The organism is Spirosoma litoris (genome assembly GCF_054776755.1).
In genome coordinates, this window is record NZ_BAAHBI010000015.1 from 1 (window position 1) to 57,671 (window position 57,671).

The window sequence follows — 57,671 nt, forward strand, 5'->3', positions numbered from 1 at the left end:
TGTTGTTGACGAAGTTGATGCAAGGCTTCATCGGCCAGTTGTGAAAGGGGTGGCTGAAAAACTTGCCCATAGCGGGCTAGTAGGCTAGCATCACTACGGTCGGTCTTGCTGATGGACTTCAAGGTGGCGGCAAATCCCTTACTTTGGGCGGGCGTGATGATACTAAAAGGATGCTTGTGGAGGGCTAACACCCAAGCCAGCCGAGCCGAATACGTGCCTGTATGCTCGAAAATCAGGTGGCTATGGGGTGGCAATTGGATTACCCATTGCTCGATGTGCTGGACTTGGTTAGGCAGGGTTTGATAGCTCCATTGGGGTTGGCCTTTGTCGTCGATGCCGCTTTGGTGGCTGATGTGGAGGGTATCTTTGCTGACATCAATGCCGTAATACAGGGTTGTTTGGTCCATACTTAAAACGAAATAAGGTAAGTAGTGCTCATGCTGAGTACCGCACCGGCGGCCCGGATCATTGTGAAACGGGCTTTTTGCCCACTGAACTGTCCGGGTTGCATGAGATTGATTATCCAGCCTACCGATCATGACAACCGGTCTAGAAGACCATCCCGACGTAGGTATGAGCTGGACAACCAAAGATTATTTGTTCAAGGCAAACTTACAATCCCGACGTCAGGAGGCATGACAAAAAACTAGTATAATTCTATTCGTAAATCCTCCATAATTCACGTTAAAAATAAAAAGAGGGCTGCCCAGGCAGCCCTCTTTTTATTTTTAAGCTAAGAAATGAATACGAACTAGAAATTTGGATTCTTGGTCGCAACGCTTGTAGTTGTCGGATTCAGTACCGATTCATCAGCGGGTACATCCCAGTAATCCATGAAGTTATAGTTAATGGTCACGTTTTTGTTAACCACACCAGCGGTAGTCACTACCGTGTTTCCATAACTGCCACCACCATTGCTGATATCATAAGTCCAGCCCCAACGACGGTTGTCATAATACGATAAGCCACGGCCAAACAACGATACTCTTCGTTCCTTCGTTAGTTCGGTCAGCGCTTTCGAGAGAGTTAGGCCCGTGCCAGCTACAGCGGCAACACCAGCTCCCTGGTAGGTTCTTACCGCATCAACAAAGCCCAGGCCGGTTTCGATGTTGCCCAGACGCATGTTTGCTTCTGCCAGCATCAACGCGTTTTCTTCGTAGCTGCCCGCAATGTAGACCTCGTAAGCACCAACGTCCTTCGTACCATATACATACACGCCAGGCGCCCCGTTACCATTTGCGGTTATGCTGTAGCGGGTTGTGAACGTATAGTTGTTTTTGTAAGTCGTAGCGGTATTGAAATTGTTGGTAACCCGTTTGTCACCAGTGTTAAAGGACTGCATAAAACGCTCGCTGATTTTGAACGTCGTCGCAGTATTTACGCCCGTTGTCAGCGCAGCAACTGTACCGCCCGAAGCCGAGAAGAAATAGTTAGAAGCTGTGCTACGTCCCGTAAAGACCACGTCTCCTTTCTGAATACCACTCTTAGCCAGGGTTAATACACTATTCCAATCGGCAGTAGTCATCGCTGTGGTTGACGACTTCGTGATCTTGGCATCTGGATTTCCATTTACGAAAGGAGCCAGCTTATTAACCAGAATATTGCGGGCCAGCATCGTATTGATGTTCCGCTTCCACATATCGATAGTCGGAACACCGCCATTGCCTACTTGCGTAAACGAGGGAATGAGCTGAGATAAGATAGCCTGATAGTCGGTTGTACTGGTAACTGCGCCTAAGGTAGTGGCAGCCAGATTGAAATAATCATTCGACTTGCTGATAATGGCATCATGCAGCACATAATTGCCATCTGTCGTAACTGACTTATCGTCGATCAGACCCGCGTAATACATAGACCCGATAGAGGCATACGCGAAACCTTTCCACCAGTAAGCCCACGCTTTCATGGTATTGGCCCGGCTCGTAGCATCGCCCGAAAACTTAATGGTGCCTGTTAGGTCTAATATCTGGTTACAGACATTGTTCAGCGCATACATGTTCAGCCACTGATAGTAAATCGCGTTATTGCCCGCTCCGGTTGCCGCACGGCTATTGTATGACCGAATGATACCTATTTGCGGAGCTGGATTGGTCACTTTCGTACCATCATCGAGAATAATGTAATCAGGTACACCAATGGTAGTCACCTGGTTGTTCGATGCATCAGCCCCAACGTTGTCGGCCATCAGTTCACTGTAGCCGATCGGGAGCGAGAAGTAACTGTTTCCAAGCCAGCCATCGCCGTTATAAAAACCATTGATGTATACGCCACCCTGGGCAAATGATATAAGCCCGGTTTCTGTGTTAACATTGGCCGCTACTGTAGGAGCGTTCGGGTTACCTACATCCAGTTGGTCTTTACACGACACCCCAGCTAGCATAAGGGTCGTAAAACAAACGGTAGCAAAGAATTTATTTTTATTAATGAGTTTCATAGATAAGGACGTTTGAAATTAGAACCCAATATTCAGACCAACCTGATACGATTTGGTATTAGGGAGTGTACTGTGATCCACCCCACGGTCGAACGAAGAGTTCGAGCTACCTGAGCTGATTTCTGGATCGTAACCACTGTATTTGGTGAAGGTTACCAGGTTCCGACCTGTAAATACGATCTGGGCTTTATTGAGATAGGGTAATTTGACAACTTTGGCCAGATCGAAGGCAAGGGAGATGTTACGAAGCCGTACGAACGAGGCATCTTCTACAAAGAAATCTTTGGTTGCGTTGTTACCCGCGCCCCGTGTGCTGCCCCACAGGTTGTAATAAGCACTAGACCAGTAAGCAGGGAAAGCACCCGTTTTGCCATCGATAGTAACCTGTTTCGAAAAGTCACCACTGATGCCATCCCGATACATCCATTCTTTGGTTTGGTTATAGAGGTGGCTGCCATATACCCAGTCGAACTGGAAGTTTAACGTCAGGAAGTTTTTGAAACTTACGCCATTGATAAACGACATGTTGAATTTCGGGTTCGGGTTCATCAGCGGATAGGTTTCGTCCGTAAACTGAATCTGGTAATCCGACTTTTTCACGACACGGCCATCAACAATGGTGTAGTTATTCCGATCGGCTTCGCTGATATACTTTGTTCCGTCATGTCGGGTATAATCCAGGCTAGTTAACGCCTTATAGCCATATACCTGGCCAATGGGCTGACCTGGAGTTAATACCAATGCTGTGCTACCTGCATTTGAGGTTAAGATAATGTCGGCACCACCGGAGATGGCATCAATTTTAGAAATCTGATGACCAAAGTTCGTCGTGAAATCCCATTTCAGACCTGGCGATTTATACACTGGGATAGTCAAGGAGAATTGAACCCCGTTGGACGACATATTGATCGCGTTCGTCAACTGACCCGTTGACCCCAGAGAAGGTGGTACGCTAACCGTGTAAATTACGTTTTCGCTCGTACGCTTCCAGTAGGTGAAAGCACCCGAAATCGAGTTCAGCCATGCGCGGTTCGAGTTGCCACCAATGGTGAAATCAGTACCAATTTCCAGTTCTTTCGACACCTCTACCTGTAAGTTGGCATTCTTGGTGGTGGTTGGAACTGTGTAAACCAGACCTGGGCCCAGGTTTTGCTGGCTCAACACCGGATAGCGGTCAAATGCCGTTGGCTGAATACCCGCTTCACCATAGGCAGCTCTCAATTTGAAGTACGATAGTGTATTCGATATAGGGCTGTTTTTGAAGAACGATAATGGAGCAATATGGCCATCAAAGTGCGGGAATGTGAACGGCGTAGAGCCGCCACCAAAAGCTGAAGACCAGTCACTACGGAAACCAGCCGTAACACCGCCGTAATCACCAAAATCTACTTTCTGGTTGATCAGATAACCATACGTGATAAAGGGAGTTACGACGTCAGCCGCTACAGCCTGCGATGACGTTGCTGCAATGTTGTATGGTGGTGCTGTACTTAAACCCAAACCATACGTATCATATTGTGTAGACTTGTTCTTCCGATAGTCAAAAGAAATCTGGGTACTGGTTTGAATAGGCACTTTCAGATGGAAATCGTCCTGGAAGTCCGTTCGGATGTAGGCCGTTCCCAGGAAGTTCTGGAACGTGTTGTTGTACTGATAATTGTCGATTTCGCCCTTGTTGTCGGGAGCGTAATTAGACGCCCAGGACTGATAATATTCTGAACTGATATTCTGAGACTGGTTGAAGTAGGTCCAACGAGCCGTTTCGTTCCGGTAGTTGATACCATATTTAGCGTCCAGCTCAACAAATTTGTTGACTTTGTAGTTTGCGTTGAAGTTTTGAACAACATCGATTTTGTTGTTGATCGCATCGGTGTATTCAGCCTGATAGTAAGGATTACCTGCGTTGACGCTTAAGAAGTCGGCCGTTGGGTAAACCGGATATGTGCCATCTGCCAGCTTACGCGTCAGATCGAAGAAAGGCGATGTATTTAAAAAGCCATAAACCGAGCCAACGTTCCCGGCACCATTATTAAAAGGGGAATAAATAGCCCCCAGACCTGGCTTCATCGTATTTTTGGTATAAACCAGCTGGGTAGTCGACCGGATCGTAAAGCCTTTGAATAGCTCAGTACCCACGTTGGCCGACAAGTTGCTTCTGTCAATATAGCCGTTTTGCTTCGTAAGAATAGGCGAAGTCGTATGGTTATTCGCAGCCGCTATATTGAAGTCACTTTTTTCGGAAGCGCCGGAAATATTGATGGTATTGTTCGTTGTGGCTCCCGTCTTAAATACCTGTTTGAAGTGATCGTAGTATTTCAGATTTCCATTATAGGGAGTATTGGCATCGTTGCGAATATCCTGAATAGCATAACGAGTAGCGCCCCCATATTTATACGAAATACCAGTAATAGCGCCGTATTCAGTATAGTCTAATACCTTCCCACTTGCATCAACAATGTTACCGCTTGCATCAGTCAGATAGGGATGCAACTCAGCTTTGTGTACATTACCAGTATTGAGGAATTCATTGGCCGAATAGCTGGACGAAAAATTAACGGCTGTACGTCCTTTTTTGCCTTTTTTGGTAAATACCTGAATTACGCCGTTTGCTCCCTGAGCACCGTAAATAGAGGCCGAAGCGGCTCCCTGAACAACTTCCACCCGATCAATATTGCTCAAATCGAGCGAGTTAATGTCGGTCGAAGCTACCTGTACACCGTCAACCATGATAAGAGGCTTTGTACCGCCCTGTACACTGTTGATACCACGAAGCAGAATGTTGACGGGGTCGCCGGGGTTACCGCTGGTTGATGAAATTTGTGCGCCCGGAATTTTACCAATTAAGGCCTGATCGATGGAGGCCGTTGGTGTTTGGGGCAGGTCTTTAGAGGAAACTGATTCTACCGCAATACCGAGCTTGGCTTTGCTGGTAGCTACCCCGCTACCCGTTACAACAACTTCGGTAAGCAAACGTGAATCGGAGGCTAAGCTTACGTTTACCTCGGCTTCATTACCGAGTTTAATTTCCTGTGTTACGGTGCCTACAAAGCTGAAAATAAGTGTAGTGCCTTTTGCCGGGACGGAGATGTCGTAAATACCACCTGCATCGGTGGATGCGCCTTTGCTGGTTCCTTTGACGATAACCGATACGCCTGGTAAAGGAGATCCATCTTCTGCCGACGTTACTTTGCCGATTACCCTCCGCTCCTGAGCCCAGGCAGTGGTCCAGAGTGAGCATGCTAACAGCATACTCACTAATAGAGATTTCATCATAAGTTGTTAGTTGTTAAGTTAAGAAAAATGCTACTTTTCCCTAAAGCTACAGAATAATGAAAAAGCAGCATGTGTTTTCATCGAATTTTAATCTGCTAGTTATTAATTCTATTCAACTGAACGATTTCGGAATATTATTTTGCTTATATTGAATTATACGCTTTTTATGTAATGCCTTGAATTACTTACAAATTATCTACTTTATACTATATTGTAGGTATTTGTGCTTATAGGTGGGCATCGGTATTAAAATAATACAAGTATTTGCTGAAACACAGTTTAGCATTGATCAAGCTTAATTCTTACAGAAAAGCATTGTGGAAGCTTAAGCCTAAGTAAAATGGCTTAGTTTGAAGCGGAAAAACGTAGCCATAAAAAAAGAGCGCGGATGCCCGCGCTCTTAACAATTGATGGAGTCGTTCATTTTGGTTTTTCTTCTGCTTTAGGTCTAAGCGTACCTCGTGCAATAAGTTCGGGCTTCGATTTTGGGGTCGAGAAGCGTAGTAACATAGCCGTCGGAAATGATGATTTGGGCGGCCTTGTAATGACTAACTGGTAAGAACGGGTGCCAATAACCAGATTAGAGTAAGCCATCGTAGGGCTTGAGTCCTGTAATATTCCCCAATTGGCAATCGGTTCCTTGGTTAATAGCGTCTCGTCTTCCTCCGATAGAGCCGCTAGGGCCGTATCAGGCTGGAAATGTTTTCCGCTAACACTTTCAATCACCGAAATAACAGCTGGTGGCGTAGGTGGTGCGGGCTGGGTCTGGGCAGTTGCTACTCTTCCGAGAAGCAGCAACGATAATAGGCCAATTAGTTTTTTCATAACGTGAGTATGGAGTGGTTCTACAATAACTAAACCACGCCAAACTCATAACTGTTTCGCACCAACGATCTGACCATTGTCAATTCGCTGTACATACACCAGCACAGCAGTTTGGTCGGCAGTTAGGCCAGCGGGCAACGTGAGCGTTGTATTACCCGATTTTTTGGCTTCGTCAATGCTTTTAAATTCTCGAACAACGTTCATGTTAACTAAGGTGCGCCCACCGTTTTCGCCGTTCTTTACCGTTGTATGGGCTTCTTTCTGGACTAAGGCCACGTTTATGCGGTACGGTCCTGAGGAGGATAAACTGTAAGAGACGTTTACCTGCTTTGCGTCGTGACGAACACTACCATCTACGCCCACAAAGTCAGATGCCGATTGTTTTTGAATCGTTTGGATGGCCTGTTCAATTCGCCCGCGTTGACCGCCAACTACCTGCTGTCGCCCATTGATTACCAATTGAGGGGTATAGGTTTGAGAATTCAGCGATTTGTCGTACTGGCGTTGGCGATCGGTAAATTGTTTGGCACTAAATGGGTCTTGCCAACCCAGGCGATTCCAATAGTCGACATGAAACGACAACCCGTAGACTGTTTGGCCAGAACGGGTCGCCTGCTGGGTTATGTCCTGCAACGCTTTGTCGGCAGGTGGGCAGCTCGAACAACCCTGCGAGGTAAACAATTCCAGCACCACAACAGGCTGGACTACCAGTTTTGTTGGTGTGTCGACAGGTCGTGATGCCGTTATGACGAACGTAGTTAGAAGAATGAGTATGTAGTTCATGATGTGCTGATTTTATAATCCCACGTAATAATCATAGCCTCGCTCGGCCCAGAAATCGCGTGGGCGTTTGTCGGAGAAGAACATCCGACCAATGCGTTTCAGGTTTTTAACGCCGTACTTGACTGGAATAATCAAACGAAGTGGAGCACCATGGGGTGCTGTAATAGGCTGTCCGTTTAATTCATACGCTAATAGCGTTTGCGGATGCATGGCACTTTCTATATCGATGCCCACGTAATAGCCTTTATCGGGGGTTTCCAGACCAATATATTTATAAAAATCGTCTGGATTCTCGGGATTTGGGCCATTGCCACTTTTGGTACCAAGCTTATACTTAGCCAAAAAATCAGACAAGCGGGCTCCTCCCCAGTGCTGCACCTGACTCCAGCCCTCGATGCATTTGAACTCATACACCAGTTCATGTTTGGGCAGCGCTTTAATGGCATCAATAGGTAGCATAAGCGGTTGGCCCGATCCTGATGGATGGTCGATCTGCAATTGCCAGTCATCAGGGATGGGGCTTTTCAGGCCATCGTAGCCGTTGACGCGCGCTTTTTGTGCCGCTTCACTTACCGAAAATGTAGGTACTAAATGCGTATTGCTAAAATAGGTTCTGGCAACTTGTTCGTTGGCTTCCAGTACTTTCCGGAGGGGACGTTTAATGCCCTGAGCACCGGGACTTTTGGTGATCCATTCATAAACACCAACCGGCACGGTACTGGCCAGCGCAAACCAGCCAAACGATTTGATCAATTGCCGACGTTCGACCGATTCGGGAATATTACTTTCTGGAAGCTGAGGTTCTTTAGGCTGACTCATAATAGGGCAGGAGTGGGGCTTGGTACTGGTTCGATCGGATCGGCAGGCTGTGGGTCAATAGGTTGGCTATCTTGTGGCTCCGGCTTATGGGGTGGTTCTGCACCCCGTGGCTTAATTACCTCAAACCCTGTAACCATCGACTGGAAGTTTTGCCAGCCAGCCCGAATTACTTGCCCGATATGAATAAAGAAAAACAATACATAGCCTAGTGTAAGAATGAAGTGTTCTAGTCGGGCAGCTTTATAGCCTCCCAATAAACTCGTCAGCCATGAAAATTGGGTGGGTTTGTAGATGGCAAATCCCGTTAATACCGAACCAACTCCCATGAGCATAATCGAAAAATAGGCAATCTTCTGAGCGCCATTGTATTTGATAAAAGGTGGCTGTGTTTTACGAAGGCCCAAATCATAAAGCGTTACCTGAATCGCTTCCCGAAACGAGTGACGGTTAGGGACCAGATGGCGCCATTCACCCGAAATAAATGTGTAGCTAACATAGCACAGGCCGTTGAGCATGAATAACCACATAAACACCCAGTGCCAGGCCATCCCTTCGGCTAGTCGGCGAGGAACATTGAGGAATTTGTAGAAACCGTCAGGGAAAAACGAGACCAGCGTATAATCGCCAATCTGAATTTTATAAGGATCATAAGCCCAATAAATCAGCAATCCGCTCCAGATCATAACGAACAGAACCGGAAAGTTGATCCAGTGAAACCACCGGATAGCCAAGGGATGCTTGTGAACAATGCGTTTCATGTAGTGAGATTGCTGAGTGTTAAAACGGGGAAGCGTTGTATTTGTGAAATAACGAAGAACTAGGTGTATTAGATTGCCGATTCCGGTTTTGTTTGGGGAATGTTCTTAGTTTAGTACTCAACTACAGGAATTTACATGAAAAATCAGAGCGTATTTTCAGCGGCTGCTTTTAATAACTTACCCGACAGGCGCTCCTTAAAATTAGGATTAATGTATTCAAATTTAATAATGCCCTGTTGGTTGAGCAGAAAAACGGCCGGTACAGGCAGTAGCTTTTCGGTGTTTTTGCCATTGCTGCCTTTCTCAAGTGTTGCATCGTAGGCGGCAGGGGCTTTAAAGGCCAGCCCAAACGCTTTGGCCACGGTTAGGTCCGCATCGGAGAGAAGCGTGTACTTGAGTTGATTCTTGTCGAGAGTATTCTTTAGGTTTTCGGGACTATCGGTGCTGATGGCAATGAGTTGATAGCCCATTTTTTCCAGATCAGGTTCAAGCGTACGAAGTTCGGCTAATTGACGGCTGCAATAAGGACACCAGCCGCCCCGGTAAAACACCAGAATGGTTGGTTTTTCCGCAACTTTATTGAGTAATGAAATCGGGTTACCATCAAGCGATCTTGGATGAGTATCTGGAATGGTTTCCCCAATTAACAGAGGGCTGATATCTTCCGGCTTTTGTGGAATATCGATGCTCGTGGTAAACGCAAATAACAACGAAATCAGGCTGATGGAAAGAATACGGTTCATGATAGTTGTACGATTGATAGCTGACACAAAACTGAGGTCTTTTTTGTCGCCTTACCATAGCCGTACTGCCCATTCTGTTATCAATCCTTCCCGAAAGCCGTAAGTACTTCTTTAAATTCCGATGGTGGATAGCCTGTTTGCTTCTTGAAAAAACGGCTGAAGTGCGACACCTCCTCAAAGCCTAAAGCAAACGCCACTTCTTTAGTTGATTGATCAGTATATAAAAGTAATCTCCTGGCTTCCAGTATAATGCGGGCGTGGATAACCTGAAGTGGGCTCCGGTGGTTGTAGAGTGCAAACAGATTAGAAAGGGTTTTGGGCGATTTGTTTAGTAGGTTGGCATATTCGCTTACAGTATGGAGTTTTCGATAATTGATTTCGACCAATAAATTAAATCGTCGGACAAGGTCGAGATCTTTTTCGGTTAAGGCTCTATCAATGTGTTGATCTTTGGCTAAGCGAGTTAGTTTGATAATTAGACGCTTAAGTAGCATACGTAACATCTCTCCCTGAATGGTATCGTGCGTCGAGAATTCATCGTAAAAGACCGTCAGCAATGCTTCGAACTTACGTTGCTCCAACGTATCTATATCTAGAAAAAGGGGAGTTTTTGTGCCATAAAACAACAAGCCAGTGCAGGAAACTTCCTGGTCATGATCGACTATACAGTAAAATTCCCGGTCAAATTGCCAGGCCACAATCATTTCGGGTCGCTCAAACGAAAAAGACTGATTAAAAACGAGAGGTACGATTGATTGATTCGGAAACAGATAGGTACTGTTGTCAATGATAATCGACTGGTCGGGGCCTGTGTTCCAGGCCATTGTCAACAGTCTGCTATAATTCGCCTGCGCAAATTGACGTTCGAAATTTGGTTCATGGCAAGTTAAATTCAGAACCCCCTCGGTTTTAGGATCACAATAAGAGTAGCGCATATAGAGGTGTATCGGTATGGCCCGACTATTTTTTTGCCATGAATAATAATCGTTTACTAATTGGTCTTTAGAGGCAAATTGCCTTTGTCTGTTTTTGAAAAGCTTTTACTGGCTTATAGTAAGCAGCTTATCTGCCGGACAATATAGCACTATCGGTATTCGGATAGGGTAACCCTTGACAGCAAGATTTTTCGGCGATAGGCATAAAATCCTAACTTGCTGAAAAACTCATTATGTCTCTCCAAACCCTCGATACTGGCCTTTTTAAACTTGATGGTGGCGCGATGTTCGGCGTTGTTCCGAAACCGCTCTGGCAAAGACTCAACCCAGCCGATGAGCAAAATCGTTGTACCTGGGCTATGCGATGTCTATTATATGAACAGAACAACCGGCTCTTGTTAGTCGATACAGGCATTGGTAATAAACAGGACCCTAAATTCTTTGGGCACTATGATCTGCATGGCGATGCCAGTTTGCTCGACTCTATTCATAAAGCAGGTTATTCAGAAGCCGACATTACCGATGTGCTTCTAACCCACCTGCACTTCGACCACGTGGGAGGAGCGGTCCGGCGGGATGGAGAACAGTTAATGCCCGTTTTTCAGAACGCAGTTTACTGGACACATCCCGCGCATTGGCAATGGGCAACCAACCCGAATCCGCGCGAAAAAGCGTCGTTTCTTCGCGAAAATATTATGCCTTTGCAGGAAAGCGGACAATTGACTTTTCTGGAAGAAAATCCATTCCCGTTTACGGATATCGATCTGCATTATGTAGATGGGCATACGGAGAAAATGGCTTTACCGCTGTTTCGGATCAATGGTCGGACCGTTGCTTACATGGCCGATTTGATTCCCTCGTCGGCCCATATTCCATTGCCGTACGTTATGAGTTACGATGTTCGCCCGCTGCTGACGATGGATGAAAAAACACAATTGCTTCAGCAGGCAGCCCAGGAAAACTGGATTCTGGTTTTTGAGCACGACCCTACAATTGAAGCGACCACCGTTGAGTTAACAGAACGAGGGGCTCGAATCAAAGAGAGCGGAAAATTAAAGGAATTGTTGTAGCGCGGGTGGAAACCCGCGCTACAATAGCTACAAAATCAATGAGCTTAGACGTATGAAAATTGGTTTGGTATTATCGGGTGGGGGAGCACGTGGAATTGCACATTTGGGTGTTATAAAAGCGTTGCAGGAAATGGGTATTAGGTTCGACCAGATTGTTGGAACCAGTGCCGGGGCCATTGTTGGCGCACTGATTTCGCAGGGCTACACGCCCGACGAAAGTCTGAAAATTATTGAATCGTCATCGTTTATGCGCCATCTGCGCCCAGCCTGGAATCGAATGGGGCTCTTACGGATCGATACGGCTAGTGAACTCTATAAAAAATATATCCCACACGATTCTTTTGAGGGATTAAAGATTCCATTGCATGTTGTGGCCGTTGATCTGAATGCAGGGGAACAGGTGGTATTCGAACAGGGCGAGCTTATTCGGCCCATTTTGGCGTCGTGTTGCCTGCCGGGGATCTTTGAGCCACTCCTTATTAATAAGCGTCAGTTTGTAGATGGGGGTGTTCTGAATAATTTGCCCGTTGAGGTAATTGAAGATAAAGTAGACTTCCTGATTGGCTCACATTGCAATCCGTTTGGCATGACCAAACCCATACGCTCCATGCGCGGGGTAATTGAACGAAGTATCATTCTGGCCGTTCAGACAAAAACAAGAGCTAAATTTTCTCGTTGCGATGTGCTTCTGGAGCCTGCTGAGCTGGCAAACTATAGTCCTGCTGATGTTCGAAAAGCACGCGAATTGTTTCGTATAGGCTATCAATACACCCGATCGATGGCCGCTGATATTGAAAAATCCCTTTATCGGTCAACGACAGAGCACTCCTAATCCTGTATTCACATTCCTTACTAGGTCTTATAACAACAAAATGCCGGAGGCTCCTCCGGCATTTTGTTGTTATAAAACTCGATACCGCATAAACCGGCTCTAATTGTCAACCTAGACCTATTTCGTCCATTCTGGATAGGTTCTGCTAGTCAGATGTAGTGGTTATTTACTAGTCGACAGATTAATGCGAGATTAAATTTAACTAAATGGAACCACTATAGTTCGCCACAAACGGCAAACATCTTACCAAATAAGCCCAGAGAATTTATAGATAAACGAAAATGATTACTTACCTAAAGGTAAATAAGGAAATGTGGCTTAGAATCAGCTATATACTGTAGTAAGTATTACTCGTCATTATTGCTTGTAGGTAATTAAACGTGTTTTTTAAAATTAAGTATATTCTGCAATTATAATTAAAGAATGAAAAAATTGTATTCGGAATAATATTCTAAATAGTGACTTAAAAGCGAATTTATGTTGGTTAAATAGTATGAATGAAAAAATATTTGTATTGAATATTTTTGATACTACTTTTGCGTGTAGTTACATTTTACTTGGCCTAACTAAAAACGTAAATGAGTAGAATTCTATTAGTGAGTTTTCTGTTGGTAAGCTCAATCTGGTCCACAGCGTGGGCGCAGGAACGCAGAATCGTTGGCAAGGTGACGTCAGCGGAAGATGGTTCGCCCTTGCCGGGTGTTTCGGTCGTTGTTAAAGGGACGACCAAAGGGGCAAACACCGATGCAGGTGGGGTTTATAGTATCTCGGTACCTAGTGCGAAAGGCACTATTCTGGTATTTAGCTTCGTGGGGGTTACAACCCAGGAAATCAAAGTCGGAGGAGAGTCGGAAGTGAATGTGAGCTTAGTATCAGACTCTCGTCAACTTTCCGAAGTTGTTGTAACGGGGGTTGGGGTAGCTACCTCAAAAGCTAAGTTGGGTATTGCGGTAGAATCGGTTTCGTCAAAAGACCTTCCGCCAGCGCCAACGGCTTCTATCGACCAGGCTCTTGTTGGTAAGATCGCTGGGGCACAGATCGTAAGTGCCAACGGTACACCGGGTTCAAAAGCAAACATTCTGCTTCGTGGTATTAACACTATTAACCGTGGTACGGCCCCTATTATTCTGATGGATGGCGTTCAGGTGGGTTCTACCGATTTGAACAGCCTTGATTTGAATACGATTGACCGCGTTGAGGTTATTCAGGGTGCCGCTGCTGGTACACTGTATGGTGCTCAGGGCGCCAATGGGGTAATTCAGTTATTCAGCAAAAAAGGTAAAGACGGCCCCGCTCGCATTAGTTTCAGTAACTCGTACGCGACCAACTCGTACATCAATGCGGGTGGTGTTGCGCAGGCCGACAAACACGCCTTCGTAACCGATGCCAGCAATAATGTTATTGGCGTATCGGGTAAGCCACTCACCTTCGATCAGGCGACCAGTACCTGGAGTGAAAACGTTCAATATAATGCACTGGACGTGAACAGCACGGCCAGCAAAGCATACGATCAGAACCTGAAGTTCTACGATTATTACAAAATGTTTTTCCGCGCATCTGAAACGATCAACAATTCGATCAACATCTCGGGCGGAAGCACAAAAGCAGATTATAGCATTACGGCTTCTAATAGCTACCAAACTACGATCCTGAAAAACAATGGTGCGTATGATCGGAGTAACCTGGTAAGCAATATCGGGATGACGCTGGCTAAGAACCTGACGCTACGTAGCATTAGCCAGTTAGTCTATACCAAAAATACGATCAACACCTATGACCGGGCCGTATGGTACGACATTAACAACACTCGTCCATTCAATAACTACGATTATGTAGATCCAGATGGAAATTATGCCGCCTATTATGGTAGCGCTTCGGGTGTAAACGGCTATAATCCTAATTATCGCCTACAGTATCGGAACCACAAGGATAACAAAATAGACGTTATTCAGAGCATTGAATTGGACTATAAGCCCATCAAATACCTGGATTTGAATGCCCGTTATGGCTTGAACTACACGCAGGAGACGGATCGGTATTCGTATGCTAACCAGACCTTGAACCGGAACATCATTGCGAACGGAGCGGGTTATGCTACCTCACTGAATGCCAGCGATGCCAAAGGGGAAATATCTAACTACGAATACAAAACGACGTTCCAGAATTTCCTGGCTAGTGCATTTATTAAGACCGATTTCCAGGAAGACTTCAAACTGAATGTGCCAATCCGGACTTCAACGCAGGTTTCATTCGACTATCGGAAAAACAACTTTACCGAGTTTGATGCTTATGGCCTTGGTGTACCTACCTACACTCCGTATACCGCTGCGCAGGGAAGCACGTACCGGATTCTCGCCGATAACACGACACCGTTTGTAACCTATGGATACCTGATCAACCAGCATATTGAATACGGTGAACTGTTGGGGGTTACCGGTGGTTTCCGGTCCGATTATTCATCCGCTTTTGGTCGTGGTTCAACGCCATTTACGTTCCCGCATGCGGATGGTTATGTTCGTCCTTCGTCGCTTTCGTTCTGGCAGAATAGTGCATTGGGTACCTATGTACCTGAGTTTAAACTGCGTGCTGCTTATGGTGAGGCCGGTATTCAGCCTAAGCCATTCGACCGTTATGTAACGCTGGGTACCCGTACGTTTGGTACCAACAACGTATTCTATAACACCGTAACACAAAGCAACCCAGATTTAGGCGTAGAGGTATCCAAAGAAATGGAAATTGGAACGGACTTCTCAGTTAAAGGTGGAAACGGTGACTGGCTAAAGAAACTGAACTTCTCGTTCAGCTACTGGAAGCGCTCTACGGATAACGCTATCTTCAACGTAAACTCGGCTCCAACGAGTGGTATCGGTACGGTTAAAGACAATGCCTTCTCGCTGTCGTCGAATGGAACCCAATTCTCGTTGAATGCTACCGTATATCGTGGTAAGAGCTTCACCTGGAACTTGACGACCAACTTCGGCCATCAGTCATCTCAGATCGATGCTGTAAAAGGGAATCAGCAGATTGTCGTAACGTCAAGTGCGGGGAGTACTAACTACGTTCTGAAAGCAGGACAGAAAATTGGTCAGTTGTTTGGTTTTGTCGCTATTCACAGCCTCGACCAAATTCTGCCCGACGGTACCGCTGCTATTGCCGAAAGTGCAAAAGCGAATTACGAAGTGGCCAGTAACGGATTTGTGGTGAACAAAACGACCAAACAGCCTCTCTTCAGCTCGGGTCAATACAGCTTTGGTGATCCAAACCCAACGTTTGTTTCATCGTTCATCAATGATGTTTCGTTCCGTGACATCGTAACCTTGAATTTTCAGTTCGACTGGACATCAGGCAGCCACTTGTATAACCAAACCAAAGAATGGATGTACCGCGATGGTATCCACAAAGACTACGTGAACCCAATCACCATTAATGGCGCAACGGGTGCGTGGACCGCTTTCTATCGGGGTGTTTATCAGGCTGGAGCTAACAATGGTACGAAAGATTACTTCTACGAAGATGCTTCTTTTGTTCGCCTGCGTAACGTCGCTCTGGGTATTGAGTTAACGAAGCTGATCAAGTTGCCAATGAACCGCCTGCAAGTTGTGTTTAGTGGTCGTAACCTGCTGACATTTACGAAGTACACAGGTTTTGATCCTGAGATCAATTCAGGTCAAACGACGGGCTCGAATTTAGCGAGTGGCGGTGGTGAAAACTCTGCATGGGACCGGGGTACAGATCATAACACAACCCCGAACAACCGGTCCTATCAGATATCTCTCAACTTTGGTTTCTAATTTTTTACCAGCAAGAACAACTTCATGAAACGATATATAATAAGAACAACAGTTCTGTCCTTCGCTCTGGTTAGTTTACTGGGAGCCTGTAAGGAACAACTGGATGTCAAAAATCCGAACCAACCCACTCCAGCCAGCGCGTCTACAGAAACCGGAGTCATTGCACTGGCTCAGGGTAGTGTTTACATCAATGGATTCCGGGATGGTATCAAATACAGTGACGGTATCCCAGGTTACTTCTGGACCGGTGCGGTTGGATTCCATGAACTAATGGCCGACGTAGTGGGTGAAGAAGCCGCTAACGTATACGGTAACCAGATTGGTATGCCCGACGCCGTTACCCTGGATGATGGTACAAAAGTGCTTAACCCCAGCGCGATTAATACCCAAATTGCCCTGATTCGTACGATCAACACGAATGCCAATGCGGGAGCCAACCCCTTGTTCTACGAGTGGGGATATATGTACAATCTGAACAATTCGATGAATAACGTAATCGATATTACGAATTCAACAACGTTCTCGAATGATGCTTCGGGTGCTAAAAAGAATACGATTTTGGCCTGGGCTTACTGGTGGAAAGGGTTTGCCTATTCGCGGATTGGCTCGATGTATTATGCAGGTATCATCAATGACAAAACGGGTGCTACCAACGGAAACTATGTAGCCAAAGAAAAGATCATTGACGAAGCAACGAAGAACCTCGATAAGGCAGCCGCATTACTGACCACCATTGGCACCGATGCGAACTACACGCCGACACTTACCGCGTTGATTCCAACGTTCAATCAGGTGGGCAAAGGTCTTCCGCCAACAACCGATATGTGGAAACGGAGCATCAACACGCTCAAAGCCCGTAATATTCTGGTAAACACCACGACTGCCGCTATGACGGCCGCTCAGTGGGGACAAATTCTGACCCTGACCAACGATGGTGTAAAATCGACGGATAATATCTTCACCGGTCGCTCGACCGACAACGCTGATTTCATTTCTGCCGTAAACGGTAGCATGGCCGCCAAATCGACGGGTACACCGGGTACGGTTACCTATAAAATTAGCGAGCGTCTGATCCAGGATTTCCCGACAGGCGACAAACGGTTGACGAATAACTTTACCCAACTGGCGGCTCCTGCACTGTTCAACTCCGACCGAGGTAACTCGTTTAACACCCGTTGGCAGTTAGTGAGTGGTGGTAAAGGTCAGTCAGGTGTGGTTGTATTGAGCAACCTGAACGTGGGCGCTTATGAGCTAACCCTTGCCAGCACGTATGAAGAAAACGAATTGATGAAAGCCGAAGCCAAAATTTATACCGGCGATATTGCTGGTGGATTGGCCTCAATTGATGCGGTTCGTACATTCCAGGGGGCAGGTCTGGCTACCCTGAGCGGACTGGATCTGGCTGCGGCTAAAGAAGAACTTCGCAAAGAGCGTCGGGTGGGTCTGGTTTTCCGTGGCTTGTCGTTCTACGATGCCCGTCGTTGGGAAGTAATTACCAAAGGTCGGACAGGGGCTGTTGTTGTTGATAAAGCGGGTAAGGTTAGCACCAATGCTACGATCACCTACAACTTCCTCGATTATTGGGATGTCCCCGATAACGAATTAGCCTACAATCCTGCGGCCTCGGGTAGTGCTCCGGTAAAGAATCCAAAGTGAGTAAATAGAGAAAAGTGCTAGCGTCCAAGGCTCCCTGCTTTTAGCGGGGAGCCTTTTTTTAGTGTAAAGGCTTGACTGTTAAATGGCTTGATTGAATTTGTGATACACCATGCATCGGATAGCGAACAACTAGCGTATAGGCAAAGGGAAATAATTTGCTGAAAAGTCAGAACAAGGGCTTATTTCGATTGCATTACGCTGGAGAACCATTGAAAAAAGAACCCCAAAGGCAGGATTCGCCAATCAGTGGATTTATACGATGTGGATATATTTTTCGTTTGAAAAAATAGTAGTTTGCAACAGCTAATCAGTATCTTGTTTTCCCGTTAAGATTGTCTCAACCTTAAATGCTTTTACTTGGAGTATAACCTATACATGAGAAAATTTTATAGTATTCTCTGGTCAGCTCTCCTGATTATGTTGCCGGGCTATCTGTTGGCTCAAGGGCAGCGTATAACCGGTAGAGTTACATCTGCCCAGGATGGGCAGACCTTACCGGGCGTAAACATTGTTGTAAAGGGGACAACAAACGGGGTTAGTACCGACGCAAATGGGAATTATAGCATCGTTGTACCTACTGGCAACGCTACGCTGGTACTTACCTCCATTGGGCTTAACACGCAGGAAGTAGCGGTAGGCAACCGTTCTGTTGTGAACGTTGTCATGCAGGAAGCCCTGAATGAATTGAGTCAAGTTGTTGTAACCGGTTATAACACAACTCAACGCAAAGACATTACCGGCTCAATCACCTCTATTTCTCCTGAAAAGTTTAAGGATATTCCCGTTATGAGTTTCGATCAGGCGCTACAGGGACAGGCGGCTGGCGTACAGGTTACACAATCGTCGGGTACACCCGGTGGCGGAATTTCGGTGCGGGTTCGAGGAAACACCTCCATCTCGGCTTCTAACCGACCTTTATACATTGTTGATGGGGTGCAGGTGCAAAATGGTTCATTAACGACTGGCTACGGTGGACAGAATGATAACGCATTAGCACTCCTTAACCCAAACGATATTGAATCCATTCAGGTGCTGAAGGATGCTTCGGCAAAAGCTATTTATGGGTCACGGGCTGCCAATGGTGTTGTATTGATTACTACGAAACGCGGGAAGGCCAATCAAAAAACAACTATCACGGCCGATGTACAGCGAGGTCTGACCGAGATTGTTAAGCGTCCCAGCTTACTAAATTCGACCCAGTTGCTTGAATTACAGCGTGAAGCCGTCATCAATGCCGGACAAGACCCCGATAAGCTAGGGTTGATTAAAGGGGTGACCGATGGGGTCAATACAAACTGGCTGGATATGATATTGCGGAAAGGCGTCTATCAGCAATACCAGGTATCGGCGCAGGGTGGTAATGAGCGTACTCGCTTTTATGTAAGTGGTAATTATCGGGATGAAGAAGGGGTATTATTAAACAACCGCTTTACCCGGCTGAGTGGGACGATGACTCTTGACCATAACGCTACGGCGAAACTGTCATTTGGAACTAACATTACGGTATCAAGAGCACTAAACAAACGTGTTTTAGGCGATAACGCCCTGAATGGTGTGTATTCGGGCGCTACCCGTAGCTTACCGTACTACTCACCTTACAATGAACAAGGATTATTGTACGGTCCCACCGATGCAAACTATCCGGGCTTCCCAAACTTTAACCCCGTAGCCGAAGCGGTGTTACCCCGGCAAAATGTATTGACCACCAAAATGCTAGGTGGAGCCTATGTGCAATATGAGTTTTTGCCCAACCTGCGATTCCGGTCTAAAGCAAGCATTGATTACAACAGTGTAATCGAAGATATCTATGACCCTACCGGCACTGCTGTTGGGGGCTATGATACCAGTGTGGGCCAGCAAGGCTATGGTGAGTACAACACAAGTCTGGCGGCTACCTTTACAAGCACCAACACATTAACGTATAACACGCTGATCAACGAAAAGCATCGGATTAGTGCATTGGGTGGCGTAGAAATAATCAAGCGGACGAATAGAAGCGGATCAACAATCGGGAAGTATTTCCCAAGTAATGATTTTACCTATATCACGTCGGCAGGGGTTGTCAACGCGGGTAGCTCTGCTTTGGTATATAGTGGCCTGTTTTCTGGCTTTGGTGAGGTGAAATACGATTACAAAGAGAAATATTTAGTAACCGCAACGGGGCGATATGATGGTTCGTCGCGATTCGGTCCTAACCGGCAGTTTGGTTTTTTTCCATCGGGCTCGGTAGCCTGGCGGATTTCAGAAGAAGAATTTCTGTCGAATACCAGCTTCCTGAACGACCTGAAACTGCGGGCTAGTTACGGGTTTACAGGTAATGAACAAATTGGCAACTTTTTATTCCTGGGAACCTGGGCGGCTACAACCTACAGTGGTTCGTCAGGTTTAGGACCATCTACGCTGGCCAACCCCAATCTACAGTGGGAGCGAACCCGTGAAGCAAACCTAGGTATCGATGCCTCGTTCTTTAACGGTCGATTAAGTACGACAATCGATGTATACGATAACTTAACCGATAAGCTTTTATTCAATCAGCCGATTCCGCTAACCTCTGGATTTGGCGCTGTTCAAGGCAACATTGGTAAAATTTCGAACCGGGGGATTGAGTTGACCATTAACACGGTCAATATAAACAGTAATGGTCTTCGCTGGAGTACAGACCTGAATTTATCCCGTAATGAAAACAAAGTCCTTGAATTAGCGACAACTGAGCCGATTTATGCAGGCTATCAGGCTAGTGGAGCTACGGCAACCAATGTGGTTTTACCTGGCCAGCCATTGGGTACATTCTGGGGATTGAAATTCCTGGGCGTTGACCCCGCTACGGGTAATGCGATTTATGATGATAAGAATGGAGATGGCCGTATCACCCCCGACGATGCGCAGGTAATCGGTAATGCCCAACCAAAACTCTTCGGCGGATTTACGAACCGACTGTCCTACAAAGGCTTCGATCTGAGCATTTTCTTTCAGTTTTCGTATGGCAACCATGTAATGAACCTGACGAAGCAAACCTCGGTCAATACGGGTGCGTCACTCAATTTCAACCAAAGTACGGATGCCTTGAAACGCTGGCAGAAAGAAGGTGATATTACAAGCGTACCCCGTTATATCTATGAAAATACGTATAATAACTACCTGAGCAGCCGATTTGTGGAAGATGGCTCGTATGTCCGACTGAAAAATATTACACTTGGCTACAATGTCCCTAAAAAATGGGTAAGTAAGGTAAAACTCTCGGGCATTCGGGTTTTTGCATCGGCTTCCAATATCTGGACTTACACGAAATATTCTGGCCCAGATCCAGAGTTAAGTACCCTGGATGGATCGACAACGGCCCAGGGAATTGATTTTAATACCTTACCACAAGTGAAAAACACGATGGTAGGTCTAACTGCAACGTTTTAATGAGTCCCCTTTCGAACGATTGCTTCGGAAGCACTCCTATCTTAGCCAACATGAAGTCTTATATAACCTACTTCATACTTGTTCTTACAGTACTGACCTCCTGTACTGATGTGTTGGAGCCTACACCCTATGATATTCGTGTCGATGACTTGACATTGAAGACGGCGGGCGACGTTCCCTTAGTTCGAATCGGCTTATATAGCGCGTTTCGGGGTATGACTTCGTCGGTTGTTATTGCAGGCGATTTTACCGCCGATAACATTAAACATAATGGTACGTTTACGTCTTATCAGGAATTCGGGACGAAACAGATTACCTCGACTAACTCCGACGTTGCTACGTTCTGGGCGGGTGTATACCAAACCAATTATGTTGCCAATTTTATTCTGGAGCGTTTGCCTAATGTAACCGGTATAACATCGGATAGCCGAAAAGCCTTAACGGCAGAGGCTCGTTTTCTGCGTGGACTGGCTAACTTTTATGGCGTTTATACCTTTGGAGATATTCCGCTGGTAACCACCACCGATCAGGCAACAAACCGAAACATTGCCCGGTCACCTAAAGCAACTGTTTTAGCGGCTGTTCTGGCCGATTATACGGCTGCCCTGGCTGATTTGCCGGATGATTCATCGACAGGAGCTGCTTATCTATCAAAACGAGTCGTTCAGGCTGCGTTGGCTCGCTATTACCTCTATCAAAAAAACTGGGCACAGGCAGAGAGCTACGCGACACTTCTGATCAGTTCAGGTAAGTTTACGTTAGTGCCTGACTATACCAGTATTGTCAATGTGAATTTTACTGCCGAGTCGATCTTTGAAGTTGGTTACACACAGAACGACGATCCAGGTACATTGAACACGCTGTTTGTCAGCCGTCGGGAAGTTATTCCATCCGACCAGGTCGTTATTGCACTTAACTCAACTGAATCGGGTACCCGTGTTGCTACCATTGCCTTCGATGTGACAAAGCAGCAAGGGAATGACAATGGCTGGACGGTGAAAAAGTATGGGACTGCTATTGAAGGTAATGCTAATATCGTTGTGTTCCGCCTGGCTGAAATGTACTTGATTCGAGCGGAAGCGCGGGCACAACAAGGCAAATTGACCGGTACATCTGGAGCTATTGCCGACTTGACTGTGCTACGTACGAGGGCGAAGGGTGTTGCGGTAACGGCTGCGGCACAGGCTGATGTACTCCTGGCTGTTGAACGTGAACGTTGGTATGAATTGGCGTTTGAAGGGCACCGTTGGTATGATTTAGTACGGACAGGTCGGGCACAGGCCGTGATGTCGGCGTTTTCACCCAACTGGAATAGTCGTTATGAAGTATGGCCAATTCCTCAATCAGAAATTTTACGTAACCCAGCCTTACAGGGTGCTCAAAATCCAGGGTATTAATTCGTAACGTGTTTTACTAATTATGAGATACTATAAACTAAGCGGGTTGATTGGAATGGTTGTGCTTCTTGGCATAGCCCTGCTCGCCTGTGAGAAGAGTGACATCGACCGTACATTCGAAGGGCCCTATTTTGTGCGTTTTACGGATACGACACTAACCTATAAGGAAAGTTATAGCAAGCCCATTGCAATTGAGGTGCATAATGTTGGCCCCATACTAGACCAGCCCATTACAATCTCCTACACGATTAACGGCACGGCACGAGAAGGCAAGGAATATACCATTGTGGGCACCAAAGGCACTGTTGTGATACCTGCCAAGTCGAGCAAAGGCAATATTATGGTGCAGTTGATCAACAATGCGAATAATATTCTGGAATCGACTTCGCTGACCTTTGTGTTGACAGGTGTTCAGCCAAACACATTGCAAGTTGGTTTTGGCAAGGAGAATATCATCGGAAAAGCGTTAACGCTGACTATTCAGGACGACTGTCTGCTGGGCGGGTCTTATACGGGTAGTGGCCGTGTCGGAACAAAGACTTATGCTGTGTCTGATATTGGCATTACCAGTACTGATTGTAAGCAATATTTATTAAGTAACTGGAATGTTGGTCTAATCAACTTTGTGGTTGTAGGAAATAGCACCTTGTTTGGATTTAATGCCGAGCATCCGACACTCTCCTTTATCGACAATGGCGATAATTCACTTACCGTACCATCGCAAGCTAACGCTTCACTTGGAACCAACGGGGCCCTTAGTGGGACAGGGGCCTGGAACCCCCGTACCCGCCAGATTACGCTAAATCTTCAGGCTAAAGTTCGTATTGCCATGATTCGAGACACGGTGACAACCTATCGGGATACAACGCTTTTATTTACCCAGACCTACACGCCACAATAGCCACATTAACTTGTTAATCCCATGCGACAGTTTATACGTTTATTGCTAATTCCAGGTGTTGTTGGATGGCTATTGGGGGGATGTTCTGAGAAAATAGAACCCAAGCCGCTTACTTATTCGCAATTGCTGACAGGTACTACCAGTAAATCTTGGAAGATGGTATCAGCTCAGATTATTGATGATGGAGCTGCAGGAAATATTATTTCTACTGCTCAACTCAACGATTGTAGTACGGATGATGTGCTTACATTCTATGCAGATGCTGAGCATAAATTTGAGGTTACACAAGGTACAAACATATGCTATCCCAGTGAGCCTAATCTTTACGTAACTGATACCTGGACGCTCGTGAATGCCAATGCTACGTTGCAATTTTATATTCCAATCTTGAATGGCGTATATCCGTGGACTATCAAGAATTTGACAGCAAGTACGTTAACTGTCGAGTATTATTTTACGGATATTAACGCCAGTTATCGCTTTACGTTTAATCCGACGACTACCAAATAAGCGTATGTTCCGACATTTACTCTGCGTTTTATTTTGCGCTCTTTTAACTCAGACGCTGTACGCGCAAACGCCTATTAAACGGGCTGAGCAGTGTGCTACTATGGAAATGGATAGCCTATTGCGGGTTAAATATCCTCAATTGGGAACGCTGAATCAATTTGAGCAGGCATTGCAGCAAAAAATGCTTGAGTTCAAAAAGCAACTGGCCAATGGCCGGGCTCCGGCGGCTACAGTTATTACCATTCCGGTTATTGTTCACGTTGTGCACAATGGCGAAACGGTTGGTTCGGGTCGTAATATCAGCCTTGCTCAGGTGCAATCGCAACTGGCTGTGTTGAATGAAGATTATCGCCGGAAAGCGGGTACACGCGGGTTCAACGACAACCCGGTTGGGGCCGATATTGAGATTGAATTCTGTCCGGCGGTAGTTAATCCACAAGGCCAGACTATGGCAGAGCCGGGTATTGATCGATACAATGGAAACCGGGCTAGCTGGACCAAGGATGACATCGATGGCGTATTGAAACCCAGCACCTACTGGAATCCCGATAAATATTACAACATCTGGGTTTGTGATATTAACGATCCATCCATAAATGGGCAATTGCTAGGTTATGCCCAATTCCCAACTCAATCGGGGCTGCCGGGTATTCCATCTGATGGTCCAGCTAGTACGGATGGGGTTGTGATCTACTACAAAGCCTTTGGGAGTTCGGAAAAGGGTAATTTCCCGGTTCTTCAGTCTCCATTCAATCTGGGACGGACACTAAGCCACGAAACAGGTCACTGGCTGGGGCTTCGTCATATTTGGGGCGATACCAACTGTGGCGATGATTTTTGTGCCGACACGCCCCCTCAGGCTTCGGCCAGTAGTGGTTGCCAGGTTGGGCGGGTTAGTTGTGGCGCTACGAACATGGTGCAGAATTACATGGATTATTCGAACGATGCCTGTTTCAACATCTTCACCCTCAATCAAAAAGATCGTATCCGGGCGGTTATGGCCATTAGCCCTCGTCGCCTAAGTCTGTTATCATCCAATGTTTGTGGAACGCAGGTGGCTACTAAACCCACATCGAACTTCCGGGTCGATAATCAACAGGTGTTGTTAGGAGGAGCTGTGAAATTCACTGACTTGTCAGACGGATTTCCTACTAGTTGGAGCTGGACATTTGAGGGAGGGACACCTGCAACTTCGACCGATCAAAACCCAACAGTTACGTATACACAGCCGGGTAAATTCAAAGTAACCTTGGTCACATCAAATGCGCTTGGGACCTCAGACCCATTGGTTCGTACTGAATACATTGAAGTGCTGAACTCGGGACTTTGTACCGACATAACCAACTTCAATGGCACGCCTACCGTGTTGCGGGAAACCAACGGGACTGGCTACGTATCGGGTCAGAATAGCCATAAAAGTCAGGCTGTTTCCGAGTTTTTTGCCAATAAGCTGAGTTACACGAATCTGGCAGGAGCAACGCTCAAATTCGGAGTTGCCAAAGCTGCGAAAGGGACATCGACAGAATCTATTGTAACGGTAACTGTCTGGAACGGACGCGGTTTTCAGGGTGGTCCTGGCGCTATTCTAGGACAAAAGGATGTTCCATTAAAAGATATTCTGGCCGATGTGGCTGCTAACCGAGCTACGTCGGTTACGTTCGATAAGAACGTTCCGGTTGGAGGCTTGCCTTTCCATATAGGTATTTTAATTCCCTACGCATCGGGCGATACCGTTGCACTGGTTACTACCGCCAACGGGCAATCGCTTGATGCCACTTCCTGGCGGCAAAATAGTCAGGGGAACTGGCTCCGTTATGCCGATAGTCTGGGTTTGAACGTAGCCCATAATATTTCCGGTCGTGTTGGACAGAAACTATCGGTACAGGTTGCAACCTCGTCTATATTTATCAATCCAGGCCAAACCGTAACCCTAAATGCCCGTGGAGCCAGTATTTTCACCTGGACCGGCACGGGTCTCAATTCGACGTTGGGCGCACAAGTCGTAGCCTCTCCAACCCAAACCACTTCCTATACCGTAACAGGTTCGGGAACGGATTTGTGTAGCACATCGGCGGTAATCACGGTCAATGTTCGAACGGGCACCGTAACCGCTACAACACCGCTTGCGGAACAAGCTTTGCAGGTAAACCCCAACCCCAGCGATGGGCAAATGAATATCTCGTTCAGCAGTGCGTTACGGGGAGCGTTAGTATTAGGTATTCGTACGGTAACAGGTTCGGAACTAGTGCGGCAAAACCACCAGAAAACCACCGACACCTTCGAGCAAACCCTCGACCTCAGAACCGCACCACCCGGCGTGTATTTTGTGGAGATCAGTATAGGGGAACAGGTGTTTCGAAAACGGGTGGTGAAGCAATAGGGTGAATCACGATAATCAATAATACAGGCAAAGGGTTAGGTAAAACGAGCAGTGGATGCTAGTTTGTCTAACCCTTTGTTTGCTATGAATGCCTTGTGATGACTACTTCAGTAGCTGGCCAGAGGTAGTACCGATGTGAATGCCACGATGTGTTGATGTATGTTCCTTCTACTTCTGTGGCTTATTAGATTACTCCCTTTTTTTACAAAAATTTTGTTTGGCTTATTGTCCAGTATAAAATAACAAGTTCATACGGATTGATCTTAGTACTCGTCCAATTTAGTTTCTATAGATTCTTTGGATTCTATCGTCTTTGATTGTCAGTATAATAGTTTGATTATCAGTGTAATGGGAACAAAAAAATCTATAGAATCCCCTAGGATCTATTTTGCCAAAGCATTAGTTACCAGCGGCCTGCTCCGAGGCATCCAGCCGGGCCATCTCCAGGTCTAATCGCCGTTCTGCTGTGCGTAGTACTTCATCACTGAAGCGATTTTCTCGGGCCAGCTCCACTAGCAAGGCTTGTTGAAACTCGCCCAGGGTTCGCTCCGCCAACCGCATCTCACCCACTAAAGTGCGTTCTTCGTCAGGTTTTGAGCCCGATTTGCTTTCATGGAGCGTAGCACCAAGTTCCTTGACTAAAAGTTGATACCGCCGGGCCAGGGTTTGTTTCAAGGAGCCAGACAAAACCATCGGAAAGTCATTTTCCAAATACCTTAGTGCCCGGCTGGCTAGCAGTAATTCCAGCGCCTGATCTTCACGCGCCTGGTCATTATGAGATTTCATCCCCAGCAACCGAATCAGGAGGGGTAAAGTCAATCCCTGAAGTACCAGCGTAGATAGGATTATTACAAAAGCTAAAAAGAGAATCAGGTTACGCTGAGGGAACAGCCGCCCTCCTGCCAGCGAGAGCGGTAGAGCTAGCGCCATGGCCAGGGAAATCACGCCCCTTGTTCCAGTCCAGGCCACAATCAATACATTTCGCCAGTCCACCTGATTCGCCTGTTCCTCGTTGCCTGAACCCGTGATGGTCGATTGCTCTGACCAGCCTAACACTTTCGGGTAATAGGAGCTAAAAAACACCCAAAGAATTCGAATTAGAATCGTGACAGTACTCACCACCAGGCTATACAATGCAAGCTCCCCAGTCGTATACCCGCCCAGGTCTCCTACAATGGTGGGTAGTTGTAAGCCAATCAAAATAAAGACTACTCCTTCAAGCAAAAAAATAGCGGTGTCCCAGACGGCCCGCGACTCCAGGCGAGCCTGTGGGGAAAACACTTCTGGTGTTCGACGCGTGATGACAAGTCCAGCGCTAACGACGGCTAATATACCTGACGCATGGATGTGTTCAGCAGCCAGGTAGACCAGATAGGGGGTCAGTAGAGTTAAACTGGTTTGGACTGTGGCACTGTCGATTCGTTGGAGGGCAAGCGTCATTAACCATCCTAGTATGCCACCCAGCAACAGCCCCCCGCCTGCCAGAACCAGAAATTGCAGACTGGCCTCCCAAAGAACAAAGTTACCAGTCATGATAGCGGCCACGGCATAGCGGTAAGCTACCAGAGCGGAGGCATCGTTAAGCAGGCTTTCCCCTTCCAGAATTGCAATGACCCGTTTGTTAAGCCCTAGACCTTTAATGATACTGTTGGCAGCTACGGCGTCTGGAGGAGAGACAATAGCCCCCAGCACGAAGGCAAGCGGCCAACTAAAGCCTGGAATCACGTAATGGGCAGCCACAGCAACGGCCGTTGTCGTGAAAAACACTAGCGTAACGGCTAAAGTGGTGATTGGTCGAATGGATCGGGTAAACTCCTGCCAGGCCGTTTTAGAGGCTGCATCATAGAGTAACGGAGGTAGAAAAATAACCAGCGCTACGTTGGGATCTAATGCCAGATTTGGGAGGAAGGGCACAAACCCGATCACTAAGCCTGTTCCAATCAGTAAAATTGGGTAAGGAAGCTTAATTTTATCGGTGATTGCCGACAACCCTATCAAAATAGCGAGGATAAAAATGATGGTTTGAAAGTTTGCCATAGGTACTGAAAAGGTTATCCTTACTCTATAACAGATTTACCGCGTTTATAGCCGTAACCGCCAGAAATTCTTAGGTTTGGCTATTTCGGTATCTATGGCTTTAACTTGAGGGCTTGCTAGAAATATTGTTTCGTAGCCATCGATTAGCGAGACTCCTTGTTCGAATACCGAGTTAAGGTGGTTCAATTTATGGCCGAACTTCGGTGTCCTTTCATCCATCGGCCGGTGCTGTGAGCTACTTATCCTGATTTCCTGGCTATTTACTTTCGATTCACGAATCCTGGCATCAGTTTCAGGTGAAACAATAGGTCATATATAAACTCGTCTCTACCTCATTTTGCTTAATAGAACAGCCTGCCAACTCGTAAGGCAAGTCGTTGTCGGCCAGTTTATTGTGAGAGAATTTCTAGCTTAAACAACGTCGTTCCGGTTCGTCCTGACTAGTACAATGTTGGGATTGTGTTTATTTGGGCGCCTTTTGTAATGAATTTAACACGGTATAATTAGGTATAACAATGATATTAGGTAGAAAAAGCATAGGTTTTCTACTCGATTTATGGGCTTATAGTTTATTCGTATTGGGTAAGTCCTGCCGTCCAGGAGCAAAGAATTCATCGAACAACCAAACATACTGACTGGATGAAGTGCGTTTCACCACGTAGCCATTCGCCCCTTCCTGAAGTACTTGTTTAATGGTATCTGAGCACACAACTGTCGAAAGCATTAAAATGGATAAATGTTGCCAAGATGGATTCGCGCGAATATGCCGGATCGTTTCGAGTCCATTCATTATGGACATGGCCATGTCCATAATGAGTAACCCATAAATTGCCTGATCAGCTCGGATAGAGCTATGGCGGGTTAAATAAGCCAAGAGTTCCTGACCATTTGAAAACTTATAAATAGGAAAAGGCCGACAAGAATTGATCGGCATTAACCCCAAAAAGTACTGCTCATCCTCATTATCAGGGGATGATATGCAAGATAGATCATGTGGTTGATCCATAAATAGTAGTGTGTATTGAAAGATGGACAAATTCGAATAGGGATATACACATTAACTCATCAACTAAAGCGGATCAGGAACTATTAATTTAGCGTTTCCGATTCCGGGTCTGGGTTGTCTTGGCCGCCCAGGCTTTTCGCTTCAATTGTTGATGCAACTCCTTATCCCTAGGCTCAAATGTGATGCTACGTTGCTGGCCGTCTTGTCGTTTAATGACCCAATAGATTAAATCGGAAGTATCGGGAATCTCAGTATAGATGGAGTTATTCATAAAGGCGTTAGTTAGTAAAAAAGATATATGATGCTGGTCGCTTTGGTCAGGACTCTTGAATCCTTTCTTTTAAGTATTTGGCCGATTCATAGAGTGTCGTGAGCCGAGGGTAGTCTTCATAAGGTATAGACACTTGAAGCTCGCGTTCCATTAAACTAGCTAGTTCCGAAATGTCGGACGGACGATAGGCTAGATCTTCTCGGAGGTCAGCTGTTGGTCGCAGGGCTTCGGAACGAACAATCCCTTGGGCCAGGATTAAATGAGTGAGTTGTTGATAGGTGATTTCCATATGCGCTGTCGTTGTGTAGTTAAGCTAAATGAGGATTGAAAACGGGAAAAAGGTGAATGTATTTCCGTTAGGAAGATCGGTTGGCCGTTCCATAAGGCGTGTCAGGCCAGGGGCCTAAGAAGATTCGAGCGTATAGGCCAAGGGCCGAAAGACCATTCAGCATAAAGCTCAGTGTAGCCAGAAAAGCAAGCCCTGTTTGATCTGGATGAATGTGGCTGAACAATAAATCTTCCCCCAAAAAGGTTGGAGTAATGGGAAAACCAGCCACGCCCAGACAGCACAGTAAAAACCCGAAAGCCAGCTTGGGGTAGGGATACGCATAACCGGAATACTGACTCAGTTGCAAGCTACCCTCCGTTGAATAGAGCCAATGAAGACAACCATAGCCCGCCAGACCAGCAACCGCAATGCCACTCAGATATAAATGAACTTGATCAACCGCAAATTCCTCGTTATAGGCGATGGCCAGGGCAATCCAGAAAGGATTCAGCACCAATCCTAACCAACTTAGAAAAACATTTTTTTGCTGGCTAAAGGAACGCACGACGAATAGTAGCCCAAGTAGGGCAAAGATGATCGATAGGGGGTGTTTGAGTGGGGATGGGACGTTTTCGGGATAGTAGGCTCCCAGTAAACCGATCCCATAGAGCGGTACGCCCAAGCCGAATACCCATTTTGGAGATAAGAACGAAAGTAATTGCCCTAGCCTTTGAATAAGTTCCCGAGGTAGTCGGTACAGCAGCGTATCTAGGTTCCATTCCGTCAGGCTCAGCACATACCAAGTATCCCGCAATTGCTTGGTAAATGGGCTGATAGGGGCTAAAGCGACAGGCGTAAAAGTGTAGGCCTGCTCCCGAATTAAATAACTGACGATGGAAGGCGATATCAGCAGTTGATAAGTCCTTAGAAACGCATGTCCCGCAACATGGACCAAGGCCAGGGTATGAAAGCCTAGGGCTATTTCCAGGAAGATAATCCCAATCTGAGCAATGGAGGCATATGCCAGCTGACTCTTAATAGAAGCCTGGGCACGGGCAATCCCACTCGCTATCAAGCAGGTTAATAGGCCAATACCCCCCATCAAGAGCCGAATAGGGAGTTGGGTTTCCCAAAGCGGAGCCGTTCGTAAGAGGAGGAAAATGCCGATATGCATCGATAGCGAGCCGTAAAAAATAGCACTCGACGGTGTGGGGCCTTCCATGGCTCGGGGTAGCCACGCCGAGAACGGGAACTGAGCCGACTTGACGAGGGCTGAAAGCAGCAGCATCAGCGAGATGAACATACCTGGCTCACCAAGAGTCTGAAGCTGGGCATACCCCCGTTCATACGGGTTCAGCCCGGCAAAGGTGATCGTTTCAGGCCAAACCTGGTGGCTCATCCACATGGCTAATAGAAGCCCCCCATCCGCCAGGCGATACATCGAGAATACTTTTAGTGCATTTTTGACCGGTAAGTATCGGCCTCGGTAGAAAGCAATTAGTAGAACCGACGAAAGGCCAATCAATTCCCAACCTGCAAATAGCATTTCCAGATTTCCAGACACAACGATCAGGACATAACCCAGATAAAAGAAAAGCGTGGTCAAAAAGAACCGCTTATAGCCTGGTTCCCGATGGAGATAATACCGGCAATACAGCACCACCAACAGAATCAGAAAGGCAGCGATCAGCAGATAGACTGCGGTCAGTTGGTCAAAATAAAAATCCAGACTGAAGTGGTGGCCTTTCGTCATAACCAGTTCGAGGCTGGTCAGGGTGAGCACTGGCGATTGGCGAAACACCCAAAACGTGACAAAGACTACGGTCAAGAGTAGGTGTAGGCCAAGAGTGGTCATGGCTGTCCAGGCAATGGCCGATTCGCTCGAAGGGGTTATCCAGATCCCTATGAACAGGCCGCACAGGGGAATGATGACAAAAAGGGGCAGAAGCTGTTCCATGAACTTAAAGGTGTTCAGCGAGCTGATAGACCGGCAAGCTAGTCTGATTGGCGGCTATCAAAGCGGCTAAATCGGTAATGGCCTCCACCTTTTTCTGGTGGGGTTGATAGGGCTGGAACGTACCCGATCTAAACCGGCTAAGCGACCGCGTGTGTGGATTGACAACAACGAGGTGAATCCACTCATTGATAAACCACTCATACGTCTGGGGCGACTGTTGGATTGCCTTTAAGACGACATTGGGCGTCTGTTCAATGACCATCAAGAGCCGAAGCGGGTCGTGGACTTCCGTCATTTGGGTTGGCAAACCGGGCCGTAAGTCGCCATCAAAGCCATTGGCAACGCCAAGCAGGCCCATGATGTTATGGGGCAGTTTACTCCCAGCCCCCAGTTTCTGGGTATCAACCCGCGAGAAGAAATATTCCAGATTAATACCACCACAAACGGGCGCAGCCGCCTGTACAATACGGGCTAACGCTTGCCCACTTGGATCTAGCCGATAGTCATAGGAATTAAGAAAAGATCGACGATCTAAAAACAGATGTCTGGATAGGCTACGTTGACCAATCAGACAAATGGCATTGGTGGCATGATTGAGTTCTGGCCGAGGCTCAAACAAGGCTACCGATCGCCTGCGCATCTGAGCATGGATGGTGGCTGCACTCAGTCGGCTATCGATCGACTCAAAGCGTCGGGAGCGTTCTTTGGCATTTTGATCCAGTGCCTGCTCGAATAAGGCGATATGCTGCTGATGGCGTTGCTGATTAGCAGGCGATAATAAGGCTTCGTCATAAAAGCAGATATCATCGCGGGTTGTGTCATGCAGCCCACTTAAAAACTGCGTTTCGGTGGGAATATCGATACCCTTGTCCCGTAACCGTTCGCGGACTCGCGGATCATTGGCCATGATACAAATTACCCGGGCATTGACCGACCCTGGACGTCCTGAACAGGCTCCACAATCATAAGCGGCATAATACGGATTGTTCACGCTGCTGGCTCCGTGCCCAATTACATACACGATCGGGGCAAATTCCTCAACCAGGCCAATGCTGGTTAATAAGCCTGCTACCCGCTCGACCATTTCGTCGAGGCTAAATCCCAACTGTAAGCCATTTTCTTTTTTTAGGCTCGTGTTCTCCACCAGTAGATGAGAATCGGCCTGCCTGTGAGGGGAGGAGGCAGTCATCGCTGGGGTCCTCATTGGGCGAACGACCGACAGGAAAAGCTGTAATGCCGACCAGAATCCCAATGCATAACTAATGACAAAGCCCCGTAGTAAGGTTTGGGGCGATTTGGTAAAGGGAGTGCTATTTTGGCGGTTCTGGACCGGGCCGAGTTCTTTAATTAGGTAACGAGGAGTAACCGGAGGGGGACAACGTTTTGTATAAGCCTTGGCGCTTTGGGGTTGAAAGAAAAACTCAACATTGAAGTGGCCTGGCGTGCCGAAGGTTTGACAGTCGGGCTCCAGCGTTTCCAGGTAACGCCGGAAGGAGCATTCCCGGTCATCCAGGCAGAAAATTCCCTGGAAGCTTTTGGAAGAGCCTAGGCTGTCGGCTGTCGGAGCGGCTTTAATCCCAGCCAGTACCTGATCGTAATAACTCCATTCATAAGCCTGTTGCCAAAGGTAAAGAACTTCCCACTGCTCCGTCGGAATGACGGGGCTAAACAAGTCAATGGCTTGGTCGATAGGGAGCTGGCCTAATGGTTGCCAACGCTCGCCGAATTGCGCATCCAGCGCATCGATCTCCAGCAATAATTCGAGTAGAATGACTTGTTGCAGCGTAATGCGTCTGCGATCCAGTAACGACTGGGGTTGATCCTCAATCACAGCCACCATACCTGACCAGCCAGGGTGAGCCAACTGTTGATCAAAGAGATATTGTTTATAAAGCGATTCCTGGCCAACCAGCAGAGTGAGTAAATGAGTAATGGTGCAGGTGTTCGAGCGGAAGAGACGACGAACGCGTTGGGAACGGAACAGGCTGACCAGACTACTCTGCTCTAGCGCCCGGATTGCCGACAGGAAATCCAGATGCCGATAAGGGAAAGCATCCACGGCAATTCCCTGATCCAGAAAGCTACACAATAATCGAAACAGGATGGGGTGAACCCGTGCATCCAAATCCAGCTGATACTTTTGTTTCCAGTGAGCCCGGAGTTGTCCGATTCGAGGAGTGGGCAGTGGGGGATAGTTTTTTCGAAGTAGTTTGAACTTCCAGATGGGCTGTTCGTGCGCACCTTTGCGTTCTAATAGCAGCCCATCCAGTATAGCCTCCGAGATTTGGTGGGTTGTAAACAAGGCCCTGAACTCTTCCAGGGAAAATAAAATTCGATAGCCAAACCACTCGGCTGCCTGCTGGATAGCCCCATCAAATGGCTGATGTTGAAATCCGTGTAGGGGATTATGATGAACAAAGTCTTTTAGCGGTGCCTGCGTAGGTAGGTAGTGTTTTAAGTCCTGGAGGACATCCTGCTCCACAAAGGCTGTAGACCGTTGTCGGGCCCCTGGTATGCGCAATGTATCGGAAGAGAAAAGTGGCTGCCCATTCATGGTTAACACAGGTAAAATAGATTTCCAACCGCCATCGGTAGGCTATTGAGTTTGCTCCAATTCAGATAGAATCACTTCCGAGCGTTTGAGTTGGCGGCTATAAATCAGTCGGGCTAAATCCAGGAATTGATATACCTGCTGATCCTGCACCTGATAGAAAATGGTTGTCCCCTCCCGCCGAGGGGTAACGAAATTCATATGGCGCAGTCGGCCCAGATGCTGGGAGAGCATCGACTGATCGGCTTTGGTAGCGGTTTGCAATTCAGTAACTGACAGGGGGCCTACCCGGAGCGCGTCCAGAATAGCCAGTCGGAGGGGATGTCCCAGGGTTTTAAAGAACTCAGCCTTATAGGTATGTAATGGGCTATCCATGTTAAAATTTAATATTCTTATATTAGATTATTCAAATATAAGAATAAAGTTTTTTATTTCCTAATGCTTTGCCTAGCTGATAGCTGTCAATTTGCATTTTAATTGTCGAAAAAGTTGCGCGCTTATTGCCGCAAATGACTCGAGTCAGAGACCACTTGGTTTGATCGCCTAAATACGTATCATCTAAGCTGATTGCATTCCAGTTGTAAAAAGGTAGTCAGTTGGGCGTACATAAAATCGAGCATCGGTTTTGGGTAAGCTTGATGTCGGCTCTGCGCCAGCGCGTTGATATACGCCCGACGATCCTCCACATGCACCAAGCTAATCGGTAAGCCGTGGTAGTGCTGAATATAATTCATCAATAGCCGAGCCGATCGACCATTGCCATCTCCGAAGGGATGAATACTGACCAGGTCGTAGTGGGCTTGAAAAGAAAGGTCATACATCTGACGAATCGTTTTGGCAGCGGGTAGGGCGGTATTGATTTGCTTGAGGAGTTTGTCAACGGCGGCAGGCACTTTTTGGGCATCCATAAACATCCGACCACCGGCCATCGCACTAACGGTGCGAAACTCGCCCAGGCTAGAATCGAAGCTACCCAGTAGGGTATGGGTCGGTCCATCGGTCTGGCGCATGATCATAGCGGCAATGGCTTGTAGCCGGGCGTGGTTCAACGGCTCACGTTCCGCGGGCCAACTTAGCATCTGCTGTTGGGCCAGTTGATGGTCCATTAACATCAGATGGTGATGCCAGGGTTTACCCGCTGCTGGCAATCCCATTTCTAAAAAGCTCTTCGTTTCATCCAGGTAAAGCGTACCCCCTTCAATGGCTACGGAGTGATAGGTATGCATCAACTGATTATATTCCTCATACTCCGGCCTGTGACTGACTAGATCACGATAGTGATTCAATAGAATTGGTAAAGTCTGGACTGATTGATTCGATGAGGTCATGAGGGCCGGGATCAGAAAGAGCGTTATAGCAATACCAGAAAAAGTTGATGAAGTTGTCCTACATGTTGTCGCCTAAGCATGGCCGCCAAGTCAGGCGATTAGGAGTTTGGCACTGGCCCAGATTGCTGCTCCTGGCCACCATTGCTTTTGGGCTGCTGGTCAACCATTACCGTATCTTTAGTTGACGGCAATGCCTCGTTGTGTAAGGGTAATGGTTCGGACTTTTGGACTTGCTGGAAGGCTAGCGTCAACTCCTATATCTTTAATAGAGGAGAAATCATAGCCGAGTTTACCGATATCGAATCGGGTAAGAAAAATAATCGACCTTAGCTGCTTAAGGCTATTGCACATTGCAAGGAGAGGGGAGGGGTCTTACTGATTGCTAAACTCGACCGGCTGACTCGGAACGTGGCCTTTATTTTTACACTGCGAGATTCGGGCGTTGAGTTCGTTTGTGCCGATATGCCTGAGGCCAATACACTCACCATTGGAGTGATGGCCACCATGGCTCAACATGAACGCGAAGTCATTGACGAGCGAACTCGTAAAGCTCTGGCTGAAAAAAACGGTCTGGTCATGTATTGGGCAAACCAGAAAATCTCACGACAATAGCCGTTCAAAAAGGCTTAGCTGTGCGCCAGCAGAACGCACGCGAACACGAAAACAACCGCCGGGCGGCTGCCTTTGCCCGATCACTGCGAGGGGCAGGCGAGGGCTGGAGTGATATTGCCGCTACATTAAATAAACATGGGTTTAGAACCCGAAGAGGCAAACAATTTCAAGCCGTGCAGGTACAGCGCATTATTGAGCTGTTTAAATAATCGGACGTTTTTCTGAACGGTTTGGGTCTCTGATTATGAGAGGTTCAGTTAATGATAAAAATCAGCCTTTTGGTGTACGATAGCGAATGAACTAATTTGTATAAGTTTCTCGATAATAGTTACATTATAAAGCCGGTTGGTAGTCAGGTGTTGACAAGACAATTTAATGTGATCAATAGTAACAAAACGGATTCCTGAGATGGGTTCTGCCGGTTACCTTTGTTTATACTTTTCTACAATCCAAATAACCTGACATAATTCTGGCAGGTCAAAATATGAAAAGGTGATGTCCCTGGTAGAGTTAATTTTGTGAGGGTCGCTGATCTTTATTTAGGCTGATAGCTACCTGATCATCGGTATAATTTATAATAGAAAAGTTTAAGCAATGCCCAGAAATGCTTTAACAAACTCAAGTTAAAGTAGCAACTCCGCCAACTAATAACTCTTACTGCCTACTGGCAGGTGGGTAGTTTAATCCTGTTCTTTCAAAGCAACAGGACTGAGGAACCAGAATAATTGATCGTCTTCCTGCTGACATTCGTCAGGCGTTTTCCGGGGTAGAGGAATTTTCAACCCGTAACTTGGGCTATATGAAGAAATGTGTGGTGGCTAATCTGCCCATAATTTTGCAACAAGGTGTTGCAAAATTACCTGAAATCTCTCCAAAGGACGTTGATGTAGCCTTCATCTTAAACAACAAGCCTGACGTATTGATCAGGGCAGAACGGTGAGTTGATATTGGATGGTGATTGTCCATCCTGATGCTGATGGGGGAACAATTATGGTTACTGGGTATGCCTTCAGAGCAGGATAGGGCCACCAGTAGCGGTCTGCATTTGTCCCGAGCTTTAACGATGCATTTGCAGTCAGTAATTTGAATTCAAATCGTTTATTCTTGGCTGTAATCACCACCGTATTGGAATCTGTTTGAATAAAGCGGGATTCCGGGTAATTGATGAAGGGCTCAATAATGTGAACAACTGGCTGCGCATCGTGATAGTGTAAGCTGATCGTCTTGCGCAAAAAAGTGTCCGTAAACTGATACGTCATCTGGTACGCTACTCCACCGGCTAGCCAGTCTTTCTGGCAGAGTTCACCCCGTACGGAAACGCCAGTCATGGTTCGATTGGTCGTATCGACGGTTAACTGACAATCGAAATTATACAGGTTCGTAAAGTAGCCATTGCCATCCATGTACTCAATACGTGGTGTTAGGGGCAAAATACCCGGTGCTTCGGGAAACGACATGGGTTCAGGACGTGCGTATTCCGTTTGGCTGGAGGCCTGTAAAAAACCATAATCCGGCACCCATAGAGCCGATAAGGCTCCTCCCGCTGGCCGGTGCATGTATTTACTTTTCGAACCGGCCGCATAGTCTTTGTAGTTGTAGCCGGTGATGGTAGCCAGGAACGCTTTCGTTCGGACCTGCGCTATGTTCAACGTGGGGTAGTAGGCCGTCCAATTCGTTTTTTGCGTCGGTAATGGGGCTAACGTTCGGTGCGAAGCGCTGTCCAATTCCCACGCAAAAGCGATGTTTTTGGCTTTGGTAAACGTAGGATAAATGCACATTTCCTGCTTGAAAATCTCTGTATGCTGTGGACCATAGCCAAGAATACCCTTCCGAGTACACGATCGTATGTAGTTCAGATTCAGTAAAGAAGCTGTACTGTAAGTCGGATCTTCATCGGCATACATCGCAAATAAAGCCATGCAGCCATCCGACGTAGCACTGCCGTAGGTAGTCCATTTGTTCGAACGGATGCCCCATGAACCGTCCATGGCTCCATCTGGATAAATGAAATACAGGTGTTTCTTTAGAGCTGCTTTGACAGCGTTATTGACAACGTTGTCCTTCGTTAAGTGGGCATAATACCCCAGTCCCCACAACGACATGTCCAGATCATAACCTAGATCGACGCCCATCTTTTGCTTGAAACTGCGGCCACCTTCCCCATTGACAAATCCATCTTCATCCATCTTGGCGACTGTGCTATGTGCCAGTTGGCGAGCTTTGGCCAGGTATAGAGGAGTATTGAAGAAAATACCGGCTTTTGCCAGGGTAGCACTGGTTGTCGCTACGTAATTGATGCTGGCAAAAGCTGGACTCATGACGCTGTCAAGATAAGCAGCGGCCTGCTGCATGGAACGTTGCCAGCGTTTTCGCTCCGTATCCTGAAGTGAAGACTCAATGTGCGGATACGTTAACAGCATCATTAACAACTGATCGGTTGTGGTTCCCGTCCACTCTTCGGGCGTTTCTTTCCAACTACCGTTTGATTGTTGCTGCCGGATCAACCAATTCCCTGCCTGTATGGCCGCTTGTCGATACGCTTTCTGATGGGTGATCTTATAGGCAACGGCAAATGGATACATAGCTTCAGCCGCTCGGGTATGGTAGAGTTTGCCTTCGGTACACCAAATCCCCCCGTAATCGGCATGGTTTTCATGCTTATTCTGCCTGTCCAGCAGGGCCTTTGTCATCTCCAGCAATACATTGGCATATTGCGCTCGGGGCGAAACCACCTGCGCTTTTAAGGCAATTGGCCGCCAAAGCAGACATATGCCGATTATGCAGAATTGCTGACGGAAGAAATGGCTTGGCATAAGGAAGCTGGCTGATAAATAGAAATAGCCCCAGACCTTTCTTTGGTCTGGGGCAAATACATTCCCGGTTAAGCGATACTATCTTCGCCAATCAGCGTAGCGCTGTCTACATCTATATACAGCTTAGCATTGGGATGCGTACGTAATGACGTGGATGGATATTTTTCCGTGATAGCCTCGGTTAGCGTATGCTTAATGGCGATGGCTTTATTAGCGCCGGGTACCATACAGAAAATGTACCGTGCCTGGAGCAAGGCGGGTATCGTGAGGGTATAGGCTAAAGGTGGAACGTCGCTGACCGATGGAAAACACCCGTCGTGAACCTGCTGCTGCTTACAGGGCTCGTCCAGGTCGATGATTTTAACCAGATACGGGTCATTGAAATCGGCAACGTGAGGATCGTTAAAAGCCAGGTGCGTGTTTTCACCGATTCCCATGCAGGTAACATCTGTCTTATGTTCTTTCAGCAACGCGCTGTATCGGGCACATTCTTCCGGGGCGTCCTGACCTGTCTCGTTTAGGTAAAATACGTTCTTGAAAGGTACTTTGCCAAAGATTTTTCCATACAGGAAGTTGCCAAACCGTTGCGGATGATCTTTGGGCAGACCGGTATATTCATCCATATGAAACGCATTGATCCGGCTCCAGTCAATACCTGGTTCAGCGACAAGCGCATCCAGGAATTCGTTCTGCGACGCGGCAGCCGCAAAAATAATATTTACTTCGTCCTGTTCCGAAAGTAGTTGGCGGATACAGGCACCGGCATCGTTGGCGGCCGCTTGGCCCATTTGCTGCCGGGTTGGATAAATGGTAACAAAGAGTTGATCTACAGTGAGTTGTTCCATAATTAAGACAAAAAGAGCGTCGGGTAAATGCCATACCCGACGCTCAGTAAATTAAAAGCGATATTTGATTCCGGCCCGACCAGTGTAATCGTAAAACTGTTTTTCGTAAATGCGCGATCGAATGCCCAGATAGTCGGTTTGTGGCGAATTCAAGAGGTTGGTGCCTTCCGCATAAATGGTGAAATTCTTGGTGATTCGGTACGACGCATTGGCATCTACCTGAACCCGTTCGGCCCGGATCACGTCGTTTGCATCGTTAACGCCCAGCAAAACGGTGTAGGAGCCATTGTAATTGACATTTCCCTGAACTGTGAAGCCTTTGTACGTATACGACAGCGAGCCGTTGGCTGTATTGGTTGCTTGACCAGGTAAGCGAAGACCTTTCCGCAATTGTGCATCGGCCTTGGAATACACATAGGTGTAGTTGGCATAAAGCGAAAAACCTTTCAAGAAACCCGGCAGGAAGGTTAGGTTCGTTTGTGCGTTGACTTCAAGACCATATACAGTTGCTACGTCGCCATTGTAGGTTTTGTAGTACTGATAATTGAGGTAATTGTTAGCGCCCGGAAATTCAGTACCCGTTAAGGTTACTACGCTATTGTACTGGAAGTTGGTAATGTGCTTATAAAAACCACCTACCGACAGAATACCCAGGTTTTTCAGGTAATGCTCCAGCGAGATATCGTAGTTGGTGGTAGCGGCTGGTTTCAGGTCCGGGTTGCCATCCGTCAACGTAGCGTTCAAAATGCTTACCACCCGGCTGGGAACCAGTTCATTAAAGTTTGGCCGGGAATAGCCGAATGATAACGCACCCCGCGCAATGGTGTTACGGCCTACGTCGTATTTCGCCTGTAAGTTGGGCAGGAATTTGGTGTAATTATAAACGGCATTGGTTGGGACTGACGACGTCAGATTTCCACTGGCATCCTGATTGACCAGCTGCGCGTTGTAATCAACGCTGGTGCTTTCGATGCGAAGGCCACCCAGCAACATGAGCTTTTTGAATTGAATCCGGTTCATGACGTAGCCTGATGTAACATCTTCCTCTGCATCATAAAAATACGTATCGACGGCTACCTGATTAAGCGAGGCATTGGCTGGAAAATAGTTTGGGTTGCTGTTGAAGAAGTTAACCGTAGCGTCGCCATCGACAGCCCGGCCAAAGGTTAAATTATTATCCAGTAACTTATCATCCAGTTCGGCTGCGCCCAAAAAGTTGGTCAGATTTCCCGTGGCAGCAGGTCCATTATAGGTTGAGGTGCTGTAGCTGGGGCGGTAGCGTTTGTTATGCATCCGCTTCATTTTTAGACCGGCTTTAAAATAAGCGTCGTTCGCACCGATTTTGTAGTTATACGTAGCATTCAGGCGGCCTACGAAGTTCGTGCCTTCGCTATTGAAATTGTTGGCTTCGTAGGTGTTGAATGTATACAGAGACGCATTATTCTTCGCATCCGTTGAACCCGTAGCCTGAATGTAATCGCCAGCGATTTGAGAAATTGTCAACGGTACGTTGCCCGTAACGTAGTTGAAGGTATTGGCAAGCTGCTTCAGTTTTGAGGTTGTGTAAAACAAGCCGGCATCCAGTTTGAGCCGGCTGAATTGCTTTTCCCCTTCCAGACTCATGTTGAAGTTGCCGTTGTCAATACTCCGATTCATGTATTCGTTATAGCCACGCCCTCGGGTTGTGGTATAAATCCCGTCAGTTGTTCGGGTGGTATTGGCTGTCTGCATCCGTGTCCGCTTTCGATAGCGTACTGCATCATTATCCAGGTCGGTATAGGTAGCATTGAAGACAATTGATGCTGTTGGATTGAAGCTGTAATCGATTGTTGCCGTGAGTCCTTTGCGGGTACGTAGGTTGTTCAGGTGAATAATCCGGATGTCGGTGGGAAACAGAATCGAACCCTGACCATCGTTAAAATCTTTCGATTGCCATACCTGCGCATTGATCTCGTCATAACCGTTGTTGGTGCGGTAGTAACTCCCGTACAGGGCCAAGCCTAATTTGCCGTTTGGGCTTTTATCGGTCTGAAAAAAACGCTGGTTGTAACTCAGGTTGACGATGCCATTCGTTTTGTCACGTAACTTGTTGTAGCCTGCCGCCAGATCAATCGAAATACGGGGCTTTAGGCTAATGGCCGTGGGTGTTTTCATGTTGATTGCTCCAGCAATGGCGTCCCCATCCAGGTCCGACGTCAACGTCTTCACAACCTCCATCGACGACAGTACATTGGCCGGAATCAGGTCTAGTTGCGCGTTACGTTGCCCTTGTTCCTGAGTACCCATAATCTGTTCGCCGTTCATATTGATGTTTGTGTAGTTGCCCGGCGTACCACGTAGCTGTACAGTCGATCCCTCATTTTGCTCCCGACCGATGGTTACACCGGGGAGCCGCTGCAAGGATTCGGCTACGTTCAGATCGGGGAAACGACCCATCAAATCGGCCGATACGATCTGCTTGAAGTTATCTGCATTTCGCTGCTGGTTCAGAGCCTTTTGCTGCCCTTCCATGATACCCGTAACGGTCACGCCTTTCAGCATCGTTGTGGTACTCGCCAGCGTAATATTGTGCACGGTCGTTTCGCCCGTGGTAACCGAAACCGGCTGATCGTAGGGTTGGAAGCCCATGTAAAAAACTTCCAAATTGATCGTGCCGGGCGTAATATCACTGAGCGTATAATCGCCGGTCAGGTTGGTAACGGTGCCCTGGGTGGTGCCTTTAATACGGACGGACGCACCGGGTAACGCGCCCCCCTGATCATCCACAATTTTACCACGGATAACCCCTTTGGTTTGCGCGCTGGCCGGTAAAAAACATATCGCTAAAAGCAGGACAATCAGGCAGGCTGATCGAAAAAAGTGAACAGTAAAGTGCTTCATCGAAGATACGGTTTGATATAAAGTGGGGAAAATTTGTAGAGAAGAGGGTTAGTTGAGCCCCTTGAAATTTAAGTAGTCAACCAGGAAGCGAATCGAGAAACTGGTGCCTATATCCCGATTGACGAGCCAGATTTTATCCTTACGGCTGCGCATCCGGGTTTCCAGAATGGCCCCACGGAGGTTTTTGTCAGGATGATCCATGCCGTACCGATTCTGAATGATCCAGGTCGCTGATTTCTCGATATAGGGCAAAAATTCTTTATAGCCTGCCTTCGCCAGTTCGATCCAGACGATCCCCGCCATGGCCACTGCCGAGCCCGTAATCGAACTCCGGTCGGGCGCTTTGCCATCGATATAATTGACGTAAAAAATGGTGCCGTCTTTCTGCTGGGCTTTGGCGTAGGTACGTGCCGTTTTGGCAGCCACTTCCAGATACTTTTTATCACCGGTTTTTTGCCAGGTGTGAATCAGCGATTCGGCATACCACAGATTGAACCGGGGGTGAAACGAGTTTTCTTCTTTAGTATTCGGGGTGAACTGCATCCACAATCCATTCTCTTCCAGTTCGACAAGCTTGTTCGCCAGATTGATGTGGGCGTCTAACAGCGCTTTATCTTTATTGAAGTCGTAGGCATCCAGAAAAATCCACCCTTCAATATTGGGTCGGGAAACGTCGTAGAGCGATTGCTCCTTTTTATTCTTCCAGAACTCACTGTGTTCTTTTTCGACCACGCCCGTACCCAGATCAACCGCGTCGTAGCAAACCCCTTTTTCGGCGTAATACATGTTCTTCAGCATCCACTCTGCGGCTGTCGTCGCTACCTGAGCGTACTTTTTGTCGCCGGTTACGCGGGTTAATTCGTAAATGCCCGGTGTACCATCCGAAATGGTCGCAAATACGATGGTCGAATCCCCGATGGCATCACCGTGAACCGCGCCCAACATGCCTTTAAGTTTGGGATGGTCTTTGATTTGCAGGCTGGTCCAGTAATCTCCCGCTTTTCGGGCCGAAGCCAGCCACTTCGGATTCTTGGTTTGCTTATAAGCCGCCAGCATTGCGTACACCGCCTGCCCGGTATGCCAGGGCACTTCGTAGGGGTACCATTTGCCTTCGGTCAGGTTATAGTCGCAGCGCGATTTGCCCTGTTCATCCAGCATGGTAGTCGATATGTAGGTCGCCATATCGTTAATGGCTTTCACGGCGACATCCTTTTTTACCTGAGCATGGGCAATCGACAACGAACCCAGGGCAACCCAAGCCGTTGTACATAACAATCGGTTAATCAGCTTCATGAACGGACGTTTTGGCATTTAAGGAATACTTGTGTTTATGATTGGTGATGGGTTTCGGCGTATCCAGTCGAAAGGCGAAATTCCAGGAGGACGAAGCCGGTAATTTGAGCAGAATGTGATTAACGCCTTTGGTCAGGTTTATGGCGAACGGCGTCTCGTCCTGATTGGCCGAACCACTTGCCTTTATCGGAACGCCGTTTACAAACAGCTCTCCCGCTTGCGCGCTTAGCAGCGCCGTAACGGCCTGAGCGCTATCGGTCGTGATTGAACAGTAAGCATAGGCAACGGCTTCAGATGTGGTTTTGTAGTAGTCGCCCAGATCAACAATACCGCCTTCCTGCGAGATGTATTTCATCCAGCGGTAGGTTTTGCCCTGATACTGAGACATATCGCCGGGTTTGGGTGGTACGTTGTAGGCGGGGTCTTCGGAATAGAGAAAACCGGGTGGAGTTGGCGTTTTAAACGGCCCTGTAAGGAGCCAATTCTGGAAGTAAAAGGCGTTGCTGGCTTTGATATCCAACCCAATCGATGCAATAGGGGGCAGGCTAGCCGATGACGAAACAAGCGTCTGCAACCGGGCTTTAAGCTGTTGCAACTGATTGATCTTGGTATCGAATCCTTTCAGATTGATCGCCAGGTAATAAGGCTGATTTTCGGCTTCCCACAGGCTGCGGTACGTCTCTTTTAAGGCTTGGTAGTTGGCCTGCAATCCTGAAATGGCCTGAGTCGTGCTGGGTAGGGTTGCGGCATTATGCTGGCCATAAGCATTTCGGTATGTATCGGCAGCCTGGGCTAGCAACAGTCGGGATTCCATCAATAGCTGATACTGGTGCAGGGTAAATTGCAGAAACCGCACATCCGTTAGATTCGATTTCGACTCGGCTGCATTGGCGTACGTTAAGCCCTTGCTAACAATGGCCTGTATTTTCGGTACATCCTGATTGTTGAGAATCAGTCGCTTGCCACTATCCGGCAGGAGTTTCTGCAACCAGATTTGCTCGGCCAGATTGTAGGTTAGCGGAATGCCACGAAGCTCCATAAGTGCGAACAGCGCTTTTACGTAGTTCCCATTGCTGGCTCCGTACGCATTTTGTTCGTAGCGTTCATTGAAGGAGTTCGTCTCGTCCTGATCGATGTTCCAGCTTTTTTCGGCAGCCGTATACACGCCGTACCAGTCGCTATGGAAGAAACACATCGGCCCCTCGTCCCAGATGGTTGTCAACACGCCCGGCGTACCCGCCTGTTTACCGGCTTTTAGAAAACCGCTAATGTTCCCTTTGGCCATGACCATATCCGGGAAGAGCCGATTCGAGTTGACGATGCCCGGACAAACGATGAATTTTAGTCCCCGTTTGACGAAGGGCTGTATCCAGGTATCGTAGGATTTTTGGTCGCCATACTCCCAGGTGAGGTAGATGATGTCTTTGGGCAGCAGGTCCAGAATTTCTTCGTGTTGGAGCGCAATGTCACCCCACATCATGAGCTGTTTGTGCTGCTTTTTGAGCACGTCGTACAGAAATCTGATGTGGTCGGCGTAGTATTTCGCCACGCCCACGCTATCGACGTACGCTTTGGATTTGCCTTTGCCGAGATCAAACGTTTCGTCGCAGTTAACGTTGAAATAGAGCGAGTTAAACGCACCGCACAACTCCGTAATGACGCTCGCCAGAAACGTCTTCGCTTTCGGATCGAGCGGAGAAATCATGGTGGACGTTTCCCCCATCGACTGGTAGTTGGGCTGCGCCAGAATGTTGGCAAAATGCCCGAACGACTGAAAGCTGCCGACTAATTGCATATGAAACTGAGCCGCATACGCCGATAACTCCCGAATGTCGTCCATCGTTAGTTTGCCATCGGCGGGCGCAAAATCGGGGTAGGAGCGGGGCTGAACTACGTGTTCGATGTAGAACGAGAGCGAGTTAAACTTTAACTCGGCCAATCGTTCGATCTGCTTTTTAATGGTGCTGACCTTCGGCGTTGGCCCCCGACTGATGTCGTCGTAAATTCCCCGGTTTACAAACGAAGGCCAGTCGGTGATAACCAGTTCCTGACGCCAGCCCGCGCGGGTGAGTTGTTTCAGCGATTGCAGGCCGTAGAAAAGGCCGATTTCGGTGTTGGCCGCAATCAGTTTGTGTTTGGCATTCAGCACCAGAACGTAGCCTTCGTCGCCCACTTTCGCTGGCCAACCGGGTGCGTAGGCTTCGACCAATGAATTGGTTTTGGCCGACTTACCAGATAAGACCAGCGTAAGGGGTTGACGAGCTCTCTGGGTTGATTGATTCGCTATAAGGAGTTGCCAGTTTGCCGTTAGCCGATTCATGATGTCGGATTCGATACCCGATCCGGCAAAGGTGAGGTTCGTACTAAGCGGCTCCATCTGTTTTCCTACCGCAACCTGCTGAGGATACGGTAGGACGGGTACGGTCGTAGCCGCTGCCGATTTCAGCACGAAACCGACCAGTAATATCAGGAAAATGGCCTTGACTCGTTTCATTGAACACTCGTTTCTGGGACACGTATCTGCGGATGATCATTTTCAACCAGCTTTACCTGCGTATGGGCTCCCGCTTTCGCTACGAAGCTTTTGGCAGGGCCGGGAGCCGTACTATGGCGGACTAGCCCACGGCTATCTCCCTTTACATAAATAGCAGCACCGGCATCCGCCATAGTCGGCATGGTCATCCGATCCAGTGTAAAGTCCGTAACGTCGTTCAGCGCTAGAGCGGGTCGGCTATCCGAGTTCAGACACGTAAAGCGAATGTTGCTGAGCTGGATGTTTTCGGCGTGTGCGATATAGAAACCGTATGCGGGTAACGTACCGAACATAGTGCCTTCCGGGTACTGGTCGTCCAGTTGAGGAACTGTTTTCATCATGTCACCCGCTTCACCCCCGCCGGGAAGGTCGATGGAGATGTTACTTAGGCTGATGTCGTGGAGCTTGGCGCTTTCGATACCTGTAATGGAGCAGCCCGTTTTACCGCTACTTGTAGCCGTAATCCCTGTTAGGCGAATGTTACGAACCCGCCCGAGACCCGGTGCCGAAGCCTGCTCATCGTACTTGCGTGCGCGATTCCCTAAACGAATGAAAATCGGTACTTCGGGGCCTTCTACGACGACGTTGCTGATGGATATATTTTCCATAACGCCCCCATCCACCATTTCCAGGGCGATCCCACTGAGACCCGCCGGTTTGCCGTAAATAGTGGCTTTTTGTGCCGATGGCTTGATGACACAGTTGGTAATGACTACATTTCGAAAGCCACCCGTCGATTCGGTGCCTAACTTCAGCGCGTTACAATGGCTACTCAGCACGCAATTCATCACCGTTACGTTTTCCGTGATTAGGGGAGATGTGCTTTTCAGTGTTAATCCATCGTCGTCTGAGTCGCCTTTGATATTCTGGATGGTCACGTTTCGCGAGCCATCGATATCAATCATGTCGTTGTTTTTATTGGAGTGGTTCCAGATGCTGATGCCATTGATACGCACATCTTCGCAGCCCAGATAATGCTGCATCCAGAAAGCCGAGTTGCGTAGGTTGATGCCACTAACCCGAACGTTTTTACATTCGATGAACCACAATAGATAAGGCCGATTTCGGTAGCGATCGGGCTTTTTCAACGTAGTCGTCACAAAATTGGCGCCCTGTCCGTCGATGGTGCCGTAGCCTTCAATACCTACATCTTCAACCTGATGTGCGTAGATTAAACTTTGCCTGGCCCATTCAGCGCCGTAAAATTTGAGCCCGTGCTGCTGGTAGGGGTATTTTGCCAGCACCGTTGTACCCGTAAGCTGACAACCCGCCGACAGGTGAAGCAGGACATGGCTCTTGAGCTGAACGGTACCGGAGAGGAAATTACCAGCAGGGAAAATCACCAGACCTCCACCCGATGTTGCACAGGCATCTACCGCTTTTTGAATGGCAGTGGTGTTGTCCGTCTTACCATCGCCTTTGGCCCCAAACGTCAGGACGTTGACATCCATAGCGTTGGCCACCGTGGATAGGGCGACGAGCGTACTGACGAGTAAAGCTTTTATGTTGATAAAATCCACTTGTAAGTCGGTTAGGGTTTAGGAATAGTCTACAGTTTTACCGGCTCCATTTTAGGGGTGAGCCAGTGGATGATTAGCCAGGCCAGTAGAAAGGAGCTACCGCATACCAGGAAGATGATGTTGTAGCCTACAACGATGTTGCCCGAGGCTTTAAACACATCCAGAATGTAGCCAATAAGGCTTTCAAACAGCACCCCACCGACGGCCCCCGCCATGCCGCCTAGTCCGACGACTGAACTCACGGCCCGTTTGGGAAACATGTCGGACACGATGGTGAAAATATTGGCGCTCCAGGCTTGATTGGCAGCTACCGATAAACTAATCAGCGAGACGACCACCCACATATCGGTCGTATAACGAGTAATTAGAATGGGGACAACGGCAATGGCCGATACGAGCAACGCCATTTTGCGTGCTTTGTAAACGGGCCATCCTTTCTGAATCAGCCACGACGACAAATAACCCCCACCGATGCTGCCAATCATGGTACCAGTGTATACAATCACCAGGGGTAGACTGGGTTTTTTCAAGTCGAGGTGGAACGATGCGTTGAAATAGGCGGGGAGCCAGAACAGGAAAAAATACCAGATGGGATCGGTGAAAAACTTACCGGCAATAAACGTCCAGGTTTGCCGGAGACGTAGCAATTCTCCCCAGGATACGCTCCCGGCAGAAACCGCTTCTACTTCGTTATCGCTGTGAATGTAATCGTACTCGGCACGGTTCAGTCGCTTTTGACGGGCCGGAACTTCATACGTTAAAAGCCAGACCAGCAACCAGATAAACCCCAGCGAACCCGTGATGATAAACGCGATTTGCCAGCCGTACAATGCCAGAATAAAAGGCACCAAAAGTGGTCCAACGCAGGCACCAATGTTTGAGCCGGAATCAAAAATTCCAACGGCCAGCGCCCGCTCTTTTTTGGGGAACCACTCCGCCACCGTTTTTACGCCACCCGGATAGTTACCCGATTCGCCTACACCCAGCAACGCCCGAACCAATCCGAAACCAAAGGTCGTACGAACAAATGCGTGCAGAACAGCTGCAATGCTCCAGATACTCACCGAAATGGTGTATCCAAGCCGGGTGCCAATCCGGTCAATCACCCGCCCATAGAGCAGTTGCCCCAGGGCGTAGGTAGCCGTAAAGGCCATGACGATGTAACTGTAATCGGACTCCGTCCAACTGAAAATTTTCTCCAGTGTAGGTTTTAATAAACCCAGAATTTGCCGATCCAGGTAATTGATGGTGGTCGCGGCAAACAGCATGGCGCAGATGAACCAGCGATACATTCCAATGCGTGTCCGGGATTCCGTTGTTTGTACCATTCGTATCAAGTTAATCGGTGTATCGTTTTTTTAGTAGACCTAGCATCTGGACGTTGTATGCCCATTGATTTTCTGCGGGTTGTCGGCCCGGCTATCATGGATAAGAGGGCCTCTGTTCAGGAAACCTCTCAATTTACGGGTACGTACCCGTAAATATACTAACAATTTTAAGCTTAAAAGAAATTAAGAAAAAAACTGGGCTAAAATTTTGAGAATAGGCGATCTGATGGAATGATCTATGGCTTAACGAACTAGTTTCGATAAAAAGCCTGATTCTCCCGAGTGACAATATCGATTGGCATGTAGTATTCTTTGGCGACGGGAATTGATAGAACCAAATGTTGATACAGCGCCATAATGCTGCGATAACCCTGATCCTTGGGTTGGTGGCAGATTAGAAAATCGATGATTCCGCTGGTTAAAAAACGTTTGTTTTCGTTTACAAAATCATAGCCAATCAGGAGAGGTTTTTGAACAGATAGTCGACTAGCCAGAAAGCGAGCCACTGAGAATACCCTGGAATTAGTAACAAAAACTGCATCAATGTCGGTTTGCCCATCAAATAGCTGTTTAAGGTGGTTCGCGATAGACACAAAATCCGTTTGTTGAATATCAGCCCGCAGAATTGGGTGCTTCAGTTTATGATCCGAAAAATAGGTTCTGAAACCTCCCTCAATCTGCTTATACGTAAAGCTATCTAGCGACGTAGCAATATTGACAACCAGCAGTTTACTAGTCTCCCGAAGGTTGTACGTACTAAGCTTTCCGGCCAGATAACCGCTTTGAAATAAAGGTGGCCCTATATAAGACAGACTTTGTTGGCTTGGTATATCGGCGTCTATAAAAATAAAAGGAATACCTTTTGCCTGACAGGCAGTGGTGAATTCCTGAGCTTCATCGACAAATGAAGGGGCTAGAACAATACCATCAATGTCGGAATCCAGAATTCGATTTGTCTGTGTTACAAAGGAGTTCGGGTCACTTAAATCAAAAAAAAATAGGTTTACAATGATTCCGTACGATCTAATTTCGGCTTCGGCTTGCTGGATACCTTGTAAAGGAGCCTCCCAGAAATCGGTTTCCTCCGTGACGGAAGGAATTAAAACAGCGATTGAAATAATCTTTCCCGATGCTAATCGCCTGGCTAATAGGTTTGGCTGGTAGTTAAGCTCAGCAATGATTTTGTTGATTTTTTCCCGTGTTTTAGCTGAAACGCCAGTCCGGTTATGAATCACCCGGTCAACGGTAGCAATTGCTACGTTAGCTCGTCGGGCTATTTCCTTAACTCCCTGTAATTCCTTTTTTTTCATCAGTTGGGTAGATGATCAGGCATAAGCGGCTAGCGACTCTAGCTCACTGTAAAGTTTTGCAATAATAACTATTGTCTTGGCCTGAAAACAACCGGAGGGTTTTGTAAACGATTTAAAATCTATGACTATCGTAGAGGCATGCGTTCGTTACACTCAATTAGCTTTTTAAACTGACAATTAACTTATCACAAATAGATTTTTAACTATGTAGACAAAGCAATCCCCTGATGAATAAAGAGCCTGCTTAAACTGTTGAAATAGCCCATACAGGAGTTCTTTTGTCATGCCTATGCTCCAACAGTCCAAAGTATTCAGCGTTTGTACCATTCGTATTAAGTTAATCGGTGTATCGTTCTTTGAGCAGACGTAGCATCTGGACGTTATAAATCCACTGATTTTCTGCGGGTTGTCGGCCCGGCATGTATGGCGACGGACCAAACTCAGTGGTAATTGTCATCTGCTTAGTACCCAGTTGCTTCTGACGCTCAATGATTTTATCCCAGCATTCCAGGTGAAAACGGAGGGCATCAGCACTGACTTCGTCGGTCGGATCGAAAACCTGTGGTCCCTGTTCAAAGCCAATTCGGGCGTGGATATGCGCTGTATGGGCGATGGCTACGTTTACGGCTTCCTGCTGATCTTGCAGTAAGCTTTCGGCTACGTTGCACCAGTGCGAAATATCTAGGGTCAGTTTCAACTCGGGTAAAGCGTGCAGGTAATTAGCCGTTACGTGCGCGGCAAAAGCAAACCGTCCCCGGTGAGTTTCGTGCGTAATCGGTACACCGGAGTCAGCCTCAATGGTCGTGGCCAGGTTGATCAGCCGACGGTTCTGCTCAAATCGAAAATAATCTTTACCCGTATGCGAGTTAATCAGCAAAGGGCGCATCGCGGCCAGATTGCCCAGGACTTGTTCGTATGATCGGATGTGCGCGTCAAAATCCGACGTGGCCGTTTCCCAGTGCTGGCCTATGAACGCAAGATTATGTTGTTGAAGCCCAGTTACAAACTCATCGGTTTCATTTTCAGAAGGTAAACTCGTTTCAACGCCATCATATCCGGCGGTTACAACCTTACTGAAGAATTCAGCCCAACCCGATTGCTTTTGTCCCCAGGTTGTGCAGAAAAAAAGAACGTTCATACTACGTCAGCTAAAGGATCAAATAACAACGGATGAAATGGATCGCCCATTTTGGTACCTTTCGGAATGGGGATAGCTCCCGACATCAAGGCTTTGTCGGTGTCGGAATTGAACCCATTCGGATGCGGTTTCCTGCCACCGAAACAAATTAGTAACTAGTTCATGTACAGCCGATAAGTCAGGGTAAGAAGACGCCATCAGGTTATTTATTTACACAAAATATGATCATAAATATATGATACGGGCTTTCAGAATAATCAGGCTAGTTACTCTCCTGAAGGGGACTTCAGTTGTGCATAGTCAAACAAAGCCCTTTCAGAGGGAGGGGTAAAATCAGTTCTCCTGGCGAAACTCTTCGTTTTTCAACTTACGGTCATTGGCATTCTGGCGGCCATGATCGAACCCGTTGGCGCGTTCCAGTTCGATCATTTCTTTAGGACGGAAATTGATGATGAATGCTCGTCGTTTATCGCTCGTACTGTTGCCCCGACTGTAATGCAGCGTTCGACCTCCGTGAAACGTGCATGAACCGGCCGGTAACTCAACGGGTATACCCTCATCTTCCGTTGCGTCGCACATCAACGCACCGCCATTCTGTCCGGCAAACCGGTGAGGGCGTACTTCTTTCAGATTGGAGCCTGGCACAAACCACATGCATCCGTTTTCTACCCGGGCATCATCCAGCGCCAGCCAGCAGGAGGTCGCTCGTTTGTCCGGTACATTAAGCCAGTAGGCTTCGTCCTGGTGCCAGGGCGTAATCGTATCGGTATAAGGAGCCTTATCAATCAGCATATCGAAATCCATTTCGGAATCTTCGCCAATCAACTCGCGGCTGATAGCTGCTGCCCGCTGGTGAAACGGCATCCTCAATACGTCCGGTACAAAATCACTGGGCCACATGATTTGGGTGATGTTTTCTTTGCCCGTGTTCTTGCCCAGTCCGGCACCTAAATCCGAACGGTTCAGGCCCGCGTCGATCCGTCCCGATAGGAACTCGTCATAAATTGCTTTGTACTGGTCAATCTCTTCGGGTGAAACGATGGCATAAACCGTCAAATAGCCATTCTCGTTAAAAAACGAAACCTGTTCAGCTGTTAAAAATGGAGCAGTCATTGCGTGTTCTATAACTATATTTTGTAGTTTACAACGTAGGGCAAATGTTTCACCCAAAAGTAAGGGCAATTCCGTTTTTTGTCTTTCGATATTATAGGAACATACAATTTCATACATGGATGATTTTGAAACTCGCTCGACTACGGAGCGTACCATTATCCAACTAAATACCTTCAATATCGACGAAGTGCACCGACTTGGGCGGTACAGTTATACTCATGCACAAACTGGTTTGCCCGAACACACCCACGAAGGCATGATGGAAATCTGCTACTGTGAAAAAGGATTGCAGGTGTATGCGGTGAATGGGCAGGAATTTTTTGTGAAAGGCGGGGATACATTCGTTACCTTTCCTGGGGAGCTACATGGGACAGCGCACCACCCTGAAGAAAAGGGAGCATTATACTGGCTCATCCTAAAAATACCGACGGAGGGGTCGTTTCTTAACTTTACTGGCCCGGATGCATCGGCGTTAATCCAGGCGCTCCTAACGTTACCCAGCCGACATTTTAAAGGCAATCGAAGCTTGAAGAAATACCTGGATGATCTGTTTACCCTGTATCATGATCACTCTAATCCACTGAGCCGGATTCGGGTTATGAACTTACTTACTAGTTTTTTACTGACCGTAGTCCAATGCTCGCTCAAGAGTATGGAATTGCAGCCATCCGACCAGAAAATTAAGATTAGTCAGTATATCCGTTCCAATTTACATACGAATCTGAGTATCGAGGTACTAGCTCGTCAACTGCACTTTTCGGATTCGCACTTTAAGAGTTGGTTTAAAAAAGAGTTTGGCATGCCTCCTGCAGACTATATTTTACGGTTACGTATTGAAGAAGCTAAAGCCCTTTTACGATGCGCAAGAGCAAATACGGTTACCGACACCGCGTATCGCCTTAATTTTTCGTCTTCACAATATTTCTCAACCGTTTTTAAAAAGTATACAGGGATTACCCCAACTGACTACCGTAACTTATCAGCGAGTGATGTCTTGTCTTGAATTTATGGCGGCTATTCTGGACGGTTTTGGTCGGGGATTAGACATGTATAATTAATGACGGTAAAAGCTTTCTGTATACGATTAGAAATGAACTAATTAGTGAAAAACAAAGCCAGGATTTCAACTTTATCTTTGAGAGCCGGTTGGTACACTGGTTGTTTCAGTCTAAATAGCTTCTTTAGCAAACCCATTATCTGTTTGCGGTAAAATAAGTTGTACTGATCTTTTCCGAAACCAGTTGGCCAATGCTGAGCCCGTTACAGTTTGCAAGGGTCCAAAAATTGCCGATGCCAGTCCGACAGTGGCTACTTTTCCCATTTGCAAAGCTAGTCCCGTGGCTGCTCCACCATTCTGCATGCCTACTTCAAACGCAATCGTTCGGCGATCTTTTTTGGGTAAACCAGCGAGTAGGGCTGTAAAATAGCCAACACTCAGCCCAATAATATTGTGTAAAAGGCAGGTAATAATTAGCAAGCCACCTACCTGCAAGCGATTGTCGCGTCCGGAAGTGGTGATGATGACCGTATTGATCACGATACCCAGCATGGCCGAAAACGAGAGGCCGTTTTCGATCATTGCCCGGCTAATTTGTTGACGCTTTTTAAGTAAAATGGCAACTAGCATGGGTAGCCTATAAAACCAGGGCCAATACCAGTTATGCAATCCAGTGATCCCTGGACATTGAAAAGCATAATTTGCAAGCCATGGTATCGAGTCGGGTGGATGGCCTGATTCTGGCCATTACGCGGGAGACGAACGATATAACCTTAGTTGGTTTTTCCAACGCGCCCCATAGTACGTTCGTTACGCCACCACTGACGCCTGTTGTGCGGCCCATTCACAAAATTGGCCAGTTGGTAGCTCAATTATTAATTCGTCAACTCAATAACCTCAGTAGTTTATATCCAAAATTCATTTATTGAATACGACATTGATGATCCGTAAATCAACTCGCGAGTTAGGATAGAACGCAGATATTCATGATTCTTATGATTTTCGCGGCTGAACATGATCAATCATAGAAATCATGAGAATCGGCGTTCTATTTTTAGTCATCCTCATTTCTTGCTCTGCCGCAGTAGATCGCGCTCTTTCAGTAACTCTTCCCAGGTCCAGGGTTTGGTTCGGCCAGCCGTTTGTTCCCGGATTTTCTTGACCTGCTCCGGTTTCACCAGCACGAAGTTGTTCATATAGCCCGACGACATTTCGGGGAAGCTCTGCATACCCAACTCCAGCCGAACATAGGTCAGCACCGACGCGATCCATTCATCGCTATTGGTGCCCATTGGCGGCATCAGTTCATGGTAGGTAACGCCATCGACGGGCCCAGTCAGGCCCTGAAGTAAGATCTTGATTACTTCGTCGCGGTTTTCCAGCAACTTGAACTTTCCGGCCAGATGGGGGGCAATTTTCGTAGGCGTTCCCTGCCCCTGCGACCCGTGGCAGGTGGCACATAGCGCCGTGAAAATCTGAGCGCCTTCCCGTACCAGTTGCCGATCGGTCGGATTTAAAGCTGCGAGTCTGCTGCTGCCGATCTTTCGGATCTCTTCTGCCTTTTTCAGCGTACGCTCGATACCCGTTAGCACAGCATGATCGGCATGACTGGCCAGAATGGATTGCGCAATGGCTTTTGCTTTCCCGGCTTTGCTGTAGGAAAGCGACAACACAAGTTGAGAAAGGACATCGTAGCTATCGTCGGTTTTTAGCGACTCCAGTTTGTCGAGCAGTTGCGCATCATTCGTTTTGAGCCAGGGTTCACTAAGCCATACCGCCGTTTTTCGCACGTCCGAATTCGGGTCACTGAGCACGGCCAGCACCGTTGGTTTGTCCAGGGCCTCCAGCCCTTCCAGTGTCCATAAGGCATGTATGCGGGTAATGGGCGTTGGTTTTTCAGCAAGTACCCCTTTGTCGCCCAGGGCGATTTGCTTCAGTGATGCGACTACCGATTTATCGTTTCGGACAATGATTTCTTTTTGGGCATTGTCTCGCCACCAGCCATTAGGATGCGCCAGGTAAGTAATCAATTTACGCGTTGGGTCGTTCAATAGGTTAGGGACTGGGCCGGGCTTTATGCCATCGTAGACCAGTCGATAAATTCGACCCCGTTGTATGTTCTTGTTCAGTCCTTTGGTCATGATCTGATCGTAGAGGTAGCTGCCCGGCTGCGCCCAGGTCGACTCCTGAATAATGCCCCGATACATATCCACGATGTACAGACAGCCATCTGGCCCCGTGTAGGTATTGATCGGTCGAAAATTCATATCGGTCGAGGAGATGAACTCGTCCTGATGGTAGACATTAGCGAGCAGAATTTTCCCATCTTTATTCTGAATATTGGCTCGCCGAATAACGCGCGCAACGGGCTCGGATACGATATAATCACCAAACATACTGGCCGGGAGTCGGTCGCCCCGAAAAACAGACTGCCCGCAAATCGATGTAAAATCGGCCATGGTACTATCGGGTCGCAATGTTTTGGGGCCACCGTTCACATCGGGCGTTTTGATGGCTGGCCAGACGTGATTGAACCCTTCCTCAAACGCATCCGGAAAATCAAGCTGACCATAGGCCGGATTGATCTGGAAACCAGAAGCCGCAATGCCGGCAGCTGCTCGGCTGAAAAAGACCCGTCCGTAATCGTCGTGGGTCAGGCCCCATTGACCAGCGGCATTGGGCAGCGTATCTGCTTTCAGTACGCCATTTTTGTATCGGTACCGAATCGGATCGATGGTTTCATAAATCCAGTTATCCAGGTTCCAGTCCAGCCCGCTACGCTGGTGTTCCACATTGCCAAACGCCTTTCGTTTGCTTTGAAACACGGGCCTTTTTTTGTCGGCTTTGCCATCGCCATTGGTGTCCCGATAGGCATAAATATCGTAGGAATCTGTTTCGTTGACGAGTAGCTCATGACCGACGGTCAGAATGGCGCGGGGCATCAATAAATGATCGATAAACACCGAACTCTTGTCCATTTTTCCATCGCCATTGGTATCTTCCAGCAGCATGATCCGGCTTCGGGGCTGATTTTGGCCGGTAGCCAGTACCGTTTGCATGTAGGTTTCCATTTGGGCTACGTACAAACGGGCGTTACCATCCCAGGCGAGAGCTACAGGCTCCGAAATCATTGGCTCACTCGCAACCAATTCGAGGTGGTAACCCTTGGGAAGTCGGAACGTTTTCATGCTTTCGAGGGGCGAAAGCGGCACTGTGGATGGAGTCTGACTAACTGTGCGGGGCGTCTCAAATGGGTCTTCCTGCGAACTCGTATTGATACTATCCGAATATCGGGCAGCAGCCAGGCATAGGATTGAAAAGAGGATACTAGTGGCAGCAATCCAGAAAGTACGTTT

42 protein-coding genes (1 of these 42 running past the window's edge) are annotated in these 57,671 nt (G+C 47.5%); 13 read left to right on the forward strand and 29 right to left on the reverse strand.

Annotated features, from left to right (window positions below; translation table 11 throughout):
- The 9 genes from ACYVGR_RS11685 to ACYVGR_RS11725 form a co-directional block, all read right to left on the reverse strand.
- On the reverse strand, positions 1–407 hold a 407-nt coding region (locus ACYVGR_RS11685; protein WP_460956706.1), incomplete at its 3' end, for an IS110 family transposase.
- 344 nt (positions 408–751) lie between these two features.
- Complete coding sequence (locus ACYVGR_RS11690) at positions 752–2,434, reverse strand: RagB/SusD family nutrient uptake outer membrane protein (RefSeq protein ID WP_460956708.1); 1,683 nt, start codon at positions 2,432–2,434, stop codon at positions 752–754.
- 18 nt (positions 2,435–2,452) lie between these two features.
- Entirely contained in the window at positions 2,453–5,707 is a 3,255-nt protein-coding gene (locus ACYVGR_RS11695) for a SusC/RagA family TonB-linked outer membrane protein (protein WP_460956710.1), read from the reverse strand.
- Between the two features lie 420 nt (positions 5,708–6,127).
- On the reverse strand, positions 6,128–6,532 hold the full coding sequence (locus tag ACYVGR_RS11700; RefSeq protein WP_460956712.1) for a hypothetical protein: 405 nt from the start codon (positions 6,530–6,532) through the stop codon (positions 6,128–6,130).
- A 45-nt stretch (positions 6,533–6,577) separates the two neighbouring features.
- Entirely contained in the window at positions 6,578–7,315 is a 738-nt protein-coding gene (locus tag ACYVGR_RS11705) for a DUF1223 domain-containing protein (protein ID WP_460956714.1), read from the reverse strand.
- 12 nt (positions 7,316–7,327) lie between these two features.
- Positions 7,328–8,134 (reverse strand): molybdopterin-dependent oxidoreductase, encoded by an 807-nt coding sequence (locus ACYVGR_RS11710; RefSeq protein ID WP_460956716.1) that lies wholly within the window; start codon positions 8,132–8,134, stop codon positions 7,328–7,330.
- Complete coding sequence (locus ACYVGR_RS11715; protein WP_460956718.1) at positions 8,131–8,892, reverse strand: cytochrome b/b6 domain-containing protein; 762 nt, start codon at positions 8,890–8,892, stop codon at positions 8,131–8,133. The genes ACYVGR_RS11710 and ACYVGR_RS11715 overlap by 4 nt, the downstream gene beginning before the upstream one ends.
- Positions 8,893–9,035: 143 nt before the next feature.
- Positions 9,036–9,635 (reverse strand): peroxiredoxin-like family protein, encoded by a 600-nt coding sequence (locus tag ACYVGR_RS11720; protein WP_460956720.1) that lies wholly within the window; start codon positions 9,633–9,635, stop codon positions 9,036–9,038.
- An 80-nt stretch (positions 9,636–9,715) separates the two neighbouring features.
- On the reverse strand, positions 9,716–10,459 hold the full coding sequence (locus ACYVGR_RS11725; protein WP_460956722.1) for an AraC family transcriptional regulator: 744 nt from the start codon (positions 10,457–10,459) through the stop codon (positions 9,716–9,718).
- A 344-nt stretch (positions 10,460–10,803) separates the two neighbouring features.
- On the opposite strand from ACYVGR_RS11725, the gene ACYVGR_RS11730 reads away from it, so the two are divergent.
- The 9 genes from ACYVGR_RS11730 to ACYVGR_RS11770 all read left to right on the forward strand — a co-directional run bounded on the left by ACYVGR_RS11730 (position 10,804) and on the right by ACYVGR_RS11770 (position 26,515).
- Positions 10,804–11,640 carry an MBL fold metallo-hydrolase gene (locus tag ACYVGR_RS11730; RefSeq protein WP_460956724.1) on the forward strand — a complete coding sequence of 279 codons (837 nt, stop codon included), beginning with the start codon at positions 10,804–10,806 and terminating at the stop codon, positions 11,638–11,640.
- A gap of 52 nt (positions 11,641–11,692) precedes the next feature.
- Positions 11,693–12,472 (forward strand): patatin-like phospholipase family protein, encoded by a 780-nt coding sequence (locus ACYVGR_RS11735; RefSeq protein ID WP_460956726.1) that lies wholly within the window; start codon positions 11,693–11,695, stop codon positions 12,470–12,472.
- A 578-nt stretch (positions 12,473–13,050) separates the two neighbouring features.
- Positions 13,051–16,263: a SusC/RagA family TonB-linked outer membrane protein gene (locus ACYVGR_RS11740; protein WP_460956728.1), complete on the forward strand. Its 3,213-nt coding sequence runs from the start codon at positions 13,051–13,053 to the stop codon at positions 16,261–16,263.
- A 24-nt stretch (positions 16,264–16,287) separates the two neighbouring features.
- Positions 16,288–17,919, forward strand: coding sequence for a RagB/SusD family nutrient uptake outer membrane protein (locus ACYVGR_RS11745; RefSeq protein ID WP_460956730.1), 1,632 nt, complete (start codon positions 16,288–16,290; stop codon positions 17,917–17,919).
- A gap of 375 nt (positions 17,920–18,294) precedes the next feature.
- Complete coding sequence (locus ACYVGR_RS11750) at positions 18,295–21,327, forward strand: SusC/RagA family TonB-linked outer membrane protein (RefSeq protein WP_460956732.1); 3,033 nt, start codon at positions 18,295–18,297, stop codon at positions 21,325–21,327.
- Positions 21,328–21,377: 50 nt separating this feature from the next.
- A complete protein-coding gene (locus ACYVGR_RS11755; protein WP_460956734.1) occupies positions 21,378–22,724 on the forward strand; it encodes a RagB/SusD family nutrient uptake outer membrane protein in 1,347 nt (448 codons plus the stop codon).
- 22 nt (positions 22,725–22,746) lie between these two features.
- The gene (locus tag ACYVGR_RS11760) at positions 22,747–23,625 is read left to right on the forward strand and encodes a hypothetical protein (RefSeq protein WP_460956736.1); all 879 of its coding nucleotides are present in this window, start codon (positions 22,747–22,749) and stop codon (positions 23,623–23,625) included.
- A 21-nt stretch (positions 23,626–23,646) separates the two neighbouring features.
- Positions 23,647–24,135, forward strand: coding sequence for a hypothetical protein (locus tag ACYVGR_RS11765; protein ID WP_460956738.1), 489 nt, complete (start codon positions 23,647–23,649; stop codon positions 24,133–24,135).
- Between the two features lie 4 nt (positions 24,136–24,139).
- Positions 24,140–26,515: a M43 family zinc metalloprotease gene (locus ACYVGR_RS11770; RefSeq protein ID WP_460956740.1), complete on the forward strand. Its 2,376-nt coding sequence runs from the start codon at positions 24,140–24,142 to the stop codon at positions 26,513–26,515.
- Between the two features lie 399 nt (positions 26,516–26,914).
- Here ACYVGR_RS11770 and ACYVGR_RS11775 read toward each other — a convergent pair whose 3' ends face one another.
- The 8 genes from ACYVGR_RS11775 to ACYVGR_RS11810 form a co-directional block, all read right to left on the reverse strand.
- Entirely contained in the window at positions 26,915–28,552 is a 1,638-nt protein-coding gene (locus ACYVGR_RS11775; protein ID WP_460956742.1) for a Na+/H+ antiporter, read from the reverse strand.
- A 562-nt stretch (positions 28,553–29,114) separates the two neighbouring features.
- On the reverse strand, positions 29,115–29,558 hold the full coding sequence (locus ACYVGR_RS11780) for a response regulator (protein ID WP_460956745.1): 444 nt from the start codon (positions 29,556–29,558) through the stop codon (positions 29,115–29,117).
- Positions 29,559–29,646: 88 nt separating this feature from the next.
- Positions 29,647–29,829 (reverse strand): hypothetical protein, encoded by a 183-nt coding sequence (locus ACYVGR_RS11785; protein ID WP_460956747.1) that lies wholly within the window; start codon positions 29,827–29,829, stop codon positions 29,647–29,649.
- 46 nt (positions 29,830–29,875) lie between these two features.
- On the reverse strand, positions 29,876–30,118 hold the full coding sequence (locus ACYVGR_RS11790; RefSeq protein ID WP_460956749.1) for a hypothetical protein: 243 nt from the start codon (positions 30,116–30,118) through the stop codon (positions 29,876–29,878).
- A gap of 67 nt (positions 30,119–30,185) precedes the next feature.
- Positions 30,186–32,054, reverse strand: a complete 1,869-nt coding sequence (locus ACYVGR_RS11795) for a proton-conducting transporter transmembrane domain-containing protein (protein WP_460956751.1) — start codon at positions 32,052–32,054, stop codon at positions 30,186–30,188.
- A 4-nt stretch (positions 32,055–32,058) separates the two neighbouring features.
- A complete protein-coding gene (locus ACYVGR_RS11800) occupies positions 32,059–34,608 on the reverse strand; it encodes a YbcC family protein (RefSeq protein WP_460956753.1) in 2,550 nt (849 codons plus the stop codon).
- 42 nt (positions 34,609–34,650) lie between these two features.
- Positions 34,651–34,980, reverse strand: a complete 330-nt coding sequence (locus tag ACYVGR_RS11805; protein ID WP_460956755.1) for an ArsR/SmtB family transcription factor — start codon at positions 34,978–34,980, stop codon at positions 34,651–34,653.
- Positions 34,981–35,159: 179 nt separating this feature from the next.
- Positions 35,160–35,933: a Fic family protein gene (locus tag ACYVGR_RS11810; protein WP_460956757.1), complete on the reverse strand. Its 774-nt coding sequence runs from the start codon at positions 35,931–35,933 to the stop codon at positions 35,160–35,162.
- 396 nt (positions 35,934–36,329) lie between these two features.
- Between ACYVGR_RS11810 and ACYVGR_RS11815 the strand changes: the two genes are divergently transcribed.
- Together ACYVGR_RS11815 and ACYVGR_RS11820 are read left to right on the forward strand one after the other, a co-directional pair.
- A complete protein-coding gene (locus ACYVGR_RS11815; RefSeq protein WP_460956811.1) occupies positions 36,330–36,545 on the forward strand; it encodes a recombinase family protein in 216 nt (71 codons plus the stop codon).
- Between the two features lie 20 nt (positions 36,546–36,565).
- A complete protein-coding gene (locus ACYVGR_RS11820) occupies positions 36,566–36,754 on the forward strand; it encodes a recombinase family protein (protein ID WP_460956759.1) in 189 nt (62 codons plus the stop codon).
- Positions 36,755–37,468: 714 nt separating this feature from the next.
- On the opposite strand, the gene ACYVGR_RS11825 is transcribed toward ACYVGR_RS11820, so the two are convergent.
- The 10 genes from ACYVGR_RS11825 to ACYVGR_RS11870 all read right to left on the reverse strand — a co-directional run bounded on the left by ACYVGR_RS11825 (position 37,469) and on the right by ACYVGR_RS11870 (position 53,318).
- Positions 37,469–39,358: a hypothetical protein gene (locus ACYVGR_RS11825; protein ID WP_460956761.1), complete on the reverse strand. Its 1,890-nt coding sequence runs from the start codon at positions 39,356–39,358 to the stop codon at positions 37,469–37,471.
- 68 nt (positions 39,359–39,426) lie between these two features.
- Positions 39,427–40,203 carry a glucosamine-6-phosphate deaminase gene (locus ACYVGR_RS11830; RefSeq protein ID WP_460956763.1) on the reverse strand — a complete coding sequence of 259 codons (777 nt, stop codon included), beginning with the start codon at positions 40,201–40,203 and terminating at the stop codon, positions 39,427–39,429.
- A 51-nt stretch (positions 40,204–40,254) separates the two neighbouring features.
- A complete protein-coding gene (locus tag ACYVGR_RS11835; RefSeq protein WP_460956765.1) occupies positions 40,255–43,083 on the reverse strand; it encodes a TonB-dependent receptor in 2,829 nt (942 codons plus the stop codon).
- Positions 43,084–43,131: 48 nt separating this feature from the next.
- Positions 43,132–44,394: a glycoside hydrolase family protein gene (locus ACYVGR_RS11840; RefSeq protein WP_460956767.1), complete on the reverse strand. Its 1,263-nt coding sequence runs from the start codon at positions 44,392–44,394 to the stop codon at positions 43,132–43,134.
- Positions 44,363–46,870, reverse strand: a complete 2,508-nt coding sequence (locus tag ACYVGR_RS11845) for a family 20 glycosylhydrolase (protein ID WP_460956768.1) — start codon at positions 46,868–46,870, stop codon at positions 44,363–44,365. The genes ACYVGR_RS11840 and ACYVGR_RS11845 overlap by 32 nt, the downstream gene beginning before the upstream one ends.
- A complete protein-coding gene (locus ACYVGR_RS11850; protein WP_460956770.1) occupies positions 46,867–48,429 on the reverse strand; it encodes a glycoside hydrolase family 28 protein in 1,563 nt (520 codons plus the stop codon). Before ACYVGR_RS11850 ends, ACYVGR_RS11845 begins: the two co-directional genes overlap by 4 nt.
- Before the next feature lie 29 nt (positions 48,430–48,458).
- Complete coding sequence (locus tag ACYVGR_RS11855) at positions 48,459–49,757, reverse strand: MFS transporter (protein WP_460956772.1); 1,299 nt, start codon at positions 49,755–49,757, stop codon at positions 48,459–48,461.
- Positions 49,758–50,008: 251 nt separating this feature from the next.
- Positions 50,009–51,067 carry a LacI family DNA-binding transcriptional regulator gene (locus tag ACYVGR_RS11860; protein WP_460956774.1) on the reverse strand — a complete coding sequence of 353 codons (1,059 nt, stop codon included), beginning with the start codon at positions 51,065–51,067 and terminating at the stop codon, positions 50,009–50,011.
- Between the two features lie 337 nt (positions 51,068–51,404).
- The gene (locus tag ACYVGR_RS11865) at positions 51,405–52,205 is read right to left on the reverse strand and encodes a sugar phosphate isomerase/epimerase family protein (protein WP_460956776.1); all 801 of its coding nucleotides are present in this window, start codon (positions 52,203–52,205) and stop codon (positions 51,405–51,407) included.
- Positions 52,206–52,538: 333 nt separating this feature from the next.
- A complete protein-coding gene (locus ACYVGR_RS11870; protein ID WP_460956778.1) occupies positions 52,539–53,318 on the reverse strand; it encodes a phytanoyl-CoA dioxygenase family protein in 780 nt (259 codons plus the stop codon).
- A gap of 115 nt (positions 53,319–53,433) precedes the next feature.
- Here ACYVGR_RS11870 and ACYVGR_RS11875 point away from each other — a divergent pair, with 115 nt between their 5' ends.
- Entirely contained in the window at positions 53,434–54,321 is an 888-nt protein-coding gene (locus ACYVGR_RS11875; protein ID WP_460956781.1) for an AraC family transcriptional regulator, read from the forward strand.
- 165 nt (positions 54,322–54,486) lie between these two features.
- Here the strand turns inward: ACYVGR_RS11875 and ACYVGR_RS11880 are convergent, their stop codons facing one another.
- Positions 54,487–54,945: a bile acid:sodium symporter family protein gene (locus ACYVGR_RS11880; protein WP_460956783.1), complete on the reverse strand. Its 459-nt coding sequence runs from the start codon at positions 54,943–54,945 to the stop codon at positions 54,487–54,489.
- 80 nt (positions 54,946–55,025) lie between these two features.
- Between ACYVGR_RS11880 and ACYVGR_RS11885 the strand changes: the two genes are divergently transcribed.
- Entirely contained in the window at positions 55,026–55,244 is a 219-nt protein-coding gene (locus ACYVGR_RS11885) for a substrate-binding domain-containing protein (protein ID WP_460956785.1), read from the forward strand.
- Positions 55,245–55,379: 135 nt separating this feature from the next.
- Here ACYVGR_RS11885 and ACYVGR_RS11890 read toward each other — a convergent pair whose 3' ends face one another.
- Positions 55,380–57,671, reverse strand: partial view of a DUF7133 domain-containing protein gene (locus tag ACYVGR_RS11890; RefSeq protein WP_460956787.1) — the 3' portion only. 3 nt of this gene lie beyond the right edge of the window; the window shows 2,292 of its 2,295 coding nt (coding positions 4–2,295); the start codon falls outside the window, past its right edge — the gene reads right to left on this strand; it ends in the stop codon at positions 55,380–55,382.

Bases quoted from the DNA above. Each gene is read 5' to 3' on its own strand.
- ACYVGR_RS11805 (WP_460956755.1), bottom strand. From the start codon at position 34,980: ATGGATAGCCCATTACATACCTATAAGGCTGAGTTCTTTAAAACCCTG.
- ACYVGR_RS11840 (WP_460956767.1), bottom strand. From the start codon at position 44,394: ATGCCAAAACGTCCGTTCATGAAGCTGATTAACCGATTGTTATGTACA.
- ACYVGR_RS11800 (WP_460956753.1), bottom strand. From the start codon at position 34,608: ATGAATGGGCAGCCACTTTTCTCTTCCGATACATTGCGCATACCAGGG.
- ACYVGR_RS11770 (WP_460956740.1), top strand. From the start codon at position 24,140: ATGTTCCGACATTTACTCTGCGTTTTATTTTGCGCTCTTTTAACTCAG.
- ACYVGR_RS11760 (WP_460956736.1), top strand. From the start codon at position 22,747: ATGAGATACTATAAACTAAGCGGGTTGATTGGAATGGTTGTGCTTCTT.
- ACYVGR_RS11700 (WP_460956712.1), bottom strand. From the start codon at position 6,532: ATGAAAAAACTAATTGGCCTATTATCGTTGCTGCTTCTCGGAAGAGTA.
- ACYVGR_RS11765 (WP_460956738.1), top strand. From the start codon at position 23,647: ATGCGACAGTTTATACGTTTATTGCTAATTCCAGGTGTTGTTGGATGG.
- ACYVGR_RS11710 (WP_460956716.1), bottom strand. From the start codon at position 8,134: ATGAGTCAGCCTAAAGAACCTCAGCTTCCAGAAAGTAATATTCCCGAA.
- ACYVGR_RS11775 (WP_460956742.1), bottom strand. From the start codon at position 28,552: ATGGCAAACTTTCAAACCATCATTTTTATCCTCGCTATTTTGATAGGG.
- ACYVGR_RS11795 (WP_460956751.1), bottom strand. From the start codon at position 32,054: ATGGAACAGCTTCTGCCCCTTTTTGTCATCATTCCCCTGTGCGGCCTG.
- ACYVGR_RS11880 (WP_460956783.1), bottom strand. From the start codon at position 54,945: ATGCTAGTTGCCATTTTACTTAAAAAGCGTCAACAAATTAGCCGGGCA.
- ACYVGR_RS11885 (WP_460956785.1), top strand. From the start codon at position 55,026: ATGGTATCGAGTCGGGTGGATGGCCTGATTCTGGCCATTACGCGGGAG.
- ACYVGR_RS11860 (WP_460956774.1), bottom strand. From the start codon at position 51,067: ATGAAAAAAAAGGAATTACAGGGAGTTAAGGAAATAGCCCGACGAGCT.
- ACYVGR_RS11695 (WP_460956710.1), bottom strand. From the start codon at position 5,707: ATGATGAAATCTCTATTAGTGAGTATGCTGTTAGCATGCTCACTCTGG.
- ACYVGR_RS11855 (WP_460956772.1), bottom strand. From the start codon at position 49,757: ATGGTACAAACAACGGAATCCCGGACACGCATTGGAATGTATCGCTGG.
- ACYVGR_RS11870 (WP_460956778.1), bottom strand. From the start codon at position 53,318: ATGACTGCTCCATTTTTAACAGCTGAACAGGTTTCGTTTTTTAACGAG.
- ACYVGR_RS11690 (WP_460956708.1), bottom strand. From the start codon at position 2,434: ATGAAACTCATTAATAAAAATAAATTCTTTGCTACCGTTTGTTTTACG.
- ACYVGR_RS11810 (WP_460956757.1), bottom strand. From the start codon at position 35,933: ATGACCTCATCGAATCAATCAGTCCAGACTTTACCAATTCTATTGAAT.
- ACYVGR_RS11745 (WP_460956730.1), top strand. From the start codon at position 16,288: ATGAAACGATATATAATAAGAACAACAGTTCTGTCCTTCGCTCTGGTT.
- ACYVGR_RS11865 (WP_460956776.1), bottom strand. From the start codon at position 52,205: ATGAACGTTCTTTTTTTCTGCACAACCTGGGGACAAAAGCAATCGGGT.
- ACYVGR_RS11735 (WP_460956726.1), top strand. From the start codon at position 11,693: ATGAAAATTGGTTTGGTATTATCGGGTGGGGGAGCACGTGGAATTGCA.
- ACYVGR_RS11785 (WP_460956747.1), bottom strand. From the start codon at position 29,829: ATGAATAACTCCATCTATACTGAGATTCCCGATACTTCCGATTTAATC.
- ACYVGR_RS11725 (WP_460956722.1), bottom strand. From the start codon at position 10,459: ATGGCCTGGAACACAGGCCCCGACCAGTCGATTATCATTGACAACAGT.
- ACYVGR_RS11705 (WP_460956714.1), bottom strand. From the start codon at position 7,315: ATGAACTACATACTCATTCTTCTAACTACGTTCGTCATAACGGCATCA.
- ACYVGR_RS11835 (WP_460956765.1), bottom strand. From the start codon at position 43,083: ATGAAGCACTTTACTGTTCACTTTTTTCGATCAGCCTGCCTGATTGTC.
- ACYVGR_RS11740 (WP_460956728.1), top strand. From the start codon at position 13,051: ATGAGTAGAATTCTATTAGTGAGTTTTCTGTTGGTAAGCTCAATCTGG.
- ACYVGR_RS11875 (WP_460956781.1), top strand. From the start codon at position 53,434: ATGGATGATTTTGAAACTCGCTCGACTACGGAGCGTACCATTATCCAA.
- ACYVGR_RS11845 (WP_460956768.1), bottom strand. From the start codon at position 46,870: ATGAAACGAGTCAAGGCCATTTTCCTGATATTACTGGTCGGTTTCGTG.
- ACYVGR_RS11830 (WP_460956763.1), bottom strand. From the start codon at position 40,203: ATGGAACAACTCACTGTAGATCAACTCTTTGTTACCATTTATCCAACC.
- ACYVGR_RS11825 (WP_460956761.1), bottom strand. From the start codon at position 39,358: ATGCCAAGCCATTTCTTCCGTCAGCAATTCTGCATAATCGGCATATGT.
- ACYVGR_RS11790 (WP_460956749.1), bottom strand. From the start codon at position 30,118: ATGGAAATCACCTATCAACAACTCACTCATTTAATCCTGGCCCAAGGG.
- ACYVGR_RS11730 (WP_460956724.1), top strand. From the start codon at position 10,804: ATGTCTCTCCAAACCCTCGATACTGGCCTTTTTAAACTTGATGGTGGC.
- ACYVGR_RS11720 (WP_460956720.1), bottom strand. From the start codon at position 9,635: ATGAACCGTATTCTTTCCATCAGCCTGATTTCGTTGTTATTTGCGTTT.
- ACYVGR_RS11750 (WP_460956732.1), top strand. From the start codon at position 18,295: ATGAGAAAATTTTATAGTATTCTCTGGTCAGCTCTCCTGATTATGTTG.
- ACYVGR_RS11715 (WP_460956718.1), bottom strand. From the start codon at position 8,892: ATGAAACGCATTGTTCACAAGCATCCCTTGGCTATCCGGTGGTTTCAC.
- ACYVGR_RS11780 (WP_460956745.1), bottom strand. From the start codon at position 29,558: ATGGATCAACCACATGATCTATCTTGCATATCATCCCCTGATAATGAG.
- ACYVGR_RS11755 (WP_460956734.1), top strand. From the start codon at position 21,378: ATGAAGTCTTATATAACCTACTTCATACTTGTTCTTACAGTACTGACC.